Annotated in this window: 50 protein-coding genes and 1 tRNA gene (2 of these 51 running past the window's edge); 29 read left to right on the top strand and 22 right to left on the bottom strand. The window is 29.3% G+C overall.

What is annotated here, in order from left to right:
• Positions 1–105, bottom strand: the 5' portion of a protein-coding gene (locus tag AC2TEO_RS17100) for a hypothetical protein (protein ID WP_442265984.1). The gene continues 192 nt to the left of window position 1, outside the view; the window shows 105 of its 297 coding nt (coding positions 1–105); its start codon is at positions 103–105; its stop codon lies beyond the left edge, outside the window.
• Between the two features lie 25 nt (positions 106–130).
• On the opposite strand from AC2TEO_RS17100, the gene AC2TEO_RS17095 reads away from it, so the two are divergent.
• The 10 genes from AC2TEO_RS17095 (at position 131) to AC2TEO_RS17050 (ending at position 10,652) form a co-directional block, all read left to right on the top strand.
• Entirely contained in the window at positions 131–823 is a 693-nt protein-coding gene (locus AC2TEO_RS17095; RefSeq protein ID WP_484730868.1) for an NUDIX hydrolase, read from the top strand.
• 41 nt (positions 824–864) lie between these two features.
• On the top strand, positions 865–1,695 hold the full coding sequence (locus AC2TEO_RS17090) for a lysophospholipid acyltransferase family protein (RefSeq protein ID WP_442265982.1): 831 nt from the start codon (positions 865–867) through the stop codon (positions 1,693–1,695).
• A gap of 15 nt (positions 1,696–1,710) precedes the next feature.
• Complete coding sequence (locus AC2TEO_RS17085; protein ID WP_442265981.1) at positions 1,711–2,802, top strand: M42 family metallopeptidase; 1,092 nt, start codon at positions 1,711–1,713, stop codon at positions 2,800–2,802.
• 110 nt (positions 2,803–2,912) lie between these two features.
• Positions 2,913–4,061, top strand: coding sequence for an aminotransferase class V-fold PLP-dependent enzyme (locus AC2TEO_RS17080; RefSeq protein WP_442265980.1), 1,149 nt, complete (start codon positions 2,913–2,915; stop codon positions 4,059–4,061).
• Position 4,062: 1 nt separating this feature from the next.
• The gene (locus AC2TEO_RS17075) at positions 4,063–4,611 is read left to right on the top strand and encodes an NUDIX hydrolase (RefSeq protein WP_442265979.1); all 549 of its coding nucleotides are present in this window, start codon (positions 4,063–4,065) and stop codon (positions 4,609–4,611) included.
• 209 nt (positions 4,612–4,820) lie between these two features.
• The gene (locus AC2TEO_RS17070; RefSeq protein ID WP_442265978.1) at positions 4,821–5,582 is read left to right on the top strand and encodes a hypothetical protein; all 762 of its coding nucleotides are present in this window, start codon (positions 4,821–4,823) and stop codon (positions 5,580–5,582) included.
• Positions 5,583–5,756: 174 nt separating this feature from the next.
• Positions 5,757–6,137 carry a cyclophilin-like family protein gene (locus tag AC2TEO_RS17065; protein ID WP_442265977.1) on the top strand — a complete coding sequence of 127 codons (381 nt, stop codon included), beginning with the start codon at positions 5,757–5,759 and terminating at the stop codon, positions 6,135–6,137.
• A 13-nt stretch (positions 6,138–6,150) separates the two neighbouring features.
• A complete protein-coding gene (locus tag AC2TEO_RS17060) occupies positions 6,151–8,088 on the top strand; it encodes an alpha-amylase family glycosyl hydrolase (RefSeq protein ID WP_442265976.1) in 1,938 nt (645 codons plus the stop codon).
• A 275-nt stretch (positions 8,089–8,363) separates the two neighbouring features.
• Complete coding sequence (locus tag AC2TEO_RS17055; protein WP_442265975.1) at positions 8,364–9,974, top strand: class I SAM-dependent methyltransferase; 1,611 nt, start codon at positions 8,364–8,366, stop codon at positions 9,972–9,974.
• Between the two features lie 6 nt (positions 9,975–9,980).
• A complete protein-coding gene (locus tag AC2TEO_RS17050; protein ID WP_442265974.1) occupies positions 9,981–10,652 on the top strand; it encodes a DUF4272 domain-containing protein in 672 nt (223 codons plus the stop codon).
• A 427-nt stretch (positions 10,653–11,079) separates the two neighbouring features.
• Here the strand turns inward: AC2TEO_RS17050 and AC2TEO_RS17045 are convergent, their stop codons facing one another.
• The 7 genes from AC2TEO_RS17045 to AC2TEO_RS17015 form a co-directional block, all read right to left on the bottom strand.
• Positions 11,080–11,490 carry a hypothetical protein gene (locus tag AC2TEO_RS17045; protein ID WP_442265973.1) on the bottom strand — a complete coding sequence of 137 codons (411 nt, stop codon included), beginning with the start codon at positions 11,488–11,490 and terminating at the stop codon, positions 11,080–11,082.
• Positions 11,487–12,146, bottom strand: a complete 660-nt coding sequence (locus tag AC2TEO_RS17040; protein WP_442265972.1) for a hypothetical protein — start codon at positions 12,144–12,146, stop codon at positions 11,487–11,489. The genes AC2TEO_RS17045 and AC2TEO_RS17040 overlap by 4 nt, the downstream gene beginning before the upstream one ends.
• 6 nt (positions 12,147–12,152) lie before the next feature.
• The gene (locus AC2TEO_RS17035) at positions 12,153–13,400 is read right to left on the bottom strand and encodes a CapA family protein (RefSeq protein ID WP_442265971.1); all 1,248 of its coding nucleotides are present in this window, start codon (positions 13,398–13,400) and stop codon (positions 12,153–12,155) included.
• Positions 13,401–13,781: 381 nt separating this feature from the next.
• Complete coding sequence (locus tag AC2TEO_RS17030; RefSeq protein WP_442265970.1) at positions 13,782–13,916, bottom strand: hypothetical protein; 135 nt, start codon at positions 13,914–13,916, stop codon at positions 13,782–13,784.
• Between the two features lie 3 nt (positions 13,917–13,919).
• The gene (locus tag AC2TEO_RS17025; RefSeq protein WP_442265969.1) at positions 13,920–14,759 is read right to left on the bottom strand and encodes a DMT family transporter; all 840 of its coding nucleotides are present in this window, start codon (positions 14,757–14,759) and stop codon (positions 13,920–13,922) included.
• A 93-nt stretch (positions 14,760–14,852) separates the two neighbouring features.
• The gene (locus AC2TEO_RS17020; protein WP_442265968.1) at positions 14,853–17,342 is read right to left on the bottom strand and encodes a PIG-L family deacetylase; all 2,490 of its coding nucleotides are present in this window, start codon (positions 17,340–17,342) and stop codon (positions 14,853–14,855) included.
• Positions 17,343–17,514: 172 nt separating this feature from the next.
• The gene (locus AC2TEO_RS17015) at positions 17,515–18,939 is read right to left on the bottom strand and encodes an ATP-dependent DNA helicase (RefSeq protein ID WP_442265967.1); all 1,425 of its coding nucleotides are present in this window, start codon (positions 18,937–18,939) and stop codon (positions 17,515–17,517) included.
• 105 nt (positions 18,940–19,044) lie between these two features.
• Between AC2TEO_RS17015 and AC2TEO_RS17010 the strand changes: the two genes are divergently transcribed.
• From AC2TEO_RS17010 to AC2TEO_RS16985, 6 genes are all read left to right on the top strand, one after another.
• Positions 19,045–19,779 (top strand): hypothetical protein, encoded by a 735-nt coding sequence (locus AC2TEO_RS17010; RefSeq protein WP_442265966.1) that lies wholly within the window; start codon positions 19,045–19,047, stop codon positions 19,777–19,779.
• Positions 19,754–20,578, top strand: a complete 825-nt coding sequence (locus AC2TEO_RS17005) for a DUF3822 family protein (RefSeq protein ID WP_442265965.1) — start codon at positions 19,754–19,756, stop codon at positions 20,576–20,578. Before AC2TEO_RS17010 ends, AC2TEO_RS17005 begins: the two co-directional genes overlap by 26 nt.
• Positions 20,579–21,115: an RsmD family RNA methyltransferase gene (locus AC2TEO_RS17000; protein ID WP_442265964.1), complete on the top strand. Its 537-nt coding sequence runs from the start codon at positions 20,579–20,581 to the stop codon at positions 21,113–21,115. It begins immediately after the preceding gene.
• Positions 21,116–21,525: 410 nt separating this feature from the next.
• Entirely contained in the window at positions 21,526–21,909 is a 384-nt protein-coding gene (locus AC2TEO_RS16995) for a BlaI/MecI/CopY family transcriptional regulator (protein ID WP_299679499.1), read from the top strand.
• Entirely contained in the window at positions 21,902–23,206 is a 1,305-nt protein-coding gene (locus AC2TEO_RS16990) for a peptidoglycan DD-metalloendopeptidase family protein (RefSeq protein ID WP_442265963.1), read from the top strand. Before AC2TEO_RS16995 ends, AC2TEO_RS16990 begins: the two co-directional genes overlap by 8 nt.
• Before the next feature lie 35 nt (positions 23,207–23,241).
• Complete coding sequence (locus AC2TEO_RS16985) at positions 23,242–24,141, top strand: LysM peptidoglycan-binding domain-containing M23 family metallopeptidase (protein ID WP_442265962.1); 900 nt, start codon at positions 23,242–23,244, stop codon at positions 24,139–24,141.
• 68 nt (positions 24,142–24,209) lie between these two features.
• Here the strand turns inward: AC2TEO_RS16985 and bshC are convergent, their stop codons facing one another.
• A complete protein-coding gene (bshC, locus tag AC2TEO_RS16980) occupies positions 24,210–25,820 on the bottom strand; it encodes a bacillithiol biosynthesis cysteine-adding enzyme BshC (protein WP_442265961.1) in 1,611 nt (536 codons plus the stop codon).
• 114 nt (positions 25,821–25,934) lie between these two features.
• Here bshC and AC2TEO_RS16975 point away from each other — a divergent pair, with 114 nt between their 5' ends.
• The 5 genes from AC2TEO_RS16975 (at position 25,935) to AC2TEO_RS16955 (ending at position 31,147) form a co-directional block, all read left to right on the top strand.
• On the top strand, positions 25,935–27,866 hold the full coding sequence (locus AC2TEO_RS16975; protein WP_442265960.1) for a BatA domain-containing protein: 1,932 nt from the start codon (positions 25,935–25,937) through the stop codon (positions 27,864–27,866).
• Entirely contained in the window at positions 27,863–29,122 is a 1,260-nt protein-coding gene (locus tag AC2TEO_RS16970) for a dihydroorotase (protein ID WP_442265959.1), read from the top strand. Before AC2TEO_RS16975 ends, AC2TEO_RS16970 begins: the two co-directional genes overlap by 4 nt.
• A gap of 6 nt (positions 29,123–29,128) precedes the next feature.
• Positions 29,129–29,458, top strand: a complete 330-nt coding sequence (locus AC2TEO_RS16965) for a hypothetical protein (RefSeq protein WP_442265958.1) — start codon at positions 29,129–29,131, stop codon at positions 29,456–29,458.
• 6 nt (positions 29,459–29,464) lie between these two features.
• Positions 29,465–30,097, top strand: coding sequence for an alpha/beta hydrolase (locus AC2TEO_RS16960; RefSeq protein ID WP_442265957.1), 633 nt, complete (start codon positions 29,465–29,467; stop codon positions 30,095–30,097).
• A 114-nt stretch (positions 30,098–30,211) separates the two neighbouring features.
• The gene (locus AC2TEO_RS16955) at positions 30,212–31,147 is read left to right on the top strand and encodes a sterol desaturase family protein (RefSeq protein WP_442265956.1); all 936 of its coding nucleotides are present in this window, start codon (positions 30,212–30,214) and stop codon (positions 31,145–31,147) included.
• A gap of 57 nt (positions 31,148–31,204) precedes the next feature.
• Here AC2TEO_RS16955 and bcp read toward each other — a convergent pair whose 3' ends face one another.
• Complete coding sequence (bcp, locus tag AC2TEO_RS16950; RefSeq protein ID WP_299679472.1) at positions 31,205–31,657, bottom strand: thioredoxin-dependent thiol peroxidase; 453 nt, start codon at positions 31,655–31,657, stop codon at positions 31,205–31,207.
• A gap of 36 nt (positions 31,658–31,693) precedes the next feature.
• Here bcp and nth point away from each other — a divergent pair, with 36 nt between their 5' ends.
• A complete protein-coding gene (gene nth, locus AC2TEO_RS16945) occupies positions 31,694–32,353 on the top strand; it encodes an endonuclease III (protein ID WP_442265955.1) in 660 nt (219 codons plus the stop codon).
• Positions 32,354–32,586: 233 nt separating this feature from the next.
• Here the strand turns inward: nth and AC2TEO_RS16940 are convergent, their stop codons facing one another.
• Positions 32,587–33,171, bottom strand: coding sequence for an RNA polymerase sigma factor (locus AC2TEO_RS16940; RefSeq protein ID WP_442265954.1), 585 nt, complete (start codon positions 33,169–33,171; stop codon positions 32,587–32,589).
• Positions 33,172–33,423: 252 nt separating this feature from the next.
• Between AC2TEO_RS16940 and uvrA the strand changes: the two genes are divergently transcribed.
• From uvrA to AC2TEO_RS16915, 5 genes are all read left to right on the top strand, one after another.
• The gene (gene uvrA, locus AC2TEO_RS16935; protein ID WP_442265953.1) at positions 33,424–36,213 is read left to right on the top strand and encodes an excinuclease ABC subunit UvrA; all 2,790 of its coding nucleotides are present in this window, start codon (positions 33,424–33,426) and stop codon (positions 36,211–36,213) included.
• A gap of 276 nt (positions 36,214–36,489) precedes the next feature.
• The gene (locus AC2TEO_RS16930; protein WP_442265952.1) at positions 36,490–37,041 is read left to right on the top strand and encodes a YqgE/AlgH family protein; all 552 of its coding nucleotides are present in this window, start codon (positions 36,490–36,492) and stop codon (positions 37,039–37,041) included.
• Positions 37,042–37,201: 160 nt separating this feature from the next.
• Positions 37,202–37,975 (top strand): hypothetical protein, encoded by a 774-nt coding sequence (locus tag AC2TEO_RS16925; RefSeq protein WP_442265951.1) that lies wholly within the window; start codon positions 37,202–37,204, stop codon positions 37,973–37,975.
• A 12-nt stretch (positions 37,976–37,987) separates the two neighbouring features.
• Positions 37,988–39,121, top strand: a complete 1,134-nt coding sequence (locus tag AC2TEO_RS16920) for a hypothetical protein (protein ID WP_442265950.1) — start codon at positions 37,988–37,990, stop codon at positions 39,119–39,121.
• A gap of 706 nt (positions 39,122–39,827) precedes the next feature.
• The gene (locus AC2TEO_RS16915; RefSeq protein ID WP_442265949.1) at positions 39,828–40,016 is read left to right on the top strand and encodes a hypothetical protein; all 189 of its coding nucleotides are present in this window, start codon (positions 39,828–39,830) and stop codon (positions 40,014–40,016) included.
• On the opposite strand, the gene AC2TEO_RS16910 is transcribed toward AC2TEO_RS16915, so the two are convergent.
• The 3 genes from AC2TEO_RS16910 to AC2TEO_RS16900 all read right to left on the bottom strand — a co-directional run bounded on the left by AC2TEO_RS16910 (position 40,013) and on the right by AC2TEO_RS16900 (position 42,640).
• The gene (locus AC2TEO_RS16910) at positions 40,013–41,209 is read right to left on the bottom strand and encodes an IS256 family transposase (protein WP_442265948.1); all 1,197 of its coding nucleotides are present in this window, start codon (positions 41,207–41,209) and stop codon (positions 40,013–40,015) included. The two genes, AC2TEO_RS16915 and AC2TEO_RS16910, sit on opposite strands and share 4 nt — an antisense overlap.
• 117 nt (positions 41,210–41,326) lie before the next feature.
• Positions 41,327–42,154, bottom strand: a complete 828-nt coding sequence (locus AC2TEO_RS16905; RefSeq protein WP_442265947.1) for an aminotransferase class IV — start codon at positions 42,152–42,154, stop codon at positions 41,327–41,329.
• Between the two features lie 102 nt (positions 42,155–42,256).
• Complete coding sequence (locus AC2TEO_RS16900) at positions 42,257–42,640, bottom strand: START-like domain-containing protein (RefSeq protein ID WP_442265946.1); 384 nt, start codon at positions 42,638–42,640, stop codon at positions 42,257–42,259.
• A 105-nt stretch (positions 42,641–42,745) separates the two neighbouring features.
• Between AC2TEO_RS16900 and AC2TEO_RS16895 the strand changes: the two genes are divergently transcribed.
• Positions 42,746–42,819, top strand: a tRNA-Met gene (locus AC2TEO_RS16895).
• 127 nt (positions 42,820–42,946) lie between these two features.
• Positions 42,947–43,090 (top strand): hypothetical protein, encoded by a 144-nt coding sequence (locus AC2TEO_RS16890; RefSeq protein ID WP_442265945.1) that lies wholly within the window; start codon positions 42,947–42,949, stop codon positions 43,088–43,090.
• Between the two features lie 1,847 nt (positions 43,091–44,937).
• On the opposite strand, the gene AC2TEO_RS16885 is transcribed toward AC2TEO_RS16890, so the two are convergent.
• From AC2TEO_RS16885 to ilvC, 8 genes are all read right to left on the bottom strand, one after another.
• The gene (locus AC2TEO_RS16885) at positions 44,938–45,144 is read right to left on the bottom strand and encodes a hypothetical protein (RefSeq protein ID WP_442265944.1); all 207 of its coding nucleotides are present in this window, start codon (positions 45,142–45,144) and stop codon (positions 44,938–44,940) included.
• A gap of 475 nt (positions 45,145–45,619) precedes the next feature.
• The gene (locus tag AC2TEO_RS16880; RefSeq protein ID WP_442265943.1) at positions 45,620–47,266 is read right to left on the bottom strand and encodes a glycoside hydrolase family 16 protein; all 1,647 of its coding nucleotides are present in this window, start codon (positions 47,264–47,266) and stop codon (positions 45,620–45,622) included.
• Between the two features lie 13 nt (positions 47,267–47,279).
• Positions 47,280–49,331, bottom strand: a complete 2,052-nt coding sequence (locus tag AC2TEO_RS16875) for a PKD domain-containing protein (protein ID WP_442265942.1) — start codon at positions 49,329–49,331, stop codon at positions 47,280–47,282.
• A 14-nt stretch (positions 49,332–49,345) separates the two neighbouring features.
• Positions 49,346–50,821 carry a RagB/SusD family nutrient uptake outer membrane protein gene (locus tag AC2TEO_RS16870; protein ID WP_442265941.1) on the bottom strand — a complete coding sequence of 492 codons (1,476 nt, stop codon included), beginning with the start codon at positions 50,819–50,821 and terminating at the stop codon, positions 49,346–49,348.
• Positions 50,822–50,832: 11 nt separating this feature from the next.
• Positions 50,833–54,015, bottom strand: coding sequence for a SusC/RagA family TonB-linked outer membrane protein (locus AC2TEO_RS16865; RefSeq protein ID WP_442265940.1), 3,183 nt, complete (start codon positions 54,013–54,015; stop codon positions 50,833–50,835).
• 113 nt (positions 54,016–54,128) lie between these two features.
• Positions 54,129–55,223, bottom strand: coding sequence for an energy transducer TonB (locus AC2TEO_RS16860; RefSeq protein WP_442265939.1), 1,095 nt, complete (start codon positions 55,221–55,223; stop codon positions 54,129–54,131).
• 247 nt (positions 55,224–55,470) lie between these two features.
• Entirely contained in the window at positions 55,471–56,739 is a 1,269-nt protein-coding gene (gene ilvA / locus AC2TEO_RS16855) for a threonine ammonia-lyase IlvA (RefSeq protein ID WP_442265938.1), read from the bottom strand.
• Between the two features lie 3 nt (positions 56,740–56,742).
• Positions 56,743–57,671, bottom strand: partial view of a ketol-acid reductoisomerase gene (gene ilvC, locus AC2TEO_RS16850; protein ID WP_442265937.1) — the 3' portion only. The gene runs 574 nt beyond the window's last position; 929 of the gene's 1,503 nt are visible here — the last part of the coding sequence; its start codon lies off the right edge, out of view; its stop codon occupies positions 56,743–56,745.

The raw sequence follows: 57,671 nt of genomic DNA, 5'->3' as shown, positions 1-57,671 counted from the left end.
AATATCTGTAAACTCAGCTAATACTGGAATTAAAAAAGAAGCATATCCAATAAGATCAAAAAGAATACTTAAGAATAATTTTTGGTATTTATTTTCTCTATTCATATTTGTATTTTAGTTATTTATTAACTTGAATCAAACTTCAAGCCATTATATTAGACACATTAAACTAGAAAAAGTAACACCTTTAATGGATTTTACATATTTTAAAAATCAAATAAACGCAATAAAAAACAACGATTTAGGAGGAATTACCTCTCAATTTAAATTAGTTCCTGAAATAAGAATTAAAATCTCTGAGGAAACTATTAAAAAGAGTAATCCTAGAAAAGCAGCTGTACTTTGTCTTTTTTATCCAGATTCTGAAGGAAAAACTGTTTTTTTACTTACTAAAAGAGCTAGTTATAAGGGTACACATTCTGCTCAAATTAGTTTTCCAGGAGGAAAAGCAGACGAAGAAGATAAAACTTTTGCCGATACCGCTTTACGAGAATTAGAAGAAGAAGTTGGAGTCGACAGAAATAGTGTACAACTTATTCGACAAATTTCAGATACTTATATTCCACCAAGCAATTTTATGGTAACTCCTTTCATTGGATACTTAAACAATAAACCAAACTACGTTACCAACGAAGAAGTTGCAGAAATAATTGAAGTACAACTAGATGACTTATTAGATGATTCAAAAATATCATCTGTTGAACTAGACACTTCTTACATGAAAAAAATAGCAGTTCCCTGTTTTTTATTAAATGAACAAGTGGTTTGGGGAGCTACAGCTATGATTCTATCTGAAATAAAAGATTTAATAAAAGAATCATGATTAAAAATGTTTTGTAAATTTGTTTAACTAAAGAAGTTTTTATGCCCCTGTTTAAAAGGAATCCTTTTGGCCATATCTTATTCATAAAGAGATTATTAATTCAAATTTTAGGAATTATTTCTCATGGTCGTTATAGAAGTTTTAATGAATTACAAATAGAAGGTTCAGACATATTAAGACAATTACCAGATAAAAACATATTATTCATATCTAATCATCAAACTTATTTTGCTGATGTAGCTGCTATGATTCATGTTTTTAATGCAGCCTTAAAAGGTAGAGATGATAATATTAAGAATATTGGTTACTTATGGAAACCTAAATTAAATATTTACTATGTAGCCGCAGGAGAAACTATGCGTTCTGGTTTTTTACCTAGAGTTTTTGCTTATGTAGGTTCTGTTTCTGTAGAAAGAACTTGGAGAAATGCTGGTAAAGATGTTAAAAGACAAGTAAAAATGTCTGATATCTCTAATATAGGAAAAGCATTAAACGATGGTTGGGTAATTACATTCCCACAAGGTACTACAACCCCTTTTAAACCAATACGAAGAGGAACTGCACACATTATTAAAACTTTTAAACCAACTGTTGTTCCAATTGTAATTGATGGATTCAGACGTTCTTTTGATAAAAAAGGATTAATGATTAAAAAAAGAAATGTTCTTCAATCTATGGTGATTAAAGAGCCTTTAGAAATTGATTATGAAAACGAAGATGTTGCTAGTATTGTAGAAAAAATCGAATACGCTATAGAACAACACCCTTCTTTCTTAAAAGTTTTAACTCCAGAACAGATAAAAGAAGAACAAGAATATCGAGAAAAAAGACGTTTTTGGGGACCTGATTCTGGTAAAGAGGAAGAAGAATAATTAACATATACTATAATGGGAGAAAACAAATCTATTTTAAACGAAAAATCACTTGATTTTTTAGAAAAATACTTAAATAACGCTGCTCCTACAGGATACGAGTGGGAAGGTCAGAAAATATGGATGGATTACTTAAAACCATATGTTGATGATTTTATTACCGATACATACGGTAGTGCAGTTGGAGTTATTAATCCAGATGCAAAATATAAAGTAGTAATCGAAGGGCATGCAGATGAAATTTCTTGGTATGTAAATTATATTTCAGATAACGGATTAATTTATGTCATTAGAAATGGTGGAAGTGACCACCAAATTGCACCAAGTAAAGTTGTAAATATTCACACTAAAAATGGAATTGTAAAAGGTGTGTTTGGTTGGCCTGCAATTCATACTAGAGATCGAGGAAATGAAACTCCACCAAAACCAGATAACATTTTTATAGATGTTGGATGTGCAAACAAAGAAGAAGTTGAAGCTTTAGGTGTTCATGTGGGTTGTGTAATTACATATCCAGATGAATTTCATGTATTAAACGGAGATAAATTCGTTTGTAGAGCTTTAGACAATAGAATGGGTGGTTTTATGATTGCTGAAGTTGCTCGTTTACTTCATGAGAATAAAAAAGAATTACCTTTCGGTTTATATATTACTAACTCAGTTCAAGAGGAAATAGGTTTACGTGGTGCTGAAATGATTACGCAAACTATTAAGCCAAATGTAGCCATTGTGACTGATGTAACTCATGATACTACTACTCCAATGATCGACCAAAAAAAACAAGGTCATTTAGAAATTGGTAAAGGTCCGGTTGTAGCTTATGCTCCAGCTGTACAACAAAAACTTCGTGATTTAATTATCGAAGGAGCCGAAGAAAATAATATTCCTTTCCAACGTTCTGCTTTATCTAGAGCTACCGGAACTGATACTGATGCTTTTGCTTACAGTAACGGAGGAGTTGCTTCTGCTTTAATTTCTTTACCTCTAAGATATATGCACACAACTGTAGAAATGGTTCATAGAGAAGATGTAGAGAATGTGATAAAAATGATATATCAAGCTTTATTAAAAATTGAAAGCGGAGAAGATTTCTCTTATTTCAAATAAAAATAACAGCAATATTAATTTTGTGTCATTTTGAACAAGTTTAAAAATCTCTAACGATTTTAACTAAAGTTCAAAATGACATTTTTTATTTTTATGGAAAATCAATTCAAATGAATTTAACAAATCAAAAGCATTTATTTGATCTTCCAGAAGATGTAACTTACCTGAATATAGCAAGCCTATCTCCTTCTTTCAAAAGTATTGAAGAAGCAGGACTTAGAGCTGTAAAAGAAAAAAGCAAACCTTACTTAATACCAAGTTCAGATTTCTTTAATCCTGTTACCGAGTTAAAGCAACTTTTTGCTCAACTCATTAATGTAAAGGATTATAACAGGATTGCAAACATTCCTTCTGTTTCTTACGGATTAGCAACTATTGCCCATAACATTTCTTTAAAGGAAAACAGTGAAATTGTATTAATTGAAGAACAGTTCCCTAGTAATTATTATGTTTGGGAAAAATTAGCTAAAAAACACAATGCTAAACTTAAAATAGTTCAACAAGAAATTAACGGAAAACTATGGAACGAAGCAATATTAAATGCTATAAATGATAATACTGGATTAATTGCTCTAGGAAATATTCATTGGGCAAACGGAACTATTTTTGATTTGAAAGCTATTCGTAAAAAAACCAAACAGCATAATGCACTATTAATTGTAGATGGAAGTCAATCTGTAGGAGCCTTACCTTTTTCTGTTGAAGAAATTCAACCTGATGCTATGGTTTGTGCTGGTTACAAGTGGCTTTTCGGACCTTATGGTTGTGGTTATGCCTATTTCGGATCTTATTTTGATGACGGAAATCCAATTGAAGAAAACTGGGCAAATCGATTAGGTAGCGAAAATTTAACCAATCTTACCAATTATGAATCCAACTACAAAGCATTGGCAAATCGCTATTCTGTTGGTGAACACGGAAGTTTTATTTATATCCAAATGCAAATAGCTGCGATCACTCAATTGTTAAAATGGAAAGCATCAGATCTTCAAGAATATTGCCATAAAATAACAGCATCTTCTGTTTCTCAGCTTAAAAAAGCTGGATGCGAAATTGAAGAAGATACCTATAGAGCTAAACACTTATTTGGAATTAAACTACCTGAATCTATTAACAAAAGTGCTTTAAAAGAAAGATTAGCTCATGAGAAAATATTTGTTTCTTTTAGAGGTGATTATATTCGAATTTCTTGTCATTTATACAATACTGAAGCCCATTTTGAAAAACTAACTACATGTATTCTTTCTGAAATCTCTTAATATGGATGAATTAATTGACATCGTTGATGAACAAGGAAATTATACCGGAAAAACTTGTTTAAAATCTGAAGCACATAAATACGGTTACTTCCATCCTACTGTTCATATTTGGATTTATACTACTGATCGTAAAATACTACTTCAACAAAGGGCTTTTACCAAAAAAGTTTTCCCTGGATTGTGGGATATTTCAGTAGCAGGTCATATTGGTGCAGGAGAAATTATTGAAGAAGCCGCACTTAGAGAAGTACAAGAAGAAATTGGCTATCATATTTCTCCAGAAAATTTAATTAAAATAGGAACAAGAAAACATCAAGTAAATCATCCTAATGGAATTATAGATAATGAATTTCATCATGTATTTATTGCTGAACTAAAAGTACCTGTAGAAACATTAACGATCCAAGAAAGTGAAGTAGCTGGTTTAAAATTATATGACTTAGATATTTTAAATAATACTTCTCTATATCAAAACATACTACTCCCCGAATATAGCACATATTATGAAAATGTTTTTAACGCAATTATTTCTAAATTGAAAGAGAACTAAATTAATATAGATATATTTTTAACACTTAGTCCTGTTAAAAAACCTAAACACTTTATTTAAAAGTCATCAAAAAAGAGCATTTTATACTTAAAAAAACACTTTTTTTTCTATTCTAGTTGTTATACATACACTTAACACTAAAAGCTCATTCACAAAATAATCAGTTTTATAAATTTGCCTCACAATTTAAAAACTAAAAATTTCTCCTAATGAAAAGAACTAATGTTTTTATAGTATTATTAGCTGCAATATATTTTATTAGTTGTTCTACTGAGAAACATAATTTTCCTGTTAACAAAGAATACTGGGATGTTAATGATTATGATAAAGTTATTTTCGATTTACGCTATGCCTATGAAGGTAATGAAACTAAGCCAACATTCGATAATCCTGAGCAAAGAATTGTACTTGAAAAATTAACTAACCCACAAAATTACAGAGTTCTTTTAGACAACAATAAATTAAACTTTAATCAAAAAAATAAGATTGCTTCTGATTTCTTATCACAATGGAAAAACATGAATCAAATCTATAATATTACCGATTCAAGTGATAAATATTTATATGGTAAAGAAATGCTTGAAATTTGGCAGTTTGGATTAGGGTTACAATTGGCCGCTTTCGACATAGAATTTGATCAAATTTTAGCAAATTCAAAAGATGTAAAAGACGAAGAGTTAGATGATAAAATAAAATCTCGCATTAAAAAGTTAATGATTAACTACGGAAAATACCTAAACCTAGCAACCAAAGAAAATGCATTCTATGAAAAAGAAAAAGAAACTTATGCTAATGGTATTAACACCTATTTTAAAGAGTTAATTCAAGTATATCCAGATGCTGACTATGAAAGATTGTTAAAGAAAGCTACTTCTGTTTTAGAAAAAGCTAAATCAACAACCATTAAAAAGCCTCTTAAAAACTTAATAACTTTAATTAAGACTCAGAAAAATAATAAAGAAGAAGCATAAATAAGAGTATTTTTATTACACTTTAAACACTAGTAAAATATGATTTATTTCTATTTTTACTAGTGTTTTTTTATTGATACATTAAACTTTATATACTTAAAATAAGAGTTAAAGTCATACTATCGTTTCTACAAAATAATTAACTTGAACCTTTCTAAAGAATGTATTTAAATAATGAAAGGACTACTTCAATACCACGATAATCAGATAGAAATAGAATGGGATACTTCGTCTTACATGTACAATCAACTTATAAAACATAATTCGCTAACAGGAGTTGCGAATAATATCGGAGGAGAAGTTTTCTTTTATCAATATGATTTAGATATTGAATTTGATGGAAACCAAAAAGAAATTTTTGAAGTTGGTGATGTTGTCTATTGGCGTTCTCCTAAAGAATCAGGAAAATTCGGCATCCTTTTTATGTACGGAAATACCAATTATGGAGACGGAACAAAACCCAGAACTTCTAGCCCAGGTATAAAAATAGGCACTTTTAAATCAATAGAAGACATGAGTACTATTTCTTCTAATTCGTCACTACAATTAATTTAATTTCTGTTTTCTTATGAGATTTCAACACTCGATTTTAATCAAGCTGTTCGTATTTGTAACATTATTTTTATGCTGTATTAGTTGTAAAAAAGAAGTTCAAAAAGAAATTCAGATAAACCATAGTGCTTCTACTCTTTTAGATGCTCCACCAAAATGGGCTAAGGAAGTCGTTTGGTATGAAATCGCTGTTGAACGTTTTCATAATGGAGATACAACTAATGATCCGACTTCAGAAGATATTAAAGGTTCTTATCCTGGTTTTGTTCCAAAAGGTTGGAAAATTACTCCATGGACACAAGATTGGTATAAAGATGATCCATATTTTAAAGACTATAAAAACCATAAAGATTTCTACGGAAACACATTAACTAAATTTGTAGATAAAGTTCAAATGAGACGCTACGGTGGCGATTTACAAGGTGTTTTAGATAAAATCAATTATTTAGATTCTTTAGGTGTTTCTGCCATTTATTTTAGACCACTAAACGATGCGCCTTCACTTCATAAATACGATGCAAGGAATTGGAGACATATTGATCGTAATTTTGGTCCAAATCCTCAAAAAGACATTGAAACTATTGAAAAAGAAATTCCAGATGATCCTACCACTTGGCAATTCACAGAAGCTGATAAACTATTTTTAAAAGTCATCAATGAATTTCATAAGAGAAATATTAAAGTAATTTTAGATTATTCTTGGAATCATACAGGAGAAACATTTTGGGCGTGGCAAGATGTTTTAAAAAATCAAGAAAAATCAAAATATAAAGATTGGTATTGGATTGATAAATTTGATAATCCTAAGACTCCAGAAAACGAATTTAAATATCATGGTTGGTCTGGTGTTCACGAACTTCCCGAAATTAAAGAAACACAAAAACAAGATTTATCAGTTAAGGTAAATGCTTTTGAAGGAAATGTATATAGTGAAGCTGTAAAAAATCATATTTTCAATATTACGAAACGATGGTTAGATCCAAATGGAGATGGTGATCCTTCAGATGGTGTAGATGGTTATCGATTAGATGTAGCTGGAGAAATGCCTTTAAATTTCTGGAAAGATTTTAGAAAACAAGTTCGAAATATTAATCCAGATGCATATTTATTAGGAGAAATTTGGTGGGAACAATGGCCAGACAAGCTTTTAAATCCTGAACCATTTGTTAAAGACACCATTTTTGATGCAGTGATGAATTACAGGTGGTATAGAGCATCTAGACAATTTTTTAGTGAGACTCCTAAAAATATCACCTCACAACAATTTGTAGATAGTTTGCAAATTTTTGCACATGGTATTAGAAAAGCAAATAACTATGCAATGATGAACTACACTGGAGGTTTTGATACACCAAGATTACTTACTTCCTTATTTAATAACACTCCATATAAATTCGGATGTAAAGTTCATGAAAATCATGAATATAAAATTCATAAACCTGATAATGCAACACTAGAAACTTTAAAACTTTTAATTACTCACCAACATACATATTTTGGAGCTCCACATATTTATGCAGGAGATGAAATGGGGATGTGGGGCGCAGATGATCCTTCTTGTAGAAAGCCTTTAATTTGGCCTGAATATACTTTTGAAGACGAAACTACACATCCTCTTCAACAAAAAAGACCAGTAGATAAAGTAAAGTTTAATCATAAACTTTTCGATTTTTACCAAGAAATCATAAAAGTTAGAAAAGAAAACCCTGTATTAGTTCATGGTGAAATTGAATATATAACACAAGAGAATCCAGAAGTTTTACTTTACAAACGTTATTCGAAGGATGAAGAAATTTTTGTTATTTTCAACATTGGAAATACATCAACATCAATACAACTTCCGAAGAAAAAAACAACTGAATTTTCTACTGTATTTAGTACTGCGGATTTTCAAATGAAAGAAAACAATACAACTATTTTAATTCCTAAAAGAAGTGCTGTTATTTTAAGATAAACCTCTATGGACTAAAAGTATCATAGTTTTTGTTACGACTGAAAGTTATTTTTTATATCATTTTTGCCTTTAGCTGTCAGCTATTAGCAAAGTTTTAAAAAGCTAACAGCTAAAAGCTAATTGCAGATAACATTCGATAAATGTTTTTAGAGAATGAAAGTGAAATTCACTAAAATGCAAAGTTTAAACTATTTTTGAGACCAATAAAAAATAAAAATTTATAGTATATTTCAATGAAAGGTTTAAATTTATAGATAAACAAACTAACCTTCAATATGCTATCTAAACAAGAAAAATCGGAACTCAGAGGTAAATTATTTAGACATTTAGATGGAATTGTAACCTGTCCTGCTGCTTTTGAACTTCATAAAAAAGGAATTACAGAATACTTACTCAAGCAAAAAACTGTTGATGTAACCGAACTTTCTAAAACGTTTAAAGCTAACGAAGGATATTTAAATGTAGCTCTTCGAACTTTTGCTTCACAAGGTTGGTTAACTTATGAAGTAGACAATACTTTAAATACAGTTAAAGTAAGTACAAACGAAGTTTCTGAAATTGCTTTTAATCATTTTAACATGTACAAAGAAGCAACTGAATTATTAAAATTTTCAGAACAATTTAGCTCACGAAAATTTGAAGTAAAACCTTTCTTAAAATTAGAATCTCTATTTAAAAATTTTACTCAGAATTTTGGTATTGAAATTTCTAAAGATGAAAAGGTTAAAGCAATTCAAGAACAAATTTTATCTCATATAGAAGGAATTATTGTTGGGCCTACTTTAGTTTTACTAGGAATGAGGGGAATGTTTCATAAATATTTTATGCAAACTAAATTTAAAGCTGAAGAATTCCATAAAGATCCAGAAAATTTTGGCCGATTATTAGATATACTAACGCATTTAAAATGGTTTGATAAATCTGGTGAATCTTATGAATTTACAGACACTGGTTTGTTCTTTGCTAGAAGAGCTAGTGCTTACGGAGTTACCGTTTCTTACATTCCAACACTGCGCAAACTAGATAAATTCATTTTTGGTGATCCGACAATTTTTAGATCTGAAGGAAAGGGAAATGAAGAGATTCATGTAGATAGAGAAATGAATGTTTGGGGAAGTGGTAGCGCACATGCTGCGTATTTTAAAGTTTTAGATGAAATCATTATCAATTTATTTAATAAACCGATACATGAACAACCAAAAGGAATTTTAGATGTTGGCTGTGGTAATGGAGCTTTTTTAAAGCATTTATTTAATGTCATTGAAAATAGAACTGAACGTGGTAAGATTTTAGAAGATCACCCTTTATTTCTAATTGGAGTAGATTATAATGAAGCTGCTTTAAAAATCACAAGAAAAAACTTAGTTCAAGCAGATATTTGGGCAAAAGTAATTTGGGGTGATATCGGAAATCCTGAAGCAATGTCGAAAGATTTAAACGAGAAATACGGTATAGATTTGTCCGATTTACTAAACGTACGCACATTTTTAGATCATAATCGAATTTGGGAAACTCCAAAACCGAATCCGAAATTAAAAGAAACTAACGCTACCGGAGCCTATACTCACAGAGGCGTTCGATTACATAATAATCTTGTTGTTGAATCTTTAAAACAGCATTTTAACAAGTGGAAACCTTATATTACTAAATTTGGTTTATTATTAATTGAATTACATACTTCTAAACCTGAATTAGTTGCTAAAAACTTAGGTAAAACAGCTGCAACTGCTTACGATGCAACTCATGGATATTCAGATCAATATATTATCGAAATTGAAGAATATATGAAGGCTTTAAAAGAAATTGGATTAACACCTTATGAAAATTCATCTAAAAAATTTCCAAATTCAGTATTAGCAACCGTATCAATAAATTTATTCAAGTAAAAAGTTATGACTTCAGTAAACTTAGTAGAAGAAAGAAAAGAAATTCAAAAAATTTGTATTGAAAATGGATTCCAATACGCTTCATCTTTACCATGGATTAAAGAGATTGGATTACGCCCAAAACTTGAAATTGCAAAACGATTGCATGCCATAAAAGCACTAGTTTTATGGGTTTTAGTTAATCCTGAAGATTTACCTGATAAGAAAATATTGAACTTTATTGACAATAATGATCTTAATGATTTTATCACTGAAGATGAAATGCAATATTTGTCTACTGCAAGAGGAGATCAAAATGCTATAAATTCTATCGGTTGGAAATTTGAAAATGCTTTACCATTAGCTTGGTTCTTTGGTTTTTCTGAATTACTTCCTTCAGGAGAAATGATGAATGGTGAAACTGCCAGAAGTTTATTTTTTGAATTCTGTGCTAAAATTGATGATTCAATTGAAGAATGGATGAGTAATAAACAAACTAAGAGCGAAAAAGAAATCATTTTTCAAGAAGATTTATTCTACTGTTTACATAACGCTGTAAGAAGTGCTCAATTGGGAAATAAAACCGTACCAGAAAACTTTGATCCGATCGGAAATGGTGGTGTAATTCATGAAAAAAGACATTCGCTAACTTGGATGCTTTCGGATGTAAATTGGGAAGACACAGATTTAAGTACATAAACAATACTTATATTTTCACTGCCCGACAAAGCGAGGAAAATAATTTAATGTAAATAAGTTTTGCCCCGCCCATCAAACAATGTTTCCATTACAAGAAATTAGTGTGATTTCTTGCAATTAACGTTGAATTAATCAAAAAACAGAAATTGAAGAATAAGTAATCAAAAATTAATAAACATATTAATAATTAACTACTTGCATCAAAGGTAATGATTTCAACTAAAGATAGTTAAGCTTTTTATTTTTTTAACACTAAACCCAACATAAAGAACTGAAAATCATATTCTTAAAACAAAAATCAGTAGATATTATTTTTCAGATTTTAATTGTAGAATAACTGTATTAAACAAAACAAAAAATCAGTTTAAAACACTCATTTTAAACAAAATAAAACATGAATAATTAACTCTTATTTATTGTAAGGCTTTTATATATTTTGAAGGAACTTTTTCAACTTTTTTGACTCTGTAATTTTTTCTTCTAATGCTTTAAAATCTTCTTCAGAGTTTTGCTTTTTAGGCCAAATATGAAAACCTCCGCTACAGTCTGAACCAATATTCCAAGATCCCCAAATACCATTTTCATCAACATCGCCTTTATAATTTACTTTGTGACTAGGATAAGTTTTTATCATAGTAACTGTAAATACTTCTAAATTATAATCTCCTTTCCATGAAAAATAATTAATATCGTCAGTTCCTGATCCTGAAACTTTTCCTTTTTTAAAAGTTAAGTTTATTGTCATTTTATGTTGGGCAGGTGAATGTGAATAGCAATAAAAACCTTCCCACTCTCCACTTGGTAAAAACTTATGTGACTCTAAATTTTCTTTTTTCATTTTTCAAATTTAGGAGTATCATACAACTCTTTTCCAAACTTGATTTCCTTCTCTATTTGTCGGAATAATTTTCTTGATACACTTAAAGGATGTTCTGGAAACTCTTCATCGTATATCTCTTGCTCAGATTTATTCATTCTTATTCCATCAGTAATGGTAGCATCATATGGATCATAAAACCAATTTTCTATACCTTCATCTACAAAATTAACTTCTCCTTTTGCTAATAGTTTATTAAAAATTACAGAATCTCGCACACCAGAAACTCCTACTTCCGGAGCTTGAATTTTGATTACAAAACTATAATCTTTAAACGGTATAGTATAAGAAGACAAATAAGCCATACCAGGGTTTTGAGGAAACTTCATTATCGTTTTTACGGCTTTAAACCCAGATAAATCGACAACGTCAACTTCTATTATTCCACCTTGACTATTTTTCAACATTTCTCTGTAAAATTTCCTTAGAAAATCGATATTATTTATCGTTGGAAGATCAGGTGGTATATTAAAAAAGTTTACAGAAAGTGCTTTAGTTTCTTCTTTGTTACTCCATTGATACAAACCTTCATTTTTCTGTCTTAATACCCAATTAAACGTTGGAATAGTAATGGAGTTTATATCTATTTTTTTCTTTTTCCTAAATAAATTCATCATAACAATTTACTTTTTGTATTCATTTATATTTTTATTGTGCTCTCCTAACAACTTCCTTGCATGTTTTACAAAACGCATCATTTTATCATAATCTTTTTTCTTTGAAAAAGCTTCTGGTTTGCTACTGTATGCATCTGCTGGTAACACGTAATATTCTTTATTTCCGTTAACAACAGGTTCGTGAACCCAAGTAAGGAAATAATCTGCTTTTTTAATTTTTACTTTATTGTCTTTTCCTTTTTTTAGCCATAATTTAAACACAGCTCCTCCATCCCTTGGAAAAGTACGTTGATGTGACACAAAATTCCCTAAAGAATAAACTACTAAGCTTTCTTGTTCATTTTCTTTAGTTGGTTTATGCCATTCCATAGGCTGTAAAACATGAGGATGTGCTCCTATAACAATATTTACACCTAAAGATTTAAAGTAAGCAAACATATCTTTTTGAGATTTATTTGGCAGGTCTTTATATTGATCTCCCCAGTGAACAAAAGCTATAATTTGATCTGGATTGATCGAAGAATTAATGTAATCTACATCCTTTTTAATTGTTTCTTTCTTTAAATAATTTACAACATTTGGCGCAGTAGGTTTTAATCCGTTTGTACCATATGTATAGCTAATAACAGCAATTTTAAAATTGTTTTTATCAATCACATAAGCAGGATTCTTTGTTTTTTCTACAGCACTAATAAATGTTCCTGTATGACCAATATTTAATGAATCTAGAATATGAATAGTTCGCTCTACTCCTTTTTTATGTTTATCGCACGAGTGATTGTTAGAAGTTGTTAAAATATCTACTCCTGCATTTTTAATTGCTGTAGCATATGAAGGTGGTGAACTGAATTGAGGATAACCAGAATAAGGCTTTACTCCTAAAGTAACTTCTAAGTTTCCTAGAGTTACATCTGCATTACTTAAAATTGGTTTTATTTTAGAAAAACAAGAATCGTATTCGTAAGTTTTTGTCTTTTTATTATAAGCTGCTTTTATTTGATCCATATGCCCCATAAAATCACCAATAAACAACAAACTTATTTCATCATCTTTCTTTAAAACTTTTACTTTTTTAGGAAGTTCTTTCTTTTTTTCTACCTTTTTTACTTCTTCAACAACAACTTTTTCTTCTTTAACTGTTTCTTCAACAGTTGTTTTTGTTTCTGAAGTTTGATCTTGAACTGTTTTTTTAGATGCGCAAGTATAAATTAAACTTAAAACTAATATGGAAATTATTACTCTTACTTTCTTCATACGATATAAATCATTTAGAATAGCAATATATTAAAAAGTGGGTAGTTTAAAGTTTGAAGTGTAGAAAAATTATTCCTCAGTTTCCCATTTATAAAACTTAAATATTCTTTTACAGTCTGGTTCTGATTGATAATAATTCAATTTAAAATTATCGTGAGAATAACTAAATCTCCAATCTATTATTGAAAAATACATATGAACGTTGAATAAACAGAAAACAACTAATAATAATCTTATAACCTTAAAGGTAACTTTGTCTTGAAATCTTTTTAAAAATTGAAATATTACTCTGAAAAATAGAGTCCATAACAATAAATTCCCAAGGAAACCCAAAACATAAATTTCACCTGACATAGAATTTGCCCATGTGCTATTTGTTTCTTACACAAAAGGAAAACCATAAAATGTAGGTCCCAATTCTGGATAATCACAGATATATTCAAACTTTAAAAAATCAACAGTAAGTACTCCTAAAGCTAAAATTATTGAATATCTAATTGTACTTAATTCTTTCATTATTCAATGCTTTACTTTCTGCTTATACAGCACATTTAACACTAAAGCTATAACTACTAAAAGAACTCCTAAAACACTTAATAAAGGATATTGATCTCCAAACCAAATCATTCCTAAAACCATTGTAAAAACTACTTCCACATACTTTAAAGGAACTATTTTATTAACAGAACCTAACTGATAAGCTTTCGTCATAAATAATTGTCCGAAATACCCAAAAACCCCAAGACTTAATAGAATAAACCAATCATTACCTTGAGGAGTTTTCCAGTTTGAAATAGATAATACACCTCCTAAAATTGTAGAAATCCACATAAAATAATTTACAATAACTACTGGATGATCTTTATCTCCTATTTTTGAAATCACTACATAAACTAAGCCACTAAAAAAAGCTGAAACTAAAATTAAAGACAATCCTAAAACATTGATTTCATTATCAAAACCCTTAATTAAAAGTACTCCTAAGAAGGCTAATATGAAATAGAACCATTGCAACTTAAAAATCTTTTCTTTCAAAAAGAAAACGGCTAAAATTGCTGCAAAAATTGGTGAAGTATACCGTAAAGAAACTGCTGTTCCTATAGATAAATAGTCTGTAGATGCAAAAAATAATCCCATAGAAGTTACACCAACTAAACCTCTTAATATTAACAGCTTTTTCTGATTTCCTTCCATTGGAATTTTATGATACAATAAATATCCCATTGTAAAAACTAACGATCCTACTGCTCTAAAAAATACTTTTTGATAAGTTGAGTAACCTGATAAATACTTTACAAATACATTCATTATTGTAAAACATAATGCACTCAACAACATTAAATAAATTGCTTTCTTCATCAAAAAAATCTTTTAGTGTTTTGCTAAACAGACATATTAGAGAATAAAAAAGCGAAGTGAAAACTTCGCTTTTTTATGATTTATATTGAGATATTAATTTTCTTTTACTGAAAGTAAATTTGCAAATAATCGATAAGCCCCTGGAACACCAGCTGGTAATTCTCTAAAGAAACTTAAGCCAGTGTAAATGTAATTCCCTTTTCCGTATTTTGCTACCAATAAACTTCCTTTTTTAGTAGATTCTCCTTTATCATTCATAGCTAAAATCGGAGTAAACTCATTAGCCCACTTATTTGGAAAATATAAACCACGCTCTTGTACCCAACCTTCAAAATCTTTATCAGAAATTTTGTTTGGATAGTTTAAAACCATGTGCTCTTTTGCTAGAATTTCAACTTTAGCATGTTCGTCTGTAACTCTATCTCTAGACAATTGTAAATCGAAAGGAGGCTTTACATCTACTCTTCTGTTTGTGTTGTATTGTACAACAACATTTCCTCCATTTTTCACATATTCTAATAAATGTTTTTGCTTAAACTGTAAAACTTTCTTAGTGTTATATGCTCTAATTCCTACAACTACAGCATCAAACTTATTTAAAATAGTTTCATTAATTTCTTCTGGAGTAATCTCTGTAACGTTATATCCTATTTGACGTAAACTTTCTGGTACTGCATCTCCTGATCCTTGGATATAACCAATCTCTTTACCTTGTTTTCTAATATTTAAACGAACAACCTTTGCTTTAGATGGTAATAAAACAGATTGTTTTGGAATATGGCTATAATTAATCTCTATTAATTCTTTATCAAAATCTTTGTTACCAACAGTAGCTACAGCTTTTATATAACCTTCAGATTGCTTTTTAGATGGAGAAACCATAAACTTTATTATTTGTTTATCTCCTTTTTGATCAATTTTAAAATCAGATTCAACTGGAAATACTCTCCATCCTTCAGGAATTTTTAAAGCTATTTTTCCTGAAACATTTGCTTCACCTGATCTTACTTCTACAGCTACTTCTTTTGATTCACTATTAGAAAAAATTAAAACTTTATCTTTTAATTTTGTTGTTACTTTAGGTAAAATTTCAAAAGGTTCATAAATCTCTCCTTTATCTCTTTGAGAATATCTTCTTACTACATTTTTAGTAAATGAAATTGGAGTATTTTCTATCGTTAAGTTGAACTTTACTTGAATCGGACGAGAAGTTTCTGGATTCCCTCTTAATTCTTGGTTCTTTACTGTGTACATTCCTAATCCCCATTCGTCAGATAACCAATATGGAGTAGAATAACCTAAGCTTCCTACTGCGATAGTTTCAGTAAAATTTTTTCTTTTATTATCTGATAAAGCTAAATCTTTCTTTACTACTTTTTTACTTGGTAACCACTCAATAGATGTTAAATCCATAGAAACTCCACTTCTATTTAGAGCTTCAAAGTCTACTTTCACATCTGAATTTGGAGTTGTACTTGAAGTTTTAGCTGAAGCTTCTAAGTATAAACCTGCACAAGCTTCAATAATCTCTTTTATTTCTTTAGACTTAATTGCTTTCCAATGTTCATCTTTTAAACCTTCAATTAACTGATAAGCTTTTAATAAATTTGGTAAATGTTTTGATGGATTTACAAAATCGAAATTCTTTTCTACATCATACAAAATATCACCAATGACTCCTCCACCTTCTACTCTATTCCAAGTTGTATTAATTCCTGAAAATATATCTTTTTTATCTTTTGGAAAATTTCCTTTTAAGAACTCAACGTATTCTGTTTGTTCTCCTCTAGTAGTTAATCTACCAAATCCTTGACATAAATGTTGGCTACTTGCTATTGAAGCTAATTCGTTATTAGAAACTCCTTTTAAAGGATAATATACACCAATATCGAAATTTAACATTTTACTTTTATCAGCCTTTTCAAAGTTTTCTCTACTTCCATAAAACCACCAAGATGTGTTAAAGTACAAGCTATTTGGTTGCCAAATAGATGTATATTTTAATTGTTCAGGATATTTTGTTTTATCAGCAGCTAAGTCAAAAGCCTCTACACTTAACATTGCTGAAGTTGTGTGATGACCATGTGTAGTTCCTGGAGTTCTATGATTAAATCTATTGATTATAACATCTGGTTTAAATGTACGAATTGCCCAAACAACATCTGCCAAGACTTTATCTTTATCCCAAATATTTAAAGTCTCCTCAGGATGTTTAGAATACCCAAAGTCATTAGCTCTAGAAAAACGTTGTTCTCCACCATCTACTCCTCTAGCTGCTAGTAGTTCTTGAGTACGAATTACCCCTAACAATTCTCTGATTTCTGGACCAATTAAATTTTGTCCTCCATCTCCTCTTGTTAACGATAAATAAGATGTTCTTGCTTTAACATTATTTGCTAAATAAGCAATCAAACGTGTGTTTTCATCATCTGGATGTGCAGCCACATATAATGCAGAACCTAGAAAGTTTAATTTTTGAACTTTCTCATAAATCTGATTTGTATTTAATTTTTGGGGTTTTTGACCTAAAACTGAAAAAGTAATCAGCAAAAATGAAAGGCTAACTAGTATCTTTTTGTTCATTTTTAATAGTTAAGATTGACAAACAAATGTAACCTTTTTACTATTCTAACTTGTTGAGTTTAACAAAACACTAACATTTGTAAGTTCATAAAGTGTACGAATAAAGTAAAAATACCATAATACGATTTATTTCATTTAAATATGAAATGAAAACGCTATTCAAACAAAGAATTTACACAAACCATTCATCTTTAAAACCAATTAAATACAATTTTTCCTGAGCTCTTGTAACTGCTGTATATAACCAACGTAAATATTCTACGTTACTTCCATCAGGTAGATATGGCTGTTCAATAAATATTGTTTTCCACTGACCTCCTTGAGATTTATGACAAGTCATTGCGTAAGAAAATTTTACTTGCAATGCGTTAAAATATTTATTCTTTTTCACTCCCATGAATTGCTTATATTTCGATTTTTCATGAGCGAAATCTTCTTTTACTGCTTCGTACAAACGGTTTGATTCTTCATAACTTAATGAAGGACTTTCACTGGTTAAAGTATCAAGAAGTAATACAGTTTCAAATGGTTTCATATCAGGATAATCGATCATTCTAATTGTAACCTCCGCGAACTTAAACCCGTATAATTCTTTAATATCATTAATTCGCATGACTTCACAAATATCTCCGTTGGCAATAAAACCTGCCGAAGAAGAATCTTTCAACCAGAAATAATTGTTTTTTACTACCATTACATAATCTCCAACAGAAATTTCATTTTCTTGTCCGCGTATTTTTGTACGAATTTGTGAATTATACTGATTCGCTCTTTTATTAGAACGTACAATTATTGCTGTATCTTCTACTCCAATATCTCCATCATAAGCATCTGTAATCGCATCTTGAATTTCATATCCATCTTGTAAACGAACTATATCAGGGAAATTTACATCGAACTGAAAATCTATTCCTTCATTCTGAATTAACAACCTTAAATCTGTTGCATTTGCCAAAATTCCTGAGTCTTGTTGCTGACGAACTACTTCATCTAATTCTATTTCATTTACATTTTTATTAAAATGAAGTGACAATTTATCTGCATCTAAAGCTGGGCTCACATCTAATTTTACTGGTGGTAACTGTGCCGTATCTCCAATAAAAATGAGTTTACAATTCTTTCCTGAATATACATATGATATTAAGTCATCAAGTAAAGATCCGTTTTCAAAAAGCTTCGCATTTTGGACTTGATCAGAAATCATCGAAGCTTCATCGACAATAAAAATTGTATTTGTATGCTTATTCGGCTGCATTACAAAACTGACTCCACCATTAGTTTGTTTTTTAGGAAAATAGATTTTTTTATGTATTGTAAAAGCTTGTCTTTTAGAATAACCTGATATTACTTTTGCTGCCCTTCCTGTAGGAGCTAATAAAACTGCTTTTTTTCCTGCTTTCCACAAATTATGAACTACCGTACTGATTACCGTGGTTTTACCTGTACCCGCATATCCTTTCAATAAGAACAATTTATTAGTTTCAGTATTGAAAATATATTCAGCTAATTGGTTTATTAACTCCAATTGTTTTTGGGTTGGATCGTAAGAAAATTTCTGAATAATCTCTTTATGGAAATCGTTAGCAGATTTAATCATATTTAAAATAAAATCACAAAGGTAAATGTATTATTAAATATTTGTTTTCATGATTGAAAAAAAATTGTAGATTTGCGATTATCATACTTAAAAAATCTAAAAACAATGTTAGCATTACTAATTATAGGATCTTTAATAGGTACATTCTTATTAGCATATATCATCGTAAAATTCGTTCCATTAAAACTTAGAGGTGTAGTTTCAATAGTTTTATTGGCTATCGCTGGGTATTTAGTGTACTTAATTTATGGTGGAATAATGGAGCCAATTAAGTTTGACGTTGAAAAGAAGAAACGTTACAGTAAGGTAGTTGATCAATTAAAACTAATTAGAGATGCTCAAATCAAATATAAAGACGTAAAGAATAGTTACGCTAGTAACAAAGATTCTTTGATTTATTTTATTGAAAAAGATTCTTTACCTATTATTGAAGTATACAATCAAGATACAATTGTTAATGTTGGTGGAGGTATTACTTCTGTAAAAACTATTCGTAAAGAGCGTATTTCTAACTATGAAAAAATCATCGATTATTTTCAAGATAGAGATTACAACAATATGTTTAAAGTACCAGATACAGATAAAGAGTTTAAATTAGAAACAAGTGTTATCGAGAAAGTTACTGGTTTATTTGTACCTGTGTTTGAAGCTAAAATAGAAAAAGAAGTTGTTTTAAAAGGATTACCTAGACACCTTGTTAAGCAAGAATTAGAAGCTATTGAAGCTGATCAAATTAAAGGTGCGTTTGTATCTGTTGGATCTTTAAATGAAGTTTCTACTGGTGGTAACTGGCCTCCATATTATGACAAAGGAGATGCAAAAGCTGAAACAAAAGAGTAATAAAGAAATCATATCTCAACATAAAAAGTTGTCCATCCAATTTAGTTTGGATGGATTTTCTTTTTGTATTAAAGATATTCCTACTAATGAAACTTTAGTAGTGACAGAATATGTATTTAAAGAAAGGTTAAATACTCCAAACTTATTATTAGAGAAAATCAATCAAGTATTTGAATCTGATAAAGATTTACAAACAAGTTTTGATAAAGTTACTGCTGTACATCAAAATAAACTCTCTACCATAGTACCTAATGATTTGTTTAATGAAGATCATTTAAAATCTTATTTAAACTATACTATTCAAACATTATCATCTGATTTAGTAGTATATGATGATCTATATATCAACGCTAAAAACATTTACATTCCTTATGTAAATGTTAATAATTTTCTATTTCAAAACTTTGGTGAATTTGAATTTAAACATCACTCTACTTTATTTGTTGATGAAGTTTTAAAACAGAAAGAACAGTTTAAAGACAACGCTATATTTGTAAACGTTTCTTATGCTAATATGGATGTTGTTATCTTAAAAAACGGTGAGTTTAATCTATATAATTCATTTTTTTACAATACGAAAGAGGATTTTATTTATTATATCTTATTTTGTGTTGAACAATTAGAATTAGATCCTAATGAGTTAACCTTATATTTTTCAGGTAATATTATTAACGACTATGAAATTTATAAGATCACTGAAGATTACATTAAAAACATAGAATTTTTAAAGCCAAATCACGACTTTTTCGAAAAGTCTGAATATTTTTTTAAACACTCACACTATACCCTTTTATCTTAAATGCGAATAATTTCAGGAAAATATAAAAGCAAAAGAATCTCTGCTCCAAAGAATTTACCAGTTCGACCTACAACGGATATGGCTAAAGAATCGTTATTTAATATTCTTAATAATCTTTACTATTTCGATTCTATTTCTGTTTTAGATCTTTTTGCTGGTACTGGAAATATTAGTTACGAATTTGCTTCTAGAGGAACAGAAACTATTTATGCTGTAGACGCACATTTTGGATGTATTAAATTCATTAATAAAATCGCTAAAGACTTAGAATTAGATATTACCACTTTTAAAAGTGATGTTTTTAAATTTTTAGAAAAAACAGCCTTAAAAACTGATGTAATTTTCGCTGATCCTCCTTATGATTTTGAAGTAGATAAATTTTTAAAAATTGTTGATTTAGTCTTTGAAAAAGAACTTCTAAATGAAGAAGGGGTTCTAATAGTTGAACATTCTAAACATACAGATTTATCAAATCATCCTAAGTATAGTTACGAAAAGCGCTACGGTGGTAATGTTTTTAGTTTTTTCGATAATTAAAAGAAATAAACTTAAATCTGTTTCTTTACCTTATTTGGATTGATGAAAAAAGCCTTTCTTACCTTGTATCCGGTCTTTTTTAACTGGTTTAGGAATTCTAATTTTCTATTTTTTAGATAGCAAAAATTTTAATTTTTATATATTTCAACATAGATTATTGGTATTAATCATCTGTATTGTTCTATTTATTACTTCTATAATAAATGTAATCAACTCTTATAAGATGAATTCCTCTATTGGTTTAATTTTAAACTCAATAGCAATTATTATTTCATTAATACTGCCTATTTTACTAACATTGGGCGTATTGTGGCTGATTCATTAATCTTTTTCTAACACTTTAAACTACTTTAACATATTTTTTATTACTATAACTATAGTTATAGTAATTCTTTTTATATATTCGCAACATGAACAAATTAACCAAACCTGAAGAACAAATAATGCATTATCTGTGGAAACTAAAAAAAGCTTTCCTAAAAGATATTGTAGATGAATTTCCTGAACCTAAACCTGCCTACACAACAATTTCTACAGTAGTTCGTGTTTTGGTTAAGAAAAAGTTTATAGACTATAAAGCATTTGGAAAAACCAGAGAATATTATCCTTTAATAAGTAAAAACAAATATTTTAAAGAATATATGAATGATGTAATCTTTAGCTTTTTTAATGGTTCTGCAGGTAAATTTGCTTCTCATTTCACTAGAAATGAAGATTTGAATCTTTCTGAATTAGAAGAAATAAAACAACTTATTGATGAAAAAATTCAAAATTTAAAAGAACAAAATGAGTAATTATTTAATATTTCTTGTTAAAAGTAGTTTGATCTTTATTGTCTTCTACTTAGCTTATGTATCACTATTCAGGAAACATACATTTTTTCAACTGAACAGATTAATTTTAATACTTTTTATTCCTGTTTCTATTATTTTAAGTTCTATTGATGTTTTTTCTCCTCTAGAAATATCGAGTATAAACATTCCTAAATTTATAGAAATTGACCAAATGATGAGTGAGAATTTTTCAGAGAATCAGATTTTGAAAGAAAAATTCAATTATTCATTTATAATCACTTTGTTATATTTTTTCGGAGTTATCATTTCTCTTTTTTCTTTAATAAAATCTGTTCAACAACTTATTAAACTAAAAAAAGAATCTCAACTTAAAAAATCTAGAAAATACACTTTTATATATGCAAATATCACTGAGGTATTCTCTTGTTTTAATTGGATTTTTATTCCAAAATCAAAAAGAGAAAACATAGATAACTTGATTATTGAACATGAAAAAAAACATGTTGATTTTAAACATACTTTAGATCTCCTAATCACTGAATTATACATCATACTGTTCTGGTTCAACCCTTTTGTTTATTACTTCAGAAAATCATTAAAATCTGTTCATGAATTTCAAGTTGATAAAGAAGTATTACTAACTAATAAAATTAACATATCTGATTACTTAAAAGTTCTTAGAAAAGAAATCAATAGTAAAACCAATATCAAGCTATACAGTTATTTCAAACAACCAATTATTAAAAAAAGATTAGAAATGATTTCAAAAAATAAAACCAATTCTTTCAAAAAAATAAAATACTTAATACTAATTCCAATAATTAGCATCTGCCTATTATCATTTAATCAAGATGATTTTAACAATAATTTACCTGTAATAATTACAGATAATAATTCAATTCCATCTATTTTTCCAATCCAAAATAAAACAGTTTCAGATATCACATCTCATTTCGGCAAACTAAGAAAGTTTGGTAAAAAAAGTGAAGCTAAAATTCATCAAGGTATTGATATTAGAGCTGCTATTGGAACACCTATAGTTGCAACTGCAGACGGTATTATTTCTTATGCGTCTTACAAAGGAAATTGGGGAAATTTAATTGTTGTAACACATACAAATGGATATGAAACTTGGTATGCACATTTGAACAGTTTTAAATTAAAAAAAGGAAAATCTGTTAAAAAAGGGGAAGTAATTGGATTTACTGGAGATACAGGTTTATCAAAAGGTCCACATTTACATTATGAAGTAAAGCATAATAGTAAAAATGTTAACCCTTTAGACTATATAAAATAATTAACTATAAAACTATATTCAACTTTTAATTGAAAATGAAAAAAACTATTTGTCTACTATTTACTATTTCTAATATTTTAATTATATCAGCTCAAAAAAAACTAAAAAACACAAAAATTGTTGAGAATTATATTAATCACGTAAAAAATGATTCTTTAGAAAAAAACACAAAAAAAGAAGTTTTTAATGATGAGTGTTTCACAGAAAATTGGGTTACTACTCAATTTACTGCTTATGCAAATCCGAAAGTAAAATTTCCTTTTGAAATTAAATTTTCAGATTCTACATATGCTTCACCAATATCAAAAAAACGTGTGATTACATCTCGATACGGTTGGAGAAGAAATAGACCACATAGAGGAATTGATATCGATTTGGTAACTGGTGACAGTGTCTTTAGTATTTTACCAGGTAAGGTTCGTTTTGTAGGCCGTAGTTCAGGATATGGTAAAACTGTTGTAATACGACATGATAATGGTTTAGAAAGTGTTTATGCACATTTATCAGGCTTTATTATAAAAAAGAACGACATTGTAAAGAAAGGGCAAGCTATAGCTTTTGGAGGAAACTCAGGAAGATCTAGAGGTAGTCATTTACATTTAGAAACTAGATATAAAGGAATTGCTATTAACCCGGAATACTTATTAGACTTAAAAAACAGTAATAAAATTCGTGCTAAAAATCTATGGGTAACTAGAGATTGGGCGAAAACTTACTATCATAGTTCTAAAAGACAAAGCAGACTTGTAACATTAGATTCTTATGAAAAAGCTTTAGCTTATAAAAAGCGTAAACGCAAAGTATATATTGTAAAGAGTGGTGATACGCTATCTGGAATAGCTTACAGAAATAGGACTTCTATAAGTCGTATTTGTAAAACAAATAAGATTAGAAAAACAACAACTTTAAGAATTGGACAAAAATTAATTATATAATATTTTAAATTATTTCTTCAATAGATTAAAAAGAAAAGAGAACCTGAAATTATTTAGGTTCTCTTTTTTTATTTTACCAAAACAAAAAACTCTAACTGTAATGGTTTTAATTCTTGTTTTAATGTTTGTATAAAATCATCTCCATACTCTAAGTAATATTCAGAAAAGTTACGTTTTCGCTCCTCTAAACTCAAACTTGGTAATATTGCACTTTGCAATGAAGTAATTCTTTCTACTAAATCTGATTGTTTTCTTTTTTCTGCTCTTAATAAACGTTTTTGTAGGTTTTCTAAACCTTTTAATTGTTTTTTCTCTTGTGCATTTACAGCTCCTGTAAAAGAAGCGTCAGTTTGTGATGCAATAACTCTTAAGTCTGAAAATTGTTGTTCTAATATGCTTCTTTGTTGTTCAAAATTAAAACTAACCTCAGCATTTTCATTTACTTTTTTAGCTAATAAATCCTGCTGTTTTAAAAATAATTCTTCTACAGAAATAGAAAGTCTTTCTAATTTACCAAATTGTTTTTTACTAATTACTTGCACAGAATTACGCAATAAAAGAATTGGAAAAGGAACTTCTACTGCTTCAAAATACGTTTTTAATTGCATCCAATAAGCTAGCTCTCCTCCTCCACCGATATAGCATAAATTTGGTAAAATAACTTCTTGATATAAAGGTCTCATAATTACATTTGGTGAAAATCGTTCAGGATAATTTTCTACCTCATTTAGAATTTCTTCTTCAGAAAAACTTAAATCCGTATTATTGACTTTATATACACCATCTTCAAGAATTATTCGCTCTCTTAAATTATCCGTTAGATAAAACAAGTTAATCTCTCTAGGATTTACCTGGATCTTGTAATTCTCCTCTAAACTTGTATTTGTTTCTGAAACATGTTTATATGAAACTGAATTTAATAAATCTTTAACGACATATGATTTAAACAACGACTTTAATTTAGAGTCATCTGCATCAATAATTACTAATCCAAATTCAGCAAATAATGAATTCGCTATAAATCGTGTTGCATTAGCTAAATTATCATGTTTTATATAAGCTTCAAAAAACAACTCTTTCAAAAACTCAGCATTTCTAGAGTTTCCTAGTTTATTAGAAAAAGATTCAAATACTTCAGATAATCCTTCTGTACTAAAACGACCTACTCCACCAGCTTGATTTGAATTCCATTGAACTTTTTTTTCTTTGAAGTTGAAATAATTAATCTCCTCAAAATCATGATCTTCAGTAGCCATCCAATAAATTGGAACAAAATTATCGTTTGGATGTTTTTCCTTCAACTCTTCTGCTAAATTGATTGCAGAAATAATCTTGTATAAAAAATATAACGGACCTGTAAAAAGATTTAGCTGATGTCCTGTTGTTACTGTAAATGTATTTTCGTTAGCGAGTAACTCAATATTAGCACTTGTACTTTCAGAAATATTTTCCTTTACATATTGAGTCTTTAAAACTTCAACTAAAACAGTTCTATTAATTTTAGAAAATGTTTTCTTTTTTTCTAATATTTGATTTTTAAAACCTTCTGAATTAGGAAAATTGTGATAAAAACTAGTCAATTTTTCTGATTGCTCTAAATAATCACACATCATTTTAGAAAAAAAACCAGTTTTTTGAAACGGTATGTAAGTACTACACTCACTCTCGGTTAACGACATTAGCTAATTGTTTTGAGTAAAGTAACAAATTTAACGCTTTGCTTACAACTTGAATTCATCTTAACAAAACTTTATAAAATCTATTTTCTATTTTTACATTATAAATAATCTATAATGCAATTTAAACATCCTGAGATTTTATATTTCTTATTTCTTTTAATAATTCCCATTTTAGTACATCTTTTTCAACTGCGAAAATTTAAAAAAGTTCCTTTTACAAATGTTGCATTTTTAGAGAATTTAGTCATAAAAAACAGGAAAAGTTCTCAACTAAAAAAATGGTTAGTTCTATGTACTCGTTTGTTATTAATAACAGCTTTAGTATTGGCTTTTGCACAACCTTTTTTCAGCAATGAAAATGTAGACACAGAAAATCATGTGGCAATTTATTTAGATAATTCTTTAAGTACAAATTCAAAAGGTTCCAAAGGAAACATCTTAAAAGTTGCTAGTCAAGAAATTGCAGAAAATATTTCTCCGAACAATACCTATTCACTTTTAACAAATTCTAATATTTATCAGAATATTTCTGGAGATGAATTGAAGAAAATCGTATTAAACACAAAAAATTCTGTTCAAAGTTTATCAATCAGCGATGTTTTACTAAAACTATCAAATATTAATGGAGCTACAGAAAAAATTTTAGTTTCAGATTTTCAAAATATCAAAGATGAAGCCTTCAATTCTGTATCTTCTACTCTTTCTCTAACTCAAATATTACCAGAAAAAAGAGAAAATTTAGCAATTGATAGTGTGTATTTATCTACTAATACGAATGCTAAGAGCACTATAAATATCAATATTAAAAATCAAGGTACATTAAAAGAAAATATTCCTGTAGCAATATACAATGGTAAAAAATTAATAAGTAAACAAACTTTTACGATTCAAAAAAATGCGGAAAAGGTAATTTCTTTTGCTATTGAAAACATCAGTAATTTTACTGGAATTGTTAAACTTGATCATACTGATACTTTTGAGTTTGATAATGAATTCTTTTTCACTATCAATTCTAATGAAAAAATTAATGTTTTAGCTATTGGAAATGATAATGATTTCTTATCAAGAATTTATACCGAACAAGAGTTCAACTTTACAGGTTCTACAATACAAAATGTAAATTATAACACTCTAAATCAACAACAACTTATTGTTTTAAATGAAGTTGACAAACTTCCTGAAAGCTTACTAAGAAGTTTAATTGATTATACAAAAAATGGTGGAAGCTTAGCAATTATTCCAAATGCAAAATCCGAATTTAAATCGTACAACAAATTATTTGAACGCTTAGGAGTTGGAAAATTATTAAGTAAGAAAATTGATTCCTTAAAAATCACTAAAATTAATTTTAACCATCCTTTATTTAAAAATGTTTTTGATAAAAAGGTGACTAATTTTCAGTACCCAACTACAACAACTACGTTTAATACTAAGATGAATCGATCTAGTAGTATTATCGACTATGAAAATAACGAACCTTTTATACAAGAAACTAATTCTTCTTCTTCTAGTAAAGTATACTGGTTTTCTTCTCCTTTAAACAAAGAGAAAAGTAATTTTACCAATTCGCCTTTGGTTGTACCTGTATTTTATAATATGGGAAAACAGAGTTTAAAGCTGTCTAAATTATATTACACATTAGCCCAGCCTAATACTATAGAAATTGCTACTCAATTAGAAAAGGATGATATTTTAACAATTAAGAATACTAACAATTCTTTTATTCCATTACAGCAAACTTTTCAAACGAAAGTAAAATTAAGCACTAGTGAATTACCTGAGAGCAAAGGTTTTTACACCATTGAAAAAGGAAATCTAAAAGTTCAAACTATTGCTTATAACAATCCTCCTGCCGAAAGTTCATTAAACTACCTAAACATCAATAGTTTAAAAAAGAAAAATATTAGTATAAATAATTCTCTAGAAGATAATTTTAAAAAAATTGAAGATAAATACAAAGTTCATTGGTTTTGGAAATGGTTTTTAATTCTTGCCATTGTATCTTTGTTGCTAGAAATTTTGATTCTAAAATACTTTAAAGTATGATCACGCTTTTAAAATCAGCGAAAATAATAGATCCTTCAAGTCCTTTTCACAATAGCGTAAAAGACATTTTAATTTCAAATGGTGTTATTACTGAAATCAGTGATACTATTGATACCAAAGAAAATTACAATACAATAACTCTTGATAATTTACATGTTTCTACTGGCTGGTTTGATACTAGCGTTAGTTTCGGTGAACCTGGTTATGAAGAAAGAGAAACTATTGAAAACGGACTTTCAGTTGCAGCTAAATCTGGTTTCACACGAGTAGCTGTTAATCCAAATACACAGCCAATTACAGATTCTAAATCTGCTGTAGAATATTTAATTCATAAAGCGACTAGTAAGGCAGTAACACTCCATCCAATTGGTGCTTTAACACAAAAATGTGAAGGTATTGAAATGGCAGAATTGTTTGATATGCAACAATCTGGAGCTATTGCTTTTGGTGATTATAAGAAACCAGTAGAAAACGACAACCTTTTGAAAATTGCATTACTTTATGCTCAAAATTTTGATGGTTTAGTTTTAAGTTTTCCTAAAAACAAGAAAATCGCTGGTGAAGGTGTCGCACATGAAGGTGTTAATGCAACACGATTAGGTTTAAAAGGTATTCCTGCTTTAGCAGAAGAAATTCAAATTGCTAGAGACTTATTTTTATTGGAATATACTGGGGGGAAATTACACATTCCAACCATCTCTACTAAAAAATCGGTAGCACTTATTAAAGCAGCAAAAAGTAAAGGGTTAAATGTTACTTGTAGTACTGCTGTGCACAACCTTTTATTAACTGATGAAAAATTGATTGGTTTTGATGCTAGAGTAAAAGTAAATCCTCCGTTGCGAACAGAAGAGGATCGTTTAGCTTTAATTGAAGGCGTAAAAAACGGAACTATCGATATAATTACTTCAGATCATAATCCTATTGATATTGAAGAAAAAAAAGTAGAATTTTCTATTGCAAAAAATGGAACCATAGGTTTAGAAACTGCTTTCGGAGCATTAAATTCGATTTTTGATATAGAAACGATTACTAAATGTTTAAGTACAAATCCTAAATCTATCTTTGGAATTGATAATACTTCTATAACTATTGATTCTAAAGCAGAGCTTACTTTGTTTACTACAGAATTAGAAGTTGTTTTTAATGAAAATGATATCCAATCAACTTCAAAAAACAGTATATTTATAGGTGAAAAACTTAAAGGTAAAGCATATGGAATATATGCGAACCAACAATTAATTTTAAACACCTAATCTACAATGAGAAATCTAACAACAATCGAACAAGGAAAAACCAATGCTATAATTAGTTATATCACAATAATCGGTACAATTGTAGCTTTTATATTAAACAGTTCTAAGAAGAATGCTTTTACAAGTTTTCATGTTAGACAAATGGTTGGACTAAATTTAATATCACTAATCAATAGCTGGGTAGTTTATCGATTTTTTGGAGGAATTGTCTCTTGGATTATTTCTGGTTTACTAATCGTACTATGGTTTATTGGATTTATGGGAGTGTTGAACGGTGAAGAAAAAAAAGTTCCTATTTTAGGAGATTACTTCCAAGATTGGTTTAAAAGTTTATAATATTTAATGAGTTTATTTTATAAGGAAAGAGCACCGAAAGTTGCTACTGAAAATCCGAATGTTTTAATTTTACTTCACGGATACGGAAGTAATGAAGATGATTTATTTTCTTTTGCTGAAGAATTATCAGATGAATTATTAATAATAACTGTTAGAGCTCCTTATGAAATGGGCTATGGAGGTTATGCTTGGTATGCTATAAATTTTGATGCAAACAACGATAAATTTTCAGACACAAAACAAGCTAGTGAATCTGTAGATAAAATTGCTGTTTTTATTGACGAAATACAAGCAAAATACAATACAAACAAAACATTTTTACTAGGATTTAGCCAAGGTGCAATTTTAAGTTACGGATTAAGTTTACGTTATCCTAACAAAGTACAACATGTAGTTGCATTAAGTGGATATTTACTTGAAGATTTAATTCCAAAAGAAATTTCAGAGTCAATAACAACTGATTATTATATTTCTCATGGAATTGTAGATCAAGTAATTCCTTTTGCTTGGGCTAAAAAAACTCCAGATTTCTTAAATAAACTCAATTTACAAAACGAATTTCATGAATATCCTGTTGGGCATGGTGTTGCTCCTCAGAACTTTTATAGTTTTAAAGATTGGATCGATAAGAGGTTATAATCTTAGTATAAACAATTTCTATGTTTAATAAATTCTTTTAAATAGAGATAGTTTACCTTTGCACGAGATTAAGCTTAGATAACTACTATCTTTTTAACCTAAATGTTTTTTTATATGGATATTTTCACTCACCAAAATGCTTATATATGGTTTGTTCCAATTTGTGCTTTAGCCATTGGTGTTGAGATGTATTTTAGCTATAAACGAAAAGCTAAAAATTATGAATTTAAAGATATTTCAACAAACGTATATTTTGCGTTAGTTAATGTATTTTTAGATGGATTGATGTACGCTACTTCGTTTGTGGTAATGGATTTTTTCTATGATTATCGTTTCATTAATTGGGAAGGTACTGGATTTTTATACTGGTTTATAGCATTTGTTGGTCAAGATTTCTTGTACTATGTACATCATTATGTAGATCATCATTCAAGATTTTTCTGGGCTGTTCATGTTACACATCATAACTCAGAATACTATAATATCTCTACAGGATTCCGTTCACCGGTTCTACAGCCATTTTATCGTTTTATGTTTTTAATTCCATTAATTTTAATAGGAATTCAACCCTTACATATCATGTTTGCTTATGCGATGAACCAGAATTATGGAACTTTATGTCACACGAACTTTATAAAACCAACGAAAAGAAAAGGTTTCGTAGGTTTCTTACTAAAAACTTGGGAATATATATTTGTTACTCCTTCTCATCACAGAGTTCATCATGCTTCTAACATTAAATATTTAGACAAGAACATGGGAATGTTTTTAATTATTTGGGATAGAATGTTTGGTACATTTCAGGCTGAGGAAGAGGAAATGGAATACGAAAAATTAAAATTCGGATTAACAAAACCTTTAGATGACAAAGGACCTGTAAATATCATTTTCCACGAGTGGAAAGATATCTTTAAAGACTTTTTTCATAACAAAAAACATTTGCCTTTAGGAACTCGTTTAAAATATGTTTTTATGCCTCCAGGTTGGAGCCATGATGGAAGTTCGAAAACGAGTAAAGAACTTCAAAGAGAATTAAAGTTAGATAAATAATAAAAAACGCTACAAATATTTGTAGCGTTTTTTATTATTCCAATTTTAGATGATAAATTATCCTAAAATTTGCTCTGCGTGGGCTTTAGTTTTCACTTTAGCGATAACATCAGTTAAAACACCATTTTCATCGATTACAAAAGTAGTTCGGTGAATACCATCATACTCTTTCCCCATAAACTTTTTTGGTCCCCAAACTCCAAATGCATTAATTACAGATTTATCTTCATCTGCTAATAAAGGAAATGGTAATTCGTGTTTGTTGATAAAGTTTTGTTGACGCTTTGCACTATCTGCACTTACTCCTAAAATCTCATATCCTTGCGCTTGAAAAGTTTCATAATTATCTCTTAAGTTACAAGCTTCAGCTGTACAACCTGGAGTACTCGCTTTAGGATAGAAAAAAACAACTAACTTTTTCCCTTTGTAATCTTCTAATTTTATGATATTTCCGTCTTGATCTTTAGCTTCAAAACTTGGCGCGTTATCTCCTATCTTAAGTGTTGTCATAATTTGGTATTTTTGTTAAGTAAAAATACTGAAAAAATGAACAAAACAGAAAAAGTTCAGTTTGTAATTGACACTTTAGAACGATTATATCCAGAAACTCCTATTCCTTTAGATCATACAGATCCTTATACATTATTAATTGCCGTTTTAATGTCTGCTCAGAGCACTGATGAACGTGTGAATAAAATTACACCTTTACTTTTTGAGCGTGCAGATAATCCTTATGACATGGTACAATTGTCTGTTGATGAAATCAGAGAAATTATAAAGCCTGTTGGACTTTCACCTATGAAATCGAAAGGAATTTATGGTTTATCCAAAATTTTAATAGAAAAACATAATGGAGAAGTTCCGAAAAGTTTTGAAGCTTTAGAAGCATTACCAGCTGTTGGACATAAAACAGCTAGTGTAGTAATGGCTCAAGCATTTAATATTCCTGCATTTCCTGTTGATACTCATATTCATCGTTTAATGTATCGTTGGAATTTATCTAACGGAAAAAGTATTGCACAAACAGAAAAGGATGCAAAACGTTTATTTCCTAAAGAAATTTGGAATAAACTACATTTACAAATTATCTTTTATGGTAGAGAGTATTGTCCTGCAAGAGGTTGGAACTTAGATAACGATATAATTACAAGCGCAATCGGAAGAAAAACTGTAATTACAGAATACTACAAAAAGAGGAAGAAATAAAAAAGCTCCAGTTCGCACTGAAGCTTCTTCACTCTTAATTCAAATTCAATTCAATGAGAACATCGTTATTTGTTCTTACCGTTTTGAAGCTTTTGGAAAAGTTTAATATAAATTGTATTGTTGTTTTTTTAGGGTTCATCCTGAAATTGGATGGTTTTTCAGAGTAAATTTGCGCCATATAAATAATTTATTGTTTAATTATAAATAGTAACGCACAACATATCAATTTATTATTAGTTAATTAAAATTATTTTATTCTTATCTATTAATTTTCTGATATTTATCAAAGCATAACGCATTCTTCCTAATGCAGTATTAATACTTACACCTGTATTTTCAGAAATTTCATTAAAACTCATGTCCATGTAAATCCTCATCTTTAAAACCTCTTTTTGTTCTTCCGGAAGTTCCTCAATTAGGTTTTTTACATCTAATAAAATCTGATCTTTAATGATTCGCTTTTCAGCATTTAAAGCATCGTCACTGATAATAGAAAAAATATCAAACTCATCTGAGTTATTAAAAAACGGCATTCTATTATTCTTTCTAAAATAATCAATAACTAAGTTATGAGAAATTCGCATCACCCAAGGTAAAAACTTCCCTTCTTCATTGTAATTACCTTTTTTAAGGGTTTTGATCACTTTAATAAAAGTATCTTGAAAGATATCTTCAGCAACATCTCTATCTTGAACTTTGCTGTAAATAAAACTAAAAATGCGTTGTTGGTGTTTTCTAACAAGAAACTCTAGAGCGATTTCTTTACCGTTAATATACTCTCTAACTAAGACACTATCGTCTGCTATTTTTTTATACATAACTACTACTTTTTGAGAGATATTTCTATCTCATTTTGGGAATTATATTAAATTTTTAAAAGTAGTTTTTTTGTATAGGCGTATGATTTTTAAACAATTATGTACAGGACAAATATATTTTTTTTATCTCAAAAAACAAATTTTAAGTTGTTTAAATTAAAAAAAACATTAATAATTATCTTCATTTTACTTGATTATAGATTGTTACTTGACTGGTAAAATCACTATTTTTGATGTTTATTTTTCGAGTTCATGAAAGTAGATATTACTAAAGTAAATCCCAAAGAAAATATAATCATAAAAGGCGCATCATTACATAATTTAAAAGATATTGATGTAGTTATCCCTAGAAATAAACTTGTGGTTATAACCGGACTTTCTGGATCTGGTAAATCTTCATTAGCCTTTGATACTTTATATGCGGAAGGACAACGACGATATGTAGAAAGTTTATCTTCTTATGCACGTCAATTCTTAGGAAAACTAAACAAACCGAAAGTAGATTACATTAAAGGGATTGCTCCTGCTATTGCAATTGAACAAAAAGTAAATTCTACCAATCCAAGATCTACTGTTGGAACTTCTACAGAAATCTACGATTATATAAAATTATTATACGCCAGAATTGGTAGAACCTTCTCTCCTATTTCTGGAAATGAAGTCAAGAAACATACAGTAACCGATGTTGTAAATCATGTAAAATCGTTAAATGAACAAACAAAACTTCTTTTAATTGCTCCAGTAGTTATACCTAAAAAGAGAACTATTGAATCTTTATTACAAGTTTTAAAACAACAGGGGTATGCTAGAATAAAATACAATAATAAAGTTTATCGAATTGATAAATTCCCTATTGAAGATTTCAAAGGAAATAATATAGATTTAGTTGTAGACAGAGTTGTTATTCAACATGATGAAGATTTCTACAACCGCTTAGCAGATGCTATTCAAACAGCTTTCTTTGAAGGAAAAGGATTTTGTTATGTTGAAAATTTAGAAACAAAAACTAAAACAGAATTTAGTAATAAATTTGAGCTAGATGGCATTACTTTTTTAGAACCAAATACACACCTTTTCAGTTTTAACAATCCTTACGGAGCTTGTCCTACTTGTGAAGGATACGGAAATGTAATTGGTATCGATGAAGATTTGGTAATTCCTAATACAGGACTATCGATTTATGAAGATGCAATTTTCCCATTTAAAACAGATGCTTATAAATGGTATAAGGAAAATTTAATTCTGCATGCAGATAGTTACAACATTCCAATTCACAAACCTTGGTTCGAGCTTACAGAAGAACAACAAAATTTAGTTTGGGAAGGAACAGATAAATTCATGGGAATTCATCATCTGTTTAACGAATTAGAAGAAAAAAGCTATAAAATTCAGAACAGAGTCATGTTATCTCGTTACAGAGGTAAAACTAAATGTCATGAATGCGACGGAAAACGCTTAAGAAAAGAAGCAAACTATGTTCAAGTTAGTGGTAAAACAATTTCTGATTTGGTAAATCTTCCATTAGACGAATTAAGCGTATTCTTTAAATCTATTACTTTAAATGAATATGAAGAGAAAATAGCAAAACGATTATTAACTGAAATTAATAATAGACTCCAATTTTTAACTGATGTTGGATTAAGTTACCTTACATTAAATCGTACATCTAATACATTATCAGGAGGAGAAAGTCAACGTATTAACTTGGCTACTTCTTTAGGAAGTTCGTTAGTTGGTTCTATGTATATTTTAGACGAGCCAAGTATTGGACTTCATCCAAAAGATACAGAACGATTAATTAAAGTACTTAAAAACTTACGTGATCTTGGAAATACGGTAATAGTAGTTGAACATGATGAAGACATCATGAAAGAAGCCGATTACATTATCGACATTGGACCAGAAGCAGGAACTCACGGAGGAAAAGTTGTTGCAGAAGGAACTTACGATGAACTAATAAAATCGAAAACTCTTACTGCTGAATATTTATCTGAAACCCTAAAAATAGAAGTTCCTAATCAACGTAGAAAAACTAAAAATTTCATTAAAATTTTAGGAGCTAGAGAGAATAATCTTAAAAACATAGATGTAACATTCCCTCTAAATAACTTAACAGTAATCACTGGAGTTTCTGGTAGTGGTAAAAGTACACTTGTAAAAAAATTACTGTATCCAATTATGCAAAAGAAATTAATTGGTTACGGAGATAAAATAGGTCAGTACACAGATGTACAAGGAAGTTATGAAAACTTAAAACATGTAGAGTTTATTGATCAAAATCCAATAGGTAGATCATCTCGATCAAACCCTGTTACTTATATAAAAGCTTACGATGATATCCGTAAACTTCTATCTACACAGAAGTTATCTAAAATTAGAAATTATCAACCAAAACACTTTTCTTTTAATGTAGAAGGTGGTCGTTGTGAAGTTTGTAAAGGTGAAGGTGTAGTTACCATTGAAATGCAATTTATGGCCGATGTACATTTACAATGTGACAATTGTAAAGGGAAACGCTTTAAAAAGGAAATATTAGAGGTTAACTTTGAAGAAAAAAATATTGACGATATTTTAAACTTAACTATTGATGATGCTATTGACTTTTTTACAGAAAATGGCGCTATTAAAATAGCAAAAAAATTAAAGCCACTTCAAGATGTTGGATTGGGTTATGTTCAATTAGGACAATCTTCTTCTACTTTATCAGGAGGTGAAGCACAACGTATAAAATTAGCTTCTTTTTTAATGAAAGGAGATACAAAAGATAAAGCGCTGTTTATTTTTGATGAACCTACCACTGGATTACACTTCCATGATATCAAAAAGTTATTAGCTTCTTTTAATGCTTTAATTGAAAAAGGACATTCGATTATTGTTATTGAACATAATATAGACCTTATTAAATGTGCTGATTATATAATAGATTTAGGTATAGAAGGTGGTAAAAAAGGTGGCCAATTAATTTTTGAAGGAACTCCAGAAGAATTGGTTAAAAATAAAAAATCGTACACATCTAAATACATTTCAGAAAAACTATATTAATAAATGATATTTTTACTGTAAAATTTTAAGATTAACTTCTTTAAAAAACAAAAAAATCATAAAATACTTGACTAAAAGATAAGATTTGAAAAAATTCTTTTTTTACTAAATAAAAAACGTAATCAACTAAAAAAAAGAAAGTTATATTTTAATCAGAACTTAAAACCGCTATAAAATATATAAAAAACAAACACTATTAATATTTTTTTCATTAAAAAAAAGTTAAAAGTTTAAAAAAATATTATTATTTTTCTATAGAATTTTTACAAAACACTAATGTTAACCCCGAAAAAAGGCAGATTATTAATAGCTGAGCCATCTATACTTAATGATGACTCTTTTAAAAGAACAATAGTACTTATTACAGATCATTCTGAAGCTAGTTCTGTTGGGTTCATTTTAAATAGACCTATGCAATATGTTTTAGAAGATTTAATACCAGATATAGAATGTAATTTTACCATATATCAAGGCGGTCCGGTTGAACAAGAAAATTTATATTTTATACATCGCGTTCCACACTTATTAAAAGATAGCATAGAAGTTGCTAATGGTATTTATTGGGGCGGTAATTTTGATTCTTTAAAAAACCTATTAAACGAAAATTTAATTAAACCTTCAGACATAAGATTTTTCCTTGGTTATTCTGGCTGGGGATCTCAACAATTAGAAAGTGAATTGAATACTGAGTCTTGGTTTATTTCCGAAAATGATTTTAATAATATTTTTATTGAAGACGAAGAAGCTATCTGGAAAAACAAACTACTACAAAAAGGCGGAAAATATAAGATTTGGGCAAATGCTCCAGCAGACATCACTATGAATTAATTTTTCTTTTTAAATATTACTTCTTAGACTTTACAAAACTTACTTTCAAGTCACTTCTTCCAATTAAAAAACAAAAGAATAAAATCCTTTTTTTTCAAAAACAAGGTTTGTTTATCTAAGTATCTAATACATTATATATATTAGCAAAAAATAAATATTTATGTTAAGCAAAAGTTTTTTACCAATTATTCTATTACTTTTTATTTTTTCATGTGATTCACCCAAACCAAATCATAATGCAATTGCTGAGGAAGAAATTCCTGAATGTAAAATCATGATTGTTTTAGGAGATGACAGAAGTGGTTCTTCTGAAAGTATTCAAAAATTAAATCAAGATGACTACAAAGCTATTGTTGATGTTATTAATCAAAACGGAAGCGGTTATTTCACTTCAACAATTATAGGAAATCCAGCACCTAATTCTAAAGAAATTTTCAGGTTAAAAGTTAGCGCTTTAAAACCTTACAAGAATATTTTAACTTCAGAACACCCAACATTATCTGAACAAGCCAAGCAAAAAAAATACAACGATAAGATTAAAGCTAAAAATGAAAAAATTAAGAAGAAAAATGCTTCAAAATTAAACAGCTTTTTATCTAAAACTGTTCAAAGTTCAATTTTAAACTACACCCCTTACAAAGGAAAAGATATTACTAATATAAACCTTGCTTTTGAACACATTAACAAACTTTTAAAAGAACCAAACGTAGAAGATTATGATAAAGTTATGGTAGTTCTTTTTACAGATGGTGTAAATGAACCTAGAAGATCTGGAAAAATTGAAAAAATTAAAACCAAATTAGCTTTACCTGATAATGCTGAATTGTTTTTAATTGGTTGGAAAGATACTTCTATTTTTGAAGGAATTGAACTAAATGAATTTGAAGGCAAAGAAGGTTTCTTTAGCTATATTGAAGACTTTGAATGTATATAAAAACTAACTGTTATGATAATAAACTGGGACAAACCTTCTACTGATGAATCGGAAGATCTTTTTAAAATCTCTGATGAACTAGCTTCAAGAGCAAATTCTGCATCTAAAAGAGCTAGAGATACTTTTGAAATTTTAAAACCAAATGAAGAAAAACTTAAACAATGGGATAAAATTATGTCTAATGCATATGTTGTTCCATTTACAATTGCTTTTGTGGTTATATGCATTTTAGAATATTATTTTAGTAGAGAAATTTATAGGGATATTTTACCTCAAGCACCTTGGGTTATTGGTGTTGGTATAATTTTCATTTCTATCGTAATTGCAGAATTAATGGTTGGAATGCTAAGTTCTCACACCAGAAATAAACGTTTTTTTGAAGAGAAAAAAGTTCCTTCAAACTCCGCAAAACCAGAATCTGACATTAGAAAAGGAATTGTAAGAGATGTTAGAATTCAATTTTTTGTTGGTAGTACATTATTTTCTGCCATTGGTGTTGCTATATATTATTTCTCTAAAGAACGTGTTGCGAGAGAAATTTCAGCAGGAATTAGAGAATCAGTTTTCGGAATTCAAGATGTTTTACCTGTACTTTTTTATGTACTTGAAGTATTGGCAGGATTGTTTGTGTTTTACTTGTTTAAAAGATCTGTTTTAGCTATAAAAAACTACAGAAGTAGAAAGAAATATAGTAAAGAAGTAAATAACGCCAGATCTAATACAAGTGAATCTTGTAAATATTTTGATGATGCTGAAAAGAAAGGCTATAATACTTTTTTAGATGATGTTAGCAATAACGTCCACTTAGGTTTTTATAGAAACAAACATCAGAACACCAACGAACAACATTTAAAATATGTAAATGAACCTGAAAAAGAACTTCAGGCATTTAAAGCATTATTTAAAAATGCTAATGGAACACCAATACAGGTAACCATAGATGCATTAACTGAATATAAGTTTAGAGAAAGTAAAACTAGCAATACAGAAGGAATAATTGACATGAATTTTAACTCTTATCCTGAAGATCAAATTAAACAATTTAGAGTTACATATTTTGATACTAACAAAGAAAAAGTAGTTGAAGAAATATCAGGAAATTATTCTTTAAATAATAATACACCTTATGAAATTATTTTAAAGTAAACTAAAAAAAGAGATTTATATAAATTATAAATCTCTTTTTTTTACACATTTTTTTTTCATCTATTTCCATTATTCTTATTAGCATAAATTCTCTTTTTGTAGTTACACCTACTTCTAATCGACTTAAAAAAACTACACTTCAGCAGTTTAAGCTTATTAAATCAACAATTCGTTAATATCTTGTAGCTGTATAAAAACAGAAACATGAAAATTAAACCTACAATAGTAAGACTAATAAAATGTCATGGAAATGAATTCGAAATTGAATTCCTAAAAGTAAATCGATTTATATCTGTAAGTAGATATTATTACGAAAAAATGTCAAATAGTCCCAAAGAATTTATATTCATTAATTAACATAGCTAATAAAACAGATAAGTTCTATAGCTGTTTTCTATGTTTTAAAAATGGTACCCTCTTATAATTATTACTTTTAATAATCCAATTTGTCTTTTTTAAATTTAGAAAATAGATCAGGTAATAGTTTCTTTAAAATATAATTTTGATTTTCATGTAACTCAATTATTTCTTTCTTCCCCCACAATTCACCACTTATTAAAATATATAATTACACTCCTTTATTTTGATTACAAACCAAAAAACACATAAAAACAACCATTCATCCACAAAAAACATCCATATAACTAAAAAAAAAGTAATCAAACTACTTTCTCAATAATTTCACATTCAGCTAATTTTTTCAATAATGAATTATCCTGTAAAAAAACTTAAATTTATTACTCCTAATGGTAGTGAAATAGAAATGGAAATGCCAATAGCAAACTTAACATTAACTGTAAACAGATATTCTAATAAAGAGTACTTTGTCGATAAAATTAAGGTGACACTATCCCAAAAAGTGTGTAAGTTCAAAATATCAGGGTTAAGGTTTTAAATCTTAATCCTGTCTTCAAATATAGCCAAAAACTGGTTAAGAATAATCCCCCAGTTTCTAACGGGCATTGTCCATTTTTTTGTACTCTGTCTTAAAGCCAAGAACACAGATTTAATTACAGCTTCATCTGTTGGGTATGAGAGTTTATTTTTGGTGTATTTTCTAATTTTCCCATTTAGATTTTCGATTAGGTTTGTGGTATAAATTATAGTTCTAATTTCAACAGGGAAGTCAAAGAACACCGTAAGTTCATCCCAGTTATTTTCCCAGCTTTTTATGGCATAAGAGTACTTTGAGTTCCATTTGATTTTAAAGTCTTCTAAAGCTGCTTTAGCGGCTTCTTTAGTGGGCGCTGTGTAGATTTGCTTCATGTCAAGAGTAAAAGCTTTTTTATCTCTCCACACGACATATCTACAAGAATTTCTAATTTGATGAACTACACATATTTGAGTAGTAGAATTAGGGAAAACTGTTTTTATAGTATCAGTAAAGCCATTTAAATTATCGGTAGCTGTTATCAATATATCCTGAGTTCCTCTAGCTTTAATGTCGGTTAATACGGTCATCCAAAAAGCAGACGATTCATTTTTACCCAACCATAAGCCTAGCACTTCTTTCTTACCATCTGTTCTTAAGCCTACTGCCATATAGATGGTTTTATTGATAACCTTAGAGTTTTCTCTAACTTTAAAAACAATACCATCCATCCAAACAATTAAATAAGTAGCTTCTAATGGTCTATTCTTCCAAGCTATTATATCATTGGTGATTTTATCTGTAATTCGAGATATAGTAGAACTAGAGATATTAAAACCGTAAAGTTCTTTTATTTGATCTTCAATGTCACTAGTACTCATTCCCTTGGCATATAGGGATATGATGATATTCTCAACTCCATCAGAGGTACTTTCTCTTTTCTTGACAAGCATAGGGTTAAAACTGCCTTCTCTGTCTCTAGGAACTTGTATCTCTGTTTCGCCTAGTGAGGTTTTTAATTTCTTTTTAGAATATCCGTTGCGAACATTCCCAGTGCTACTTTTCTTATGTTTTTCATAGTCTAAATGAGCATCTAATTCTCCTTCTAGAATCTTTTCTATACCACGTTTATGAAGCTCTTCTAGAAAACTAGTTAATTCTGAACCGTTACTGAATTGTTTTAAAAAGTCATCGTTTAATAAATCTTCTGGTTTCATCTTTGCGTAAAATTTTAAAATTAATTATTTAAAAAAAATATCGGGGTTGAATTCAACCCCGATATTTTTAAAACTTACACAGTTTATGAGATACTACCATTAAGGTTAACGTTTATCTTAACTAGTTAAAACCATAAGATCTAAACTTTTTCTAATTTTCATAGAAATCTCAGTTTTAAATTCTTTTTTTCTATAATTAGTTACTGGTTGAACGCCTATAACAGCATTGGTAATAAACACTTCATCTGCCTTCTGAATTTCAAAAGGTGAAATAGATGTTTCTTCAATTGTAAAATCTTTATGATCCTCTAATAATTCGATAATTTTTTTTCGAACTATGCCTTTTATACACCCCTCTGTTAGTGCAGGTGTTTTAATTATATTTCCTTTTATTATAAAAATGTTTCCATTTGTAACTTCTGCAACTCCTTTTCTTTCATTTAACAAAACACAATTATCTAAATCATTTTCTTCTGCAAAAACAGCAGCTATGGTATTCAACATTCTATTTGTTGTTTTAACTGTAGATAATAATCCTGAATAATTATAAAAGTCTTTATATAAATCTAATATATACTTATCTTTAACTTCAACTTTTGCAGGTTTAACATCGATAACATAATCTATTTCATTAGTTTTTGGAGTATATAAACCTCCATCTTTTCTGTATACAGTTAACCTAGCCCTTAAACTATTCTCTGAAAACTTTTCAGATACTTTTTTAATTTCATCTTCTAAAAATTCTAAAGTGAACTTCATAGGAATTTTCATACGCAACATACGCATAGAGGCCATTAATCTAAAATAGTGATCTTCAAAAAACACTACTTTTCCATTTAAAATTTTAATAGTTTCAAAAATACCATCACCAAATTTAAATGCTCTATTTTCTAGAGTTAACTGAAATTCAGATGCGTCGATTATATTTCCGTTATGATTTATCATTCCTTAAAAATTTAAAGAACGAAATTAGTAAAATAAAACAATGTTATAAATAAAAAAACTCAGCATTTAGCTGAGTTCATATTTATTTAATAACAGAAGTAATTATGCTCCTATCAAATGTTTTAATTCATCTATTTGATTCTCCCAAAGCATCTTAGATTCTTCAGCAGATTCTTCATCATCTGCAAAATCAGTAACAATTAGAGAAACATCTTTTGTTAAAGGGTCAACCTGAACTCTAAATTCAAAATAACTTTCGTCATCTTCACTCTCGGTCCATTTAAATTTAATTCGTTCATCCGCTTTTTTTGTTATAATGGTTGCTTCTTCTTCACTATCATCCCAAAAAAAGGTAATAATTTTTCCTCTAGAATTTACTCGATCTGCAAACCACTCTTCTAAACCTGAAGGAGTTGCAAAATATTGATATAACAACGCTGGTGAAGCGTGTACAGGTATCTCTAATTCAAATTTAACTTTACTCATTTACATTTAAGTTTAGCACACAATATATATAAATATTCTTTTTAAAAAAAATGATATTGTTTTCTTGTGTGTAAAAAAAAATGAACTATATTTGCATCCGCAATCGGCGAGGTAGCTCAGGTGGTTAGAGCGCAGGATTCATAACCCTGAGGTCGGGGGTTCAAGTCCCCCCTTCGCTACAAGATTTCTCGAAGCCCTTTAAACACAAGGGCTTCAGAGAAAAAACCAAAAAAAGCATGCCAAATACTCGCTATTGATTTTTCCATTTTTTTTTACAGTTGAAGTAGCATTATCGACGTAAAAAAAATGTCAAAACTTCAAAATCATCAAAATCTCACTCCGTTTATAGATTATATTCCAGCTCAAGTAAAAGAGAATAAATATTGGATTATAGAATATTATGCTATAGATCCCTTTTTGATCCAAATAAAAACAAATTTCAAGCATTAAAGAGAGAAGAAAATTTGCTCAAAAACTCTGTTTAAAAACCAACCATAAACTTGCAAAAGGTTAGACTCCCTTTGTTGATGAAAACAATACAAAATCATACTATAAATTATTTGATATTCTGGATTTATTCTTAAATCAAGCTAAACAAAGAGAAAAAAACAAGACCTAAGAAAAGATTCCATCAGAGATTACAAGAGTTCTATTAAAATTTAAAGGAAGTTTATTTATCAATAAGTTTAATGAAGATTTATATGTCAGACACAATTTAATAGTTTTAACCCTATTAATCTCTATTACAATAATCATTTAACCTTGTTTGTCTTTTTCATTTAAAATAAAAAATGTCATTTTCAAATTGGGATACTCTAACAACTTCTAGATTATATTAATTATGATTGCTCTAAGTTCATTTTTCTATTAAAAGATGTACGGATACTGTATGCGTACAATAAATAATTCATCTTTTCTATTTCTACTTTTACTTTTACCTTCACCTAATATTGGGTAAACTTAAATTTATTAATTATGTTAAAAAACATTTCAAACTTAGGCTCTAAATTGAACAAGCTAGAGCAACAATCAATCAATGGTGGAATTGCTAAATATTGCTCAAAGGAACAAATAAAGCTAGGATGTGTAGAAGTTTTTTCACAAAGAGTATGTCTTTGTCCTATTTAATATTTTAGTCCTATTTTTTTAATTAATAAAATTGATTTCTATAAATAACAAAAAAATCAATATAGTCTTATACTATATTCTTATAATAAACATCAATTAGTTTAATTAAAATTATACATACTTAAATCGATTACAAACTAAAAACAAGCGAACTAAAGTTCGCTTGTTTTTAGTTTGTAATCGACTACTACTTCAGATATTTATATATTATTATATAGAATCCTATTTTTTTAATCAAATTTACACTAAAGAAGTTTACCCTTTTTTCTTACTTTAATTTGTATACTCATCAGTAATTATTCCACTCAATTTCTCATTTAAGAAAAGATTAATAAATTTAAATTATGATATTATATAATTTTTAGTTTACTAATCACCATTCCCAAATATTTTTCTATTAAAAATGTACGGATACTGTATGCGTACAATAAATAATTCATCTTTTCTCTTTCTACTTTTACTTTTACCTTCACCTAATATTGGGTAAAACTTAAATTTATTAATTATGTTAAAAAACATTTCAAACCTAGGATCAATCCTAAACAAAAAAGAATTAAAAAATATTAATGGCGCTAGTAAGTTCGAAGTTTGTAATTTTGAAGGTGCGCCAATAATCTGCAAAGTAGGACATTGCCAATTAAATGAAAATGGTAATTGGTCTTGTCTTTAATCTTATTTTAGATAAAGTGATCTTTCAGATCGCTTTATCTTCTAGTAAAAATTTATTTTACAGAAAATTAAAATTGACATATACAAAAAAGAAGACAGATACTATAAATTCGTACCAGCCTTATTTTACACTAATTCAAATATTTTTAACTTTTAATAAAAAAATATGAAATTCATTTATTAAATTTGAAATGTCTAAAAGACGTTTTAGACACTTTTTCTTTTTCATAGCAATTTTCCCACTCAAGCTTTGAGTGGGTTTTTCTTTTAAATAATAAATAATTATTTATAACTATTGTTACACTTAATTTATTAACACCAAACTCCACTTTATCAATAAATCACTTATTTTCAATATTTTACATTTCATCACTCACAAACATTTCTTGTTTTCAATACTAGTCGTAAATAGAGAAAATAATTTTATGTTATAGGCAAAAAAAAAAGAAGATCTCGCTTTTAGCGAAATCTTCTATTATATTATTTGGAAAAGATGTATCCTAAAAATAGGTTAATTGGCAAGTTCCGTAACTACTGTACCTACTTTTCTTACAGTAAACATCTGGCCATCCAAATGTACCTCCAAAAGCAGAACAATCTGCATTTGTTTGACAAGCCTTTCCAATTATAGGAAGTTGCCCTCCATTAATTTCTTTTTGCTGACTTTTCGATAGAAATTTACCTAAGTTTTGAATGTTTTTTTTCATTATAATAATTTTAAAAAAGGTTAATTTTTGCTTTTGTAAAAAAGCACCTCGTTAAATATAATTATTTTATTTTGAATATACTATCGATAATTGTTATTGATTAAAAAACACAACAGAATAAAAAAAAGAAGTACAGAATAAGTTAACATCGTTACACATACAAATCTATAAACACATTATTTAAAAACAATTAAAAGCTAAAACTACTGTATTTACTAACTTTTAAAAATCATAAAACATAGTTACTCTATAATTGATTACAATCTTAAATTATGCTATTTAAATTTTATTCTCTATTTTTTCACCATATTAGTAATAGTTTATATTACATAAAAAAAATGCACAACTTTTAGCCTCATAGTAAAATATGAGGCTTTTTTAATTTTATAATTTCAAACATTATAAAGTCAATAAAAAAAGAAGACCGATACTATAAATTCGTACCAGCCTTCTTTTACACTAATCCAAATATTTTTTATTGATAAACCCTAACGTAGTCTATTTCCATTGTAGCTTCTGAGAAGCTTGAATCAATAGAGCCACCTAAAGTTCCTCCCATTGCTACATTTAAGATCAAAAAGAAATTCTCATTGAATGGCAAAGCTGAAGTATTGGCTAATTCATAATATTTAACATTATCTAAATACATGCTAATACTAGACTCTGTCCATTCTAAAGTATATAAATGAAATTCTGATGTTGCATTAGTAATTGAAGTTGTTTGACCAAAATCTGCTTTTGTATTACTTGCTGTATCTTGCCAATGACAAGTTGCTAGAACTGTATTTTTATCAGCTCCTGTTTGCTCCATAATATCAATTTCGCCAGAAAAAGGCCAACCTACTGTAGAGAAATTAGAACCTAACATCCAAATTGCAGGCCAAGTACCAGCGCCTTCAGGTAATTTAGCTCTAACTTCTACTCTACCATATTTAAAATCGTATAGACCTTCTGTTTTCAATCTTGCTGAAGTAAAGGCACTTCCTGAAAAATTTTCTCGCTTTGCTGTAATTACCAGATTTCCATTCTCAACTACTGCATTATCTGCTCTATCTGTATAATACTGTACTTCATTGTTTCCCCAACCATTTGTTCCTGTACCAATATCATAAGTCCATTTTGTTGGATCTGGCGCTCCATTGATTTCAAAATCGTCTTCCCAAATTAATGTATTAAAAACAAATGGGGAAGTTGTTTGAGGATCTTGTGTGGTAATTAAAAACCACCAATCAAATTCATTGTTCGCATCTGTAATCCTTAAAACTAATTCATTTGGGATTTGACGATCGAATATTTCATAATTGTGATTTCCTATATAATAACCTATAAATCCTATTCCTGATAAAGAAATTGTTTCCACTCCACCTGGAGCTATTAAACTCCATGTTCCTGAATAATCTGCTAATGTATAATTCAATACATCTGCATTATCTATAGTTCCACCTGAACCACCAGAGCTAGATAATTCATCTATCAAACCATTTCTACCAAAAACAGTTCCGTTTGTTTGATGCTGAAAACTTCCATCTGAATTGAATACAAAACGATCATCATACATTCCAACACCTTCTTTTTCATTTGCTGATGCTTGATACCACTCTCCAAATATCGAACCTCCAACAGGTCCTAAACCAAAATGGCCTCCAACTTCCGCTTTAATTCGCCATGTCTTTGAAGAAACAGCATTTGGATCTGCTGGATCGAATCCGTATAATTTATTTTTTAAATCATCTGGTGCTTCATATAAAGCTAATACATCTACTTGTATTGTTTTACTTGATGAAACTCCTCCTGTACCTATTGCAACTACTGTTACTGTATATGTATTTACTCCTAATTCACTAAAATTATATGTGATTTTACCATCTGGTTTAGATGATTCAATACCATTATAAATAAACTTAAACGATAAAGCATTTTCTGCTGTGGCTCTAAAATTTACAACTCCACTACCATCGCCGTTAGGATTTGTAGTATCTTGACCAATGATTTCTGCTTCAATAGTAATATTACTCGGTGTAATAATATCTCCAAAATCATAGTTATTCTCTTCACAACTATTTAATAATAGCATTGTAAAAATTATGATAACTATTTGAGGTATATATTTCTGTATTTTCATTGCTATCCTTGGTTTAATTCGTTAATGTTAATTCGTCATAATAATACTCACTGCCATCTCCATTGACTCCGAAATCAAAGAAAATAACTACTCGAACATAATCGGCTGCTGGTGCACCACTAAAATCATAAATCAATTCTTCCCATGAATTGGAAACTGTAGTGTTTAAATCAACTTCATGTGTAATACTGGCATCTTGATTCTCTAATTTTAACTTCACTACTGCTCCTTGTTTGGGTGACCATGTTTTTACACTAATCTTTGAATAAGTAGTGAAATCTAATGCTGTATCTGTCTCAAAAAAAGCTCCTGCCCAAACTTCTGAACCACTTGTCTTTGTTAACTTTGCTACATTAGATGTAGTATTTACACCATTCATGTCTGGATTGGTAATGACTTCAACTCCAGCTATATTTCCGAATGATGTAAAACTTGGTGCTGTACCTTCAAAATCTTGGAATACTAACGAAGAAACTCCTGAATCGTTTACTAGGGTAATATCATCGTAATAATATTCACTACCATCTCCATTGACTCCAAAATCAAAGAAAATAACTATACGAACATAATCGGCCGTTGGGGCTCCACTGAAATCATAAATCAATTCTTCCCATGCATTAGAAACTGTAGTGTTTAAATCAACTTCATGTGTAATACTAGCATCTTGATTCTCTAATTTTAACTTCACTACTGCTCCTTGTTTAGGTGACCACGTTTTTACGCTAATTTTTGAAAAAGTAGCTAAATCTAATGGTGATGAAATTTCAAAGAATCCTCCTGCCCAAACTTCTGACCCTGAGCCTTTAGTTAATCTGGCAACATTAGCCGTAGCGTTAATTCCACTCATATCTGGATTAGATACAACCTCTACTCCTGCTCCTCCGAAACTTGTAAATACTGGTGCTGCTCCTTCAAACCCTTCTACAACTTGACTTGTAGTATTACTCGGATTTTTCCAGAAATAAACATTATCAATAAATACAATACCTGCTCCACTTGGATCGCTTGAGATAATATACTGATTGATATCTGAAAATGATTCCATTCCTACTGCTGCAAAATCTGATAAAGGAATATCTAAAGAAACCCATTCTCCTTGAGTTGGAGTAAATGACAATTCCGCTTCGGTATCACCTGCTCCTCCAAAACCATCTCCTTTGAAATCAACTAATTTTAAACGGAAAGCTGTGATGTTTGGAGTCCAAACATCTAAGTGGATAAACTCCATTCCTGAAGCATCTACTGGTGAACTTACTGTTTCTATTCCATTGAAATTTAACCCAGTGTATTTCTTTGTCGCATTACCTGCAATCATAACATCTTCAAAACTTGCTGCACTCCAAACTGTATTCCAGGTATCGACACTAACATCAGTATAAGCATCACTAAATAATGAAATAACATCTGATTCAGCTCTACTTCTTGGCGTAGCGGCCGCTGTAGTTGGTGCTAAAATTTCTGTAACCGTAAAGGTAGCTGTATATTCTGTAGTCGCAATTGCTGCTCCTTTTGCTACAACTCGAATATCGTAATCTCCTGGAGCTTGATAAACATAACTTAATGATTCTCCTATGTTGGCTGTAGCCACTGGTTGGCTTACTCCTGATTCTCCTGAGTAAAACTCATACATAGTCGCGTAATCTGCTGTAGCTGTAACATCAACTTGTTTTGAAACACTTACACTATTTTCTATAGTAATCATTAAATTCTCTGGAGCTTTAAAAGAAACAACTAATTCTTGTGTTACTTCTGATTTTTTTCCACTGATATTAAAAGCCTCTATTTTTACCATGTAAGTCCCTTCTCCATAAACATGAGAAACACTTTGACCAATAGCTACATCAGCAAAATCCGAACTACCATCTCCAAAATAAACTTTAAAACTATTTGCACCATCTGCTGTGGGCGTAATTGTAACCAAACCCGTATTGTCTTGCGCTAACGAATAAGTCGCCGAAACATTAGTAGGAGAAACCAAACTGTCTACAAAAGATAGATCACGATCTTCTTCTATACAACCTACTAAAACTAATAATCCTAATATGATATAATATATTTTCTTCATAATCTTATTTGTATTTATTGTTCTGAACATGTAGAAGTTGCATATCCTTTATTTTGACACCAATTATTTCCTGCTAATTCTATTTCAATTCTAGGAATTGGAAACAATTCATTTTTTCCAGCTGTAAATCCAGGTATTGATGAAGTTTGACCAGTACGAACTTGATCAAAAAATCGATGCCCTTCTCCAGCTAATTCTAATCGTCTTTCTAATAAAATATTATCTAGAGTTGCCGTAATTCTATCTGTTGTAGTTCCAAAAGCCCTATCTCTCACTTGATCTAAGTATCCTTGTGCTACTCCGGAATTTCCTGATTGAACATGAGCCTCAGCAGCCATTAACAATACATCTGCATAACGAATAGCTCTGTAATTATTACTATGTGTTAATCGAGTATCTAAAGCATTTCCTTCAGCAAAAGGAATGTATTTAAAATTAAAATATCCATTATGATCATGTCCTTGAGTAAATGTTACATCTGGTCTTGTTGCAACAAAATCATTAATATTAAAAAACGTTGCGTTTCTTCTAGTATCTCCTGTTTGATAAGCATTCACTATATCTAAACTCGGAATATTAAAACTAAAACCTTCTGCATAAGGAGCATAATTCCCTGTTCTAAATCTAGGTCCCATAAAACCAACTGCTATATTTCCTTCTACACATTGGAAACAATCGAAACTTGCTCCTTCTTGCCCAAAATATTGTACTTCAAAAACAGATTCAGAATTATTTTCATTTTGATTTGAAAAAATCATCGAAAAACTGGGCACTAAACTATATTGACCAGAACTTACAACTTGGTCTAAAACTTGTGCTGCTTGAGTATATTTTTGTTGATACAAAAATATTTTACCTAATAGAGCCAAAGCTGCCCCTCTTGTAGCTCTACCAGGCTGTGTTTGTTGCCATGGTAAAATAACAGCAACACTTTGTAAGTCCTTTTCTAACTGAGTATAAATCTCGGTTACACTAGACTTACCTATACTTTGAGATTCTTCAATACTTATTCTTTTGTCTAAATACATAGGAACACTTCCGAAGAATTTCACCAATTCAAAATAATAATATGCTCTTAAAAATTTAGTTTCTGCTATTACTTGATCTTTCCTATCGAAATCTGTTTTATCTTTAAACTCAATGATATAATTTGCTCTACTAATTCCTGCATACATCCATTGAAAAATATTTCTTAATGCTCCATTATCAGGATTATGCGTCATATCATCTATCTGTTGCCAATCTAAAACATCGGTAGGGTTTTCACCTCCACACAAACTATTATCAGAGGCAATTTCTCCCAAAATTTGATTTAAATATGTAGTTGACAATAAATCGTAAACTCCAACTAACGCATTTTCATAATCTTCTGCAGTATTAAAAAAGTTCTCTGTATTTTCTTGTCCTTCTGGTAAAACCTCTAAATAATCATCACAACTTAAAGTAGTAAGAAAGATTATTATCGCTATTATTTTTATATTGTTTTTCATCTTCTACTGATTTAAAATGATACTTTAATTCCTGTAATAAACATTCTTGGTTGTGGATACTGACCTAGATCTACTCCAGCTCCAATTGCACTTGCATTAGAAATATCTGGATCATAACCTCTATATTTTGTAAAAGTGTATAGATTATTTACAGAGAAATAAAGTCTTAAAAAATCTATACCCTTTATTTGTTCTGAATTTAATGTATAACCTAATTGTACATTTTGAATTCTTAAGAATGATCCATCTTCTACATAAAAAGAAGAAAATAACTGATTATTAGCAGCATTTGTTGAAGCTCTTGGAATTTCGTTAGAAGTACCAGGGCCTGTCCATCTTCCATTATACAATGATAATTTATTACTATACGTTAAAAATCGCTCATAACTTCTTACAATTTCGTTTCCTAAAGAAGCATAAAAAGAAGCTCCAAAATCGAAGTTATAAAGCTTAAAATTGAACCCACCACCCATAGTAAAATCTGGAATAGGATCACCTAATACAGTTAAGTCATTTTCGCTACCGAACTCTATATATCCATTTCCATCGACATCTACATATTTTAAATCTCCAGGAGCTGCACCAGGTTGATATTCATCTAAACTTCCGTCTCCATCTCTATCCACTGCTAAAGCATCAATCTCAGCTTGTGTTTGAAAAACACCATCAGTTTTTAACCCATAAAAAACACCAATTGGTAAACCGTTTTGCATTCTAGAAGGCTGTTGATTCAAACCAAATAAACCACCAGAAATAAAACCTGCTGCATTGTTTACATCAATAACCTCGTTATTAATTGTAGTTAGATTATAGTTTAAAGCTAAAGAAACATCGTCAGAAAAATAATGTGTATAATTTATACCAAACTCGACACCTTTATTTTCAACAATACCAGCATTTACTACTGGAGCTCCACTACCTGGTGCAGAAACTCCTAAAAGCGCTGAAATTTCTGGAATTACAAGTAAATCTTCCGTTCGTTTTTTATAATAATCGAGCGTAATGTTTAAGTTATTATTATAAAATCCTAAATCAAATCCGATATTCGTTTGAATTGTCGTTTCCCATTGTAAATCTTGATTAGACAAAACTCCTACAGCATTTCCGAATGATAAAACATCTCCAAAAGGATACGTTGCATCTCCATTTACACCTTGTAAAAAACCTAACCACCTATAAGCTCCAATTTTGTCATTTCCAACAATCCCCCAACTTCCTCTCAACTTAAGATTAGAAATACCCGTATCACTTAAAAAATCTTCGTTATGAACTACCCATCCTGCAGAGAAAGAAGGTAAATATGCAACCCTATTATTAGGTCCGAATCTTGTAGAAGCATCTCGACGTAAAATTGCTGAGAATAAATACTTTTCATTAAAATCGTATTGTAACCTCCCGAAGATAGAAGTATAACGATCTTCGATTGTAAAAGAATCTGAATTTATTGTTTCTCTAATATCATTTGTACCAAGATCATCATCATCTATAATAAAAGATTGTGTATTAAATAAGAATGCATTTTTCCACGAATCACTTGCTGTTAGAAACCCAGACCCAAAAATACCTTTGCTTTGTTCAGTCGTTAATGAAAGTCCTAAAGTAGTTTGAAAGTTATGATATTCTCCAAGTGTAAAATTATAATTCACAAAGTTTTCTGAAATGAAAGAGAACAAATTTTGATCATTTTCATTTACTCTACTATACACATCACGATCTCCATCTCCATTTCTATCTAAATTGAATTGACCAGAAATAGGATCTAAACGAACTGTATTCACCACTTTATTTTCTCCATAATATTGAAGTGGAAAATATGCTCTAGCATATACATTCGAATAATTAAAACTATTTCGAGAAGTAAACTCAAAGTTTTTCAGAAAATCATATACCAGTTCAATCTTACCTGTAAATCGATTTACTCTAGTTTCATTAAACGTATTATCTATTACAGCAAAAGGATTTACAATTTCATTCCCTTGTTCAGTTCCAATGTAAGAAAACCCTTTAGAAGGGCCTGTACCATCAGTACCATCAAAAATTGGAGTTAACGGTGAAGCATTATTAGCATAATACAACACAGAACCTCTACTTCCTTCAGGAATAGTACGTCTAATATTATTTGTATATAAAACTAGAGTATTTAATTTTAATTTATCAGTTAAATTTAAACCTAAATTACTTCTTAATGTCCATCTTGCATAATTAGATCTACCTGGAGCTATAATTCCTTTTTGATCTAACAAACTTCCACTAACATTAAAATTATAGGTTTCTCCTCCTCCAGTTGCACCAATATGATGCGTAATCATTGGAGTAGTTTCAAACAATGCGTCTTGCCAATCTGTCTCTGTATTTATATTTTGCAATTGAAAAGGAGGAGTTCCACCATCTGCCGCTATAGTTTCATTTACTAACGCTGCATACTCTATTCCCTTAAGTAAGTTTAATTTTTTAGTTGTTTCTTGTAATGCTACAGAAGTACTATAAGTAAACTTTGTTTCTGTACTATTTTTACCAGATTTTGTTGTAATTAAAATTACTCCATTTGCTCCTCTAACTCCATAAATAGCAGTACTTGCATCTTTTATCACATCTATTTTTTCTATATCATTTGGATCAATAATACTTAAATCTGAACCAATTTGAACACCATCAACTAATACTAAAGGTGAATTATCTCCATTAGTTGTTACACCTCTAATTCTTATATTATATGAAGATCCCGGAGAACCTGAATTAGAACTTACCTGAACTCCTGCTGTTCTACCTTGCAACGCTTGTTCAATCCGTTGTGGATTATTTCGTTCTATTTCTTCAGGTTTTACAGTACTATAAGCTCCAGAGACTAATTCTTTTCGCTTTGCTCCATACCCTATTATAATTACTTCATTTAAAAAACTTTCTTCAGTATCTATCTCTAATTCAACATCTATTAAAGAGCTAGTCACTACAATTGTTTTCTTTTTATAACCCGGATAACTAATTTCTAAAACTTTACCTATTGCAGCTTTTATTATATAACTTCCATCAAATTCCGTTTCTGAAGTAATGGAAGATTCTTTTAATAAAATAAATGCTCCAGGAATTGGTTCTTTTGTTACTCCATCTAACACTTTTCCCTTTACTTCAATATCTTGGGCAAACGAAATAAATGAAAGACATAACAGACTAAATAGTGTAAATAGTTTTCTCATATAAGATGGTATAATTGATTTAAAAATTTGATCTTGTTTGGTGAGGAGAAATATTTATATACACAAATGACATCTTAAAATTTAGATGTCATTTGTGTATACTTTTTTGAATTTTAATTCAGTGTAAAATTGATAGGAAAAGAATAAGAAGTATTTACATTTTCCCCTTCTATTTTTCCTGCTTTAAGCTTTGGTAACTTCTCTATAAATCTGATTGCTGCTACTTCTAAAATTTTAGCATTTTCTGGGCCTTTTGCAGTAATATCAACCACGTTTCCTTTTGAATTAATTACAAAATTCACAACTACCTCTCCTTCAATATTTTTCATTTTTGCCTCTTCTGGATAAGCAAAATAACTTTGAATATGTTCTATTAAATTTTCATTAAAACATGTTAAAGAATCATCATTAGATTTCTTACATGAATCAAACTGTGGAATTATATCTAATGAAGAGAAACTATGAATTGTTTCTTTTACCTTATTTGTATTAGTTTTTCTAATATTTGTCGGTTTCTTTCCTGGAATTTTAAATGTTATTGGTAAGCCATATTTAACAGCTACAGTATTTCCATTATGTTCTCCTGGCTTAAATTTAGGTAGCTTCTTAATAATTCTTTTTGCTTCTTTCCCTAATAAATCTCCTTTGTATGGTGATACAATTTTTAAATCTTGTATATCTCCATTTTTACTTATTGAAAAATGAGCATATACTTTTCCTTGAATACCCCTATCATAAGCACTTATAGGGTATTTAAGATTTTTTCTAATGTGATTTCGTAATTTAACTTTAAAACAACGATCCTGCTCATAAATAGGTGCTGATTCACAACTTTTAAAAAGAGGAATTTGATCTACATAATCATATGGTAAAACATCTGGTATTTCTTCTTTTTTAACATCTACTATAGAATTAACAATATTAACTTTCTTTTTTATTGATGCTAGTTTATGAGAATAACCTGCTGAAGATAAGCCAGTGGCTTTATCTCTTTTTCTTACCACTCTTCTTCTTCTCGAAGTAACTTGAACGGTAACTTTTTGTACTTTATTATCTTCAGATTTTCTGTCGATAGAGCACTTTGTAATACTGTTTAGATCTAAAACTGGATCATCTACAGAGTTTGAACATGTCTGTGAAGACTGGGGGCTGACATTGGCTATACAGAATAGCAACAGAAGTGTCGAAAACCTTAGTTTTATATTCATAATACGGGGGGTTTAATGTTTAAATGAAACTAATTTTCTCTATTATTTGTAAAAAATATATAAGAACTTTTTAATTATTTTTCTTGTTTTAAAAAAACAATCACACCTACTAATATACTAATTAACAATCTATTAAAAAAACAAAAAATCACAAAAAGTAAAAAAAAGGTTATTTTCTTTATTATTTAATAAGGAAAACACCAATAAAAAAACCGAGTTAAACACTCGGTTTTATCTATAAAAATGATTAAACTAAAAATTCGAAAAGATTGGGCTTATCGTTAAGATATTCTCCGTAGAAATTCAATCTTTTCATTCTTTCAATTAAAGGATACAAATCTTTACTTTCTTCTAATTCAATCCCAACAACTGCTGGTCCGTTTTCTCTAGTCGTTTTTTTTGAGTATTCAAAAAAAGTGATATCATCGTTTTCTCCTAAAACATTCATCACAAATTCTTTTAATGCTCCAGCTCGTTGCGGAAATCGAATTATAAAATAATGTTTTAAGCCATTATGTAAAAGCGCCCTCTCTTTTATTTCGGCTGTTCTAGTAATATCGTTGTTACTACCACTAACTACACAAACTATATTTTTTCCTTTTAACTCTTCTTTAAATTGATGTAACACACTAACTGTTAAAGCACCAGCAGGTTCAACCACAATAGCTTCTTTATTATACATTTCTAATATAGTTTGACAAACTTGACCTTCAGGAACTGTAACCATATCATGTAAATTCTCAGCACAAATTTTATGTGTTAAATCCCCTACTTGTTGTACAGCAGCTCCATCCACAAACTTATCTATCCTATTTAATTTTACAGGATTTCCTTTATCTAATGCATTTCTCATAGAAGGTGCTCCTGTAGGCTCTACTCCTATAATTTTTGTATTGGGCGAAAGATACTTAAACACTGAAGATAATCCAGATGCTAAACCTCCTCCTCCTACTGGTACAAAAACGTAATCTATTGGAACATTCGATTGATTTAAAATTTCTAACCCAACAGTTCCCTGGCCTTCAATGACTTTTGGATCGTCAAAAGGATGTACAAAAGTCATTTTGTTACAGTCAGCAAATTTTTTTGCATTAGTATACGAATCATCAAAAGTATCGCCTATTAATTCAATTGTTACATATTTACCGCCAAACATTCGTACTTGCTCTACTTTTTGTTTTGGTGTAGGCGCGGGCATAAAAATAGTTCCTTGAATTTCTTTTTTATAACAAGCTAATGCGACACCTTGAGCATGATTTCCTGCACTAGCACAAACAATTCCTCTCTCTACTTGCTTAGCTGTTAAAGAGTTTATCTTATTATATGCTCCTCTTATTTTATACGAGCGCACTTGTTGAAGATCTTCTCTCTTTAAAAATATATTTGCCTTAAAAGTATTAGAAAGATTAAAATTTTCTTGCAATGGTGTAACTGCTGCTACACCTTTAAGTGTAACAGCAGCTTCTTTAATTGCTGACAATTCTGGAAAATATGTTTTCTTTACTATTGATTCCATAATTTACGACAAGACTAACTCTGATTCTGTCTTTTCTTCTTTTATTGCTTTCATAGCTGTCATCGCAGCTCTTAATCGTTCACCTACTTCTTCAATAGGATGATTTCTAATTGCTTTATTTACTTTAATTAATTCTGCATTGTCTACACCATTAGATGAACTAAAATTTTCTCCTACTAAATCAGTAGTAACTGTAGTCATAAAATCTTGTAATAATGGCTTAGCTGCATGATCGAATAAATAACAACCATATTCAGCGGTATCAGAAATAATTCGATTCATTTCATGTAATTTCTTTCTTGCAACAGTATTCGCTATCAAAGGAAGCTCATGTAAAGATTCATAATATGCAGATTCTTCAATAATTCCTGAAGCAACCATAGTTTCAAAAGCTAATTCTACTCCTGATTTCACAAAAGCAACTAACAATGTTCCTTTATCAAAATAATCTTGTTCAGAAACTGCAACTTCAGTAGCTTCTGTTTTTTCGAAACCAGTTTCGGCAGTATCAGCTCTCCAAGCCAATAAATTTTTATCATCATTCGCCCAATCTTCCATCATTGTAGATGAAAAATAACCAGACATAATATCATCCATGTGTTTATTAAACAATGGTCTTAAAATATCTTTTAATTCTTCTGATAAATGATACGCTTTAATTTTCGCTGGATTAGATAAACGATCCATCATATTCGTAATTCCTCCATGCTTTAAGGCTTCAGTAATCGTTTCCCATCCATATTGAATTAATTTACTAGCAAAATGTGGTTCTACACCATCTGCTACTATTTTATCGAAACATAATATTGAAGCTGTTTGTAAAACTCCACATAAAATCGTTTGTTCTCCCATTAAATCAGATTTTACCTCAGCCACAAAAGAAGACTCTAAAACTCCAGCTCTATGCCCACCTGTTGCATAAGCATAAGCCT

This window comes from Tenacibaculum aquaeponti, from assembly GCF_057221555.1.
The sequence above is the reverse complement of the archived record's forward strand: the minus strand, read 5'-3'. Positions and strand labels throughout refer to the sequence as shown.

What these genes read in the sequence shown, in the direction of transcription:
- AC2TEO_RS17085 (WP_442265981.1), top strand. Translation starts at nt 1,711, where the DNA reads ATGGGAGAAAACAAATCTATTTTAAACGAAAAATCACTTGATTTTTTA.
- AC2TEO_RS17040 (WP_442265972.1), bottom strand. Translation starts at nt 12,146, where the DNA reads ATGATGAATTTATTTAGGAAAAAGAAAAAAATAGATATAAACTCCATT.
- AC2TEO_RS16890 (WP_442265945.1), top strand. Translation starts at nt 42,947, where the DNA reads ATGTCAAAACTTCAAAATCATCAAAATCTCACTCCGTTTATAGATTAT.
- AC2TEO_RS16965 (WP_442265958.1), top strand. Translation starts at nt 29,129, where the DNA reads ATGAGAAATCTAACAACAATCGAACAAGGAAAAACCAATGCTATAATT.
- AC2TEO_RS17005 (WP_442265965.1), top strand. Translation starts at nt 19,754, where the DNA reads ATGCAAAAGCTGAAACAAAAGAGTAATAAAGAAATCATATCTCAACAT.
- bcp (WP_299679472.1), bottom strand. Translation starts at nt 31,657, where the DNA reads ATGACAACACTTAAGATAGGAGATAACGCGCCAAGTTTTGAAGCTAAA.
- AC2TEO_RS16880 (WP_442265943.1), bottom strand. Translation starts at nt 47,266, where the DNA reads ATGAAAATACAGAAATATATACCTCAAATAGTTATCATAATTTTTACA.
- AC2TEO_RS16875 (WP_442265942.1), bottom strand. Translation starts at nt 49,331, where the DNA reads ATGAAGAAAATATATTATATCATATTAGGATTATTAGTTTTAGTAGGT.
- AC2TEO_RS16920 (WP_442265950.1), top strand. Translation starts at nt 37,988, where the DNA reads ATGATAATAAACTGGGACAAACCTTCTACTGATGAATCGGAAGATCTT.
- ilvA (WP_442265938.1), bottom strand. Translation starts at nt 56,739, where the DNA reads ATGGAATCAATAGTAAAGAAAACATATTTTCCAGAATTGTCAGCAATT.
- AC2TEO_RS17065 (WP_442265977.1), top strand. Translation starts at nt 5,757, where the DNA reads ATGAAAGGACTACTTCAATACCACGATAATCAGATAGAAATAGAATGG.
- AC2TEO_RS17090 (WP_442265982.1), top strand. Translation starts at nt 865, where the DNA reads ATGCCCCTGTTTAAAAGGAATCCTTTTGGCCATATCTTATTCATAAAG.
- AC2TEO_RS17000 (WP_442265964.1), top strand. Translation starts at nt 20,579, where the DNA reads ATGCGAATAATTTCAGGAAAATATAAAAGCAAAAGAATCTCTGCTCCA.
- AC2TEO_RS16995 (WP_299679499.1), top strand. Translation starts at nt 21,526, where the DNA reads ATGAACAAATTAACCAAACCTGAAGAACAAATAATGCATTATCTGTGG.
- AC2TEO_RS16925 (WP_442265951.1), top strand. Translation starts at nt 37,202, where the DNA reads ATGTTAAGCAAAAGTTTTTTACCAATTATTCTATTACTTTTTATTTTT.
- AC2TEO_RS16985 (WP_442265962.1), top strand. Translation starts at nt 23,242, where the DNA reads ATGAAAAAAACTATTTGTCTACTATTTACTATTTCTAATATTTTAATT.
- AC2TEO_RS17055 (WP_442265975.1), top strand. Translation starts at nt 8,364, where the DNA reads ATGCTATCTAAACAAGAAAAATCGGAACTCAGAGGTAAATTATTTAGA.
- AC2TEO_RS17070 (WP_442265978.1), top strand. Translation starts at nt 4,821, where the DNA reads ATGAAAAGAACTAATGTTTTTATAGTATTATTAGCTGCAATATATTTT.
- AC2TEO_RS17060 (WP_442265976.1), top strand. Translation starts at nt 6,151, where the DNA reads ATGAGATTTCAACACTCGATTTTAATCAAGCTGTTCGTATTTGTAACA.
- AC2TEO_RS17035 (WP_442265971.1), bottom strand. Translation starts at nt 13,400, where the DNA reads ATGAAGAAAGTAAGAGTAATAATTTCCATATTAGTTTTAAGTTTAATT.
- AC2TEO_RS16940 (WP_442265954.1), bottom strand. Translation starts at nt 33,171, where the DNA reads ATGTATAAAAAAATAGCAGACGATAGTGTCTTAGTTAGAGAGTATATT.
- AC2TEO_RS17025 (WP_442265969.1), bottom strand. Translation starts at nt 14,759, where the DNA reads ATGAAGAAAGCAATTTATTTAATGTTGTTGAGTGCATTATGTTTTACA.
- AC2TEO_RS17030 (WP_442265970.1), bottom strand. Translation starts at nt 13,916, where the DNA reads ATGAAAGAATTAAGTACAATTAGATATTCAATAATTTTAGCTTTAGGA.
- AC2TEO_RS16930 (WP_442265952.1), top strand. Translation starts at nt 36,490, where the DNA reads ATGTTAACCCCGAAAAAAGGCAGATTATTAATAGCTGAGCCATCTATA.
- AC2TEO_RS16990 (WP_442265963.1), top strand. Translation starts at nt 21,902, where the DNA reads ATGAGTAATTATTTAATATTTCTTGTTAAAAGTAGTTTGATCTTTATT.
- AC2TEO_RS16915 (WP_442265949.1), top strand. Translation starts at nt 39,828, where the DNA reads ATGAATTATCCTGTAAAAAAACTTAAATTTATTACTCCTAATGGTAGT.
- AC2TEO_RS16860 (WP_442265939.1), bottom strand. Translation starts at nt 55,223, where the DNA reads ATGAATATAAAACTAAGGTTTTCGACACTTCTGTTGCTATTCTGTATA.
- AC2TEO_RS16865 (WP_442265940.1), bottom strand. Translation starts at nt 54,015, where the DNA reads ATGAGAAAACTATTTACACTATTTAGTCTGTTATGTCTTTCATTTATT.
- AC2TEO_RS17075 (WP_442265979.1), top strand. Translation starts at nt 4,063, where the DNA reads ATGGATGAATTAATTGACATCGTTGATGAACAAGGAAATTATACCGGA.
- AC2TEO_RS17080 (WP_442265980.1), top strand. Translation starts at nt 2,913, where the DNA reads ATGAATTTAACAAATCAAAAGCATTTATTTGATCTTCCAGAAGATGTA.
- uvrA (WP_442265953.1), top strand. Translation starts at nt 33,424, where the DNA reads ATGAAAGTAGATATTACTAAAGTAAATCCCAAAGAAAATATAATCATA.
- AC2TEO_RS16960 (WP_442265957.1), top strand. Translation starts at nt 29,465, where the DNA reads ATGAGTTTATTTTATAAGGAAAGAGCACCGAAAGTTGCTACTGAAAAT.
- AC2TEO_RS16910 (WP_442265948.1), bottom strand. Translation starts at nt 41,209, where the DNA reads ATGAAACCAGAAGATTTATTAAACGATGACTTTTTAAAACAATTCAGT.
- AC2TEO_RS17010 (WP_442265966.1), top strand. Translation starts at nt 19,045, where the DNA reads ATGTTAGCATTACTAATTATAGGATCTTTAATAGGTACATTCTTATTA.
- AC2TEO_RS16955 (WP_442265956.1), top strand. Translation starts at nt 30,212, where the DNA reads ATGGATATTTTCACTCACCAAAATGCTTATATATGGTTTGTTCCAATT.
- AC2TEO_RS17050 (WP_442265974.1), top strand. Translation starts at nt 9,981, where the DNA reads ATGACTTCAGTAAACTTAGTAGAAGAAAGAAAAGAAATTCAAAAAATT.
- AC2TEO_RS16905 (WP_442265947.1), bottom strand. Translation starts at nt 42,154, where the DNA reads ATGATAAATCATAACGGAAATATAATCGACGCATCTGAATTTCAGTTA.
- AC2TEO_RS17020 (WP_442265968.1), bottom strand. Translation starts at nt 17,342, where the DNA reads ATGAACAAAAAGATACTAGTTAGCCTTTCATTTTTGCTGATTACTTTT.
- AC2TEO_RS17015 (WP_442265967.1), bottom strand. Translation starts at nt 18,939, where the DNA reads ATGATTAAATCTGCTAACGATTTCCATAAAGAGATTATTCAGAAATTT.
- AC2TEO_RS16975 (WP_442265960.1), top strand. Translation starts at nt 25,935, where the DNA reads ATGCAATTTAAACATCCTGAGATTTTATATTTCTTATTTCTTTTAATA.
- AC2TEO_RS17045 (WP_442265973.1), bottom strand. Translation starts at nt 11,490, where the DNA reads ATGAAAAAAGAAAATTTAGAGTCACATAAGTTTTTACCAAGTGGAGAG.
- AC2TEO_RS16970 (WP_442265959.1), top strand. Translation starts at nt 27,863, where the DNA reads ATGATCACGCTTTTAAAATCAGCGAAAATAATAGATCCTTCAAGTCCT.
- AC2TEO_RS16870 (WP_442265941.1), bottom strand. Translation starts at nt 50,821, where the DNA reads ATGAAAAACAATATAAAAATAATAGCGATAATAATCTTTCTTACTACT.
- AC2TEO_RS16900 (WP_442265946.1), bottom strand. Translation starts at nt 42,640, where the DNA reads ATGAGTAAAGTTAAATTTGAATTAGAGATACCTGTACACGCTTCACCA.
- nth (WP_442265955.1), top strand. Translation starts at nt 31,694, where the DNA reads ATGAACAAAACAGAAAAAGTTCAGTTTGTAATTGACACTTTAGAACGA.
- AC2TEO_RS16885 (WP_442265944.1), bottom strand. Translation starts at nt 45,144, where the DNA reads ATGAAAAAAAACATTCAAAACTTAGGTAAATTTCTATCGAAAAGTCAG.
- bshC (WP_442265961.1), bottom strand. Translation starts at nt 25,820, where the DNA reads ATGTCGTTAACCGAGAGTGAGTGTAGTACTTACATACCGTTTCAAAAA.